Source organism: Pseudomonas sp. MWU16-30323, assembly GCF_020515595.1.
GTDB lineage: Bacteria > Pseudomonadota > Gammaproteobacteria > Pseudomonadales > Pseudomonadaceae > Aquipseudomonas > Aquipseudomonas yamanorum.
In genome coordinates this window covers 340,408-397,872 of record NZ_JAIWYM010000001.1, presented here as the reverse complement: position 1 = coordinate 397,872, position 57,465 = coordinate 340,408, and the positions used below count along the sequence as shown (strand labels likewise).

Sequence of the window (57,465 nt, the reverse complement as noted above, 5' to 3'; positions counted from 1 at the left end):
ACCGACTGGACCATCGGCCACGTCCACGCCGGCGCCCTCGGTTGGGTCGCGATGATTTCCATCGGCGCGCTGTACCACATGATCCCGAAAGTCTTCGGTCGCGAGCAGATGTACAGCGTCGGCCTGATCAACGCGCACTTCTGGCTGGCCACCATCGGCACCGTGCTCTACATCGCTTCGATGTGGGTCAACGGCATTGCCCAGGGCCTGATGTGGCGTGCGGTCAACGAAGACGGCACCTTGACCTACTCCTTCGTCGAAACCCTGGTGGCCAGCCACCCAGGCTTCATCGTGCGGCTGGTGGGTGGGGCGATCTTCCTCAGCGGCATGTTCCTGATGGCTTACAACACGTGGCGCACCGTGCGTTCGGCACAACCCGCCGAAGTCGCCGCTGCGGCGCAGATGGCCTGAGGAGTCGATGATGAAACACGAAACCATTGAAAAGAACGTCGGCCTGCTGATGCTGCTGATGGTGCTCGCCGTGAGTATCGGCGGCCTGACCCAGATTGTGCCGCTGTTCTTCCAGGACGTGACCAACAAGCCGGTGGAAGGCATGAAGCCCTACACCGCGCTGCAACTGGAAGGCCGCGACATCTACATCCGCGAAGGTTGCGTACAGTGCCACTCGCAGATGATCCGCCCGTTCCGCGCCGAAACCGAGCGCTACGGCCACTACTCGGTGGCCGGTGAAAGCGTGTGGGATCACCCCTTCCTGTGGGGCTCCAAGCGCACCGGGCCGGACCTGGCCCGCGTCGGCGCACGCTACTCGGACGACTGGCACCGCGCGCACTTGTACAACCCGCGCAACGTGGTGCCGGAATCGAAGATGCCGGCGTACCCATGGCTGGTCACCGCTGCGGTCGACAGCAGCCACACCGAGACCAAGCTCAAAGTGATGCGCACCCTCGGCGTGCCGTACACCGACGACGACATTGCCGGCGCCGTGGCCACCCTCAAGGGCAAGACCGAGATGGACGCACTGGTTTCCTACCTGCAAGTGCTCGGCACTGCCATCAAGAGCAAGAGGTGAGCCATGGGATTTGAATTCGACGCTGGAACCATCCGCGGCCTCGGCACGCTGGTCGTGGCCATCGCCTTCATCGGCCTGTCGCTGTGGGTGTTCAACTCCCGGCGCAACGCGGAGTTCGCCGAGGCCTGCCTGCTGCCGTTTGCCGATGAACCGCTACCGCCAACCCCCGACGCTCAAGAAGAGCCTGCAACAAGGAGCAACCGGCCATGACTACCTTCTGGAGTACATGGATCTGTGTACTGACCCTCGGCAGCCTGATCGGCCTGACCTGGCTGTTGATCGGCACCCGCAAGGGCGAGACCAAGGGCAGCGTGGACCAGACCATGGGCCACGCCTTCGACGGGATCGAGGAGTACGACAACCCGCTGCCGCAATGGTGGTTCATGCTGTTCGCCGGCACCCTGGTGTTTGCGGTCGGCTACCTGATCCTCTACCCGGGCCTGGGCAACTGGAAAGGCGTGCTGCCGGGCTATGAAGACGGCTGGACCTCGGCCAAGGAATGGGACAAGGAAATGGCCAAGGCCGACGCCAAGTTCGGGCCGATCTTCGCCAAATTCGCGGCCATGCCCGTAGAAGAAGTCGCCAAGGACCCGCAGGCGCTGAAAATGGGCGGTCGCCTGTTTGCCTCCAACTGCGCGGTGTGCCACGGCTCGGATGCCAAGGGCGCCTATGGCTTCCCGAACCTGGCGGACAACATCTGGCGCTGGGGCGGTTCGGCGGACGCCATCAAGATGACCATCATGAATGGTCGTCATGCCGCGATGCCGGCCTGGGGTGAAGTACTGGGCGAAGACGGTGTGAAAAACGTCGCGGCTTATGTGCGCCATGAACTGGCGGGCCTGCCGTTGCCGGCAGACAGCACCGCTGACGTCGCGGCGGGCCAAGTGACGTTCAGCACCACCTGTGTCGCCTGCCACGGTCCGCAAGGCCATGGTGTGGAAGCCATGGGCGCACCGAACCTGACGCAACCCAGCGGCTTTATCTACGGCACCAGCCTGGCACAGCTGCAGCAGACCATTCGCCACGGTCGCCAAGGCCAGATGCCCGCGCAGGAAGCGCTGCAAGGCAATGACAAGGTGCATTTGCTTGCGGCCTACGTCTACAGCCTGTCCCATAACGCCGATGGCGCAACGCCTGACAGCCAACCCAAGTAATCCTGCACTCCCCAAAAGCCGCGCCTGATTCAGGTGCGGCTTTTTTGCGACCCATTGTCGCACCCTTCCGATCAGCGACTTTCCCCTCCTGCCATTCGGGTCTACGCTTGTTTGCACAGTGGACCGGCATTGGCCGGTCGATGGCCGACTTGCACTCGATGGGTTGAAACATTTCTGCTCGATGACAGGCGCAAAGGCTGGTACTTACCGGCTGTCGTGCCACTGACCACTCGTCACCCGAGCGGCTTGTTTACACACACTCAGTTACAAGTACCTTCGACCCGCCTAAAATCCTGTCCAAGTCGTCAGCTTTTAACCCTGAATTTTGTCCTTACGCCAAACATGGAAAGGGCGCAGAATCTGGTTTGGAACGCATTGACGCAGGTCACCTTGCGTTGCAATGGAATCTTGCTTTCTCCATACTTGCGACCGATTTTTACCCTATAAAAAAACCTAAACCGTGGAACCTTAGAATGAGCACAGCAATCAGTCCGACTGCTTATAACTATAAGGTAGTCCGCCAGTTCGCCATCATGACGGTGGTCTGGGGGATCCTTGGCATGGGGCTCGGTGTCTTCATCGCCTCGCAACTGGTTTGGCCAGAGTTGAATTTTGGCCTGCCATGGACGACGTTTGGACGCCTGCGCCCGCTGCACACCAACCTGGTGATTTTTGCCTTCGGTGGATGTGCACTGTTTGCCACTTCTTACTACGTCGTGCAGCGAACCTGCCAAACGCGACTGATTTCCGATGCATTGGCTGCCTTTACCTTCTGGGGCTGGCAAGCGGTCATCGTGGGCGCGATCATCACCCTGCCGCTGGGCTACACCACCACCAAGGAATACGCCGAGCTGGAATGGCCGATCGCCATTTTGCTGGCGATCGTCTGGGTGACCTACGCGGTGGTGTTCTTCGGCACCATCGTCAAGCGCAAGACCAAGCACATCTACGTCGGCAACTGGTTCTACGGGGCGTTTATCCTGGTGACGGCGATGCTGCACATCGTGAACCACGCGTCCTTGCCGGTGAGCTTCTTCAAGTCCTACTCGGCCTACGCCGGTGCGACGGACGCGATGATCCAGTGGTGGTACGGCCACAACGCCGTAGGCTTCTTCCTCACCACCGGCTTCCTGGGGATGATGTACTACTTCGTGCCGAAACAGGCCGAGCGTCCGATCTACTCCTATCGCCTGTCCATCGTGCACTTCTGGGCGCTGATCACCCTGTACATCTGGGCCGGTCCGCACCACCTGCACTACACCGCGTTGCCGGACTGGGCCCAGTCCCTGGGCATGGCCATGTCGATCATCCTGCTGGCGCCAAGCTGGGGCGGCATGATCAACGGCATGATGACCCTGTCGGGCGCCTGGCATAAATTGCGCACCGACCCGATCCTGCGCTTCCTTGTGGTATCCCTGGCGTTCTACGGCATGTCGACGTTTGAAGGCCCGATGATGGCCATCAAGACCGTCAACTCGCTGTCCCACTACACCGACTGGACCATCGGCCACGTACACGCCGGCGCCCTCGGTTGGGTCGCGATGATCTCCATCGGCGCCCTGTACCACATGATCCCGAAACTGTTCGGCCGGGCACAGATGCACAGCGTCAGCCTGATCAACACGCACTTCTGGCTGGCCACCATCGGTACCGTGCTCTACATCGCCTCGATGTGGGTCAACGGCATCACCCAGGGCCTGATGTGGCGTGCGATCAACGATGACGGCACCCTCACCTACTCCTTCGTCGAAGGGCTGCAAGCCAGCCATCCGGGTTACATCGTGCGCGCCCTGGGCGGTGCGATCTTTGCCAGCGGCATGCTGTTCATGGCCTACAACGTGTGGCGCACCGTGCGTGCCTCCGACCCAGTAGAAGCCGAAGCCGCTACCAAGATCGCCGTTGTGGGAGCTCACTGATGAAGCATGAAGTAGTCGAGAAGAATATCGGCCTGCTGGCCTTCTTCATGGTCATCGCCGTGAGTATCGGCGGCCTGACCCAGATCGTTCCGCTGTTTTTCCAGGACGTGACCAACAAGCCGGTGGAAGGCATGAAGCCGCGCACCGCCCTTGAACTGGAAGGCCGCGACGTCTACATCGCCAACGGTTGTGTCGGCTGCCACTCGCAGATGATCCGCCCGTTCCGCGCCGAAACCGAACGCTACGGCCACTACTCGGTGGCCGGTGAAAGCGTGTGGGACCACCCGTTCCTGTGGGGTTCCAAGCGCACCGGCCCGGACCTGGCCCGGGTCGGCGGTCGCTACTCCGATGACTGGCAGCGTGCGCACTTGTACAACCCGCGCAACGTGGTGCCCGAGTCGAAAATGCCGGCGTACCCGTTCCTGGTCGAAAACAAACTCGACGGCAAGGACACCGCCAAGAAGATGGAAGTCTTGCGCACCCTCGGCGTGCCCTACACCGACGAAGACATCGCCGGCGCGGCAGCTGCCGTGAAGGGCAAGACCGAAATGGACGCACTGGTGGCCTACTTGCAAGGCCTTGGCACCATCATCAAAAGCAAACGGTGATCACGATGGATATCGGGATGATTCGAGGCCTGGGCACCGTTGTCGTGATGGTGGCCTTTATCGGCCTGGCGTTGTGGGTGTTCAGCCCCAAGCGCAAGTCGGAGTTTGAAGACGCGACGTTGCTGCCCTTCGCGGATGATCCCGAAGCCATCAAGCACGTCGTAGAAGCGTCTAGGAGTAACAAAGAATGACTACGTTCTGGAGTCTGTACGTCACAGTCCTCAGTCTGGGTACCATTTTCGCCCTGACCTGGCTGCTGTTGTCGACCCGCAAGGGCCAGCGCGCCGAGCAAACCGATGAAACCGTCGGCCACTCGTTCGACGGCATCGAGGAGTACGACAACCCGCTGCCCAAATGGTGGTTCATGCTGTTCGTCGGCACCATCATCTTCGCCCTCGGTTACCTGGCGCTGTACCCTGGCCTGGGCAACTGGAAAGGCCTGCTGCCGGGCTACAACTACCTCGACAACGACAAGCAAACCCCCTTCGCCAACGGCCAGACCGGCTGGACCGGCGTGCACGAATGGGAAAAGGAAATGGCCAAGTCGGACGCCAAGTTCGGGCCGATCTTCGCCAAGTTCGCCGCCATGCCGATTGAAGAAGTGGCCAAGGACCCGCAAGCCTTGAAGATGGGTGGCCGCCTGTTCGCCTCCAACTGCTCGGTGTGCCACGGTTCCGACGCCAAGGGGGCCTACGGCTTCCCCAACCTGACCGACGCCGACTGGCGCTGGGGCGGCGACGCGGCCACCATCAAGGAAACCATCATGAAAGGCCGCCACGCGGTGATGCCGGCCTGGGCCGAAGTCATTGGCGAGCAAGGCGTGGCCGATGTGGCCGGCTTTGTGGTGACCAATCTCGATGGCCGCAAACTGCCGGAAGGCGCGAAGGCAGACGTGGCCAACGGCGAGAAACTCTTCGCCGCCAACTGCGTGGCGTGCCACGGTCCCGCCGGTAAAGGTACCCCCGCCATGGGCGCACCTGACCTGACCCACCCGGGCGCGTTCATCTACGGCTCGAGCTTCGCGCAACTGCAGCAGACCATCCGTTATGGCCGTCAGGGCCAGATGCCTGCGCAGGAGCAGTTGCAGGGCAATGACAAGGTGCATTTGCTGGCGGCCTATGTTTACAGCCTGTCCCATGGGGACAAGGCAGCTGAGGAGCAGTAAGCATTAAAACCAAAAGCCCCGCGGAGCTAATGCTGCGCGGGGCTTTGGTAATGGGATAGTGCTGGAACTCAACTTCCCCGAGGACGAGGCGTTACCGTTCTTAATGCACTTGGTCCATTTTTTTAATAGCCGCGTAGATCTTCCCCCGATCAGCCGATTTAGACCGATCTGATATACCTAGTTGGTCCATCAATGCGGGACGACTCAAGATTTCCCGCGCAACCATCGCTTCATCTGGGCCGCGATCGTCACGTTTCCCATCGGCGATCTCTTTCAGTGACCCGTATGTCACCCCTTCCCTGCGATCAATCCCACCCCAACCGCGATCTGGATAATAGGTGTCGTATTCATTCAGGAGCTGTTGCGCTAACTCTTTATCACTCATCGTGGCCAGGGGAAACCCCATATTCTGACCCACGGTTATGATACTTTCACGATCGATTTTCCCATCGTGCTTATGCTTTCCGTACCCATCGAGTTTCTCCATGAGTACAGGATTTTCCAGCAGCGAACGCGCAAAATTAATGTCGTCACTGCTGTAGCCACTCTGCGCAGAGGAATACGCAACCTGTCGTAGTGAGTCGCGGGTGATGTAGTCTGGTTGCGCAGGGTCGGCATACTTATCAAAGTCTCTGAGTAGACGGTCGGCCACCCGATAATCATTCCAACCACTGAATTGCTCTACGCTGATACCAGAGGACGCTGGCCTCGTCGGAGCCGGTGATTGAAAGGCACCAACATTTTGCGCGTCATTAGTACGTTGAATGGTCATTGGTTTCCTCGATTTAAATAACATCAAAACTAAGTAAATTTATCGGCGTGCAAGGGACCTGTGCATAACGCATAACGATGCCTTATCAAAGGTTTCGTCGCGGTAACGCTGCACGCTGCTGCAAAACATTGCCGAGTGCTGATCCAGGTTGATCTCAACGTCGGCATTTCCTGCGTGGCAATAACTCCATTAACGTTCCTACAACAAACGTTTCATGCTGTGTAAACAAAGGCGTTCTTGAGCATAAGAACTGATATCGCAGAAGCGTCAGCTTCCTAACCAATCGTTGTAGGCTTTTTAACAGAGCAAAAAGCAGCTATAAAAACGTCACACACCGGCCCGTGGACCTCTGCTGATTTACTTACTCAACACCAGGGAGTCGCAAGGGAAGCGGCAAGGTGCACTTGCCGGCGGCGTATGGTTACAGACTGTCCCATGGGGAAAAGCCGCCAGACGCCGCGTGAGGAAAAGCGGTAATAAAAAACGGCCCCGCCAGTGGAGATTGGCGGAGCCGTTTTGTTTTCTAGTCGAAAAAGTCGTCACCGCCAGCCACGCATCTACATTTGAAATTGATCAAGAAAACCGCAGGTAGTAACGTCACTACATTCGTACTCCATAAGGAGGTTAGCCCCCATGACCATCACCACCATTTCCAGCCGCGAATTCAATCAAGACACAAGCGGTGCCAAAAACTTGTGACTCGATAATCGCTGCAACCGCGCGGGTTCATGGGCTGACAGTGGTCACCCGCAACATCAGTGACTTTCAATCCAGCGGCGTCGCGCTGATCAATCCATGGGACGAATGACAGGTAAGGCTGCAAAAACCGTCCATACTTCACAAGTCAATTGATCCAGGTCACGTACACCATCAATAGATTTCCCCCAACGCGACCAAAGGTCGCACCCGTTGGAGGGTATCAGGGGCGTATCATTAGGCCACTGCAACACCCCTATTTTGACCCCGGCTGGCACGTACTGGCCGAGGCAAATCTCCACTGCCGTGGGATGCAATGATGAGCAACCAGATACCGGTACAGAACGTTACCCCGCCTGCCAAAAATTCAAGCAACACTGTCGATCTCTACGCATCGCGGGAGAAAATCTACACCCGTGCCTTCACCGGTTTGTTCCGCAACTTGCGGATGCTCGGGGGCGCCGGTTTGTTCCTCCTCTACTTCGGCACCGTGTGGCTGAACTGGGGGGGGCACCAGGCCGTGTGGTGGAACCTGCCGGAACGTAAGTTCTTCATTTTTGGCGCGACTTTCTGGCCCCAGGATTTCATCCTGCTGTCGGGCATCCTGATCGTGGCGGCGTTTGGCCTGTTCTTCATCACCGTGTATGCCGGCCGCGTCTGGTGCGGCTACACCTGCCCGCAAAGCGTGTGGACCTGGATCTTCATGTGGTGCGAAAAGGTCACCGAAGGCGACCGCAACCAGCGCATCAAGCTGGACAAGGCGCCGATGAGCGCCAACAAGTTCCTGAGAAAACTCAGCAAGCACAGCCTGTGGCTGATCATCGGTTTTGTCACCGGCATGACCTTCGTCGGCTACTTCTCGCCGATCAGGGAACTGGTATTCGACTTCTTCACCGGCCAGGCCGATGGCTGGTCGTATTTCTGGGTCGGCTTCTTCACCCTCGCCACCTACGGCAACGCCGGCTGGCTGCGGGAGCAAGTGTGCATCTACATGTGCCCCTATGCGCGCTTCCAGAGCGTGATGTTCGACAAGGACACGATGATCGTTTCCTACGACCCGCGTCGTGGCGAAGCCCGTGGCCCGCGCAAAAAAGGCATCGACTACAAGGCCGAGGGCCTGGGGGATTGCATCGATTGCACGATGTGCGTGCAGGTGTGCCCCACCGGCATCGACATCCGTGACGGCCTGCAGATCGAATGCATCGGCTGCGCGGCCTGTATCGACGCCTGCGACAACATCATGGACAAGATGGAATACCCCCGCGGCCTGATCAGCTACACCACCGAGCACAACCTGTCGGGGCAGAAAACCCATAAGCTGCGCCCGCGCCTGATCGGTTACGCCCTGGTGTTGCTGGCGATGATCAGCCTGTTGGTGGCCGCCTTCTTCGTGCGCTCGCTGGTGGGTTTCGACGTCAGCAAGGACCGTGTGCTGTACCGCGAAAACGCCGAGGGGCGGATCGAAAACGTTTACAGCCTGAAGATCATGAACAAAGACCAGCGCGACCACACTTACGTGCTGGATGCCGCAGGCCTGCCGGACCTCAAGCTGCAAGGCCGGCGCGAGGTCAAGGTGGCCGCCGGGGAAATCTTCAGCATGCCGGTGGAGCTGTCGAGCGCACCGGAGCAACTGCCGTCGAGCACCAACGAGGTGAAATTCATCCTCAAGGATGCCGATGACGACAGCGTTCACATTGAAGCCAAGAGCCGATTCATCGGCCCACAAGTCCGTTAATAGAGAGCCGAACAATGCCCGCAGCTACTGCCGCAAGCCCCTGGTACAAGCACCTCTGGCCCTGGATCATCATCGGGATCCTGACCTGTTCGGTGACATTGACCTTGTCCATGGTGACCATCGCGGTGAAGAACCCCGACAACCTGGTCAACGACAACTACTATGAGGCGGGCAAAGGCATCAACCGTTCCCTGGACCGCGAACTGCTGGCCCAGACCCTGCAACTGCGGGCCAAGGTGCACCTGGACGAGCTGACCGGCGAAGTCGAAGTGCACCTGACCGGCAACAGCGGGCCCGGCACCCTGGAACTGAACCTGATTTCGCCGACCCAGCCGGAGAAGGACCGCAAGATCATCCTGACCCGCAGCGACAGCGAACCTGGCCGCTACATCGGCCAAGTGACCGACAAGGTCGAAGGCCGCCGCTTCGTCGAACTGCTGGGGGTGGAAGGCGACAGGACCTGGCGTATGTTTGAAGAAGAACAGGTCAGCCATGACAAGGACTTGCTGCTGGGTGACGAGCCGCTGCAGGGTGCGGAAGACCTGAAAAAATAGAGCGGCACCTGTTTGATCGTTCCCACGCTCTGCGTGGGCATGCATCCCGTGACGCTCCGCGTCACAAGAGCGGACGCGGAGCGTCCAGCGAAGCGTTCCCACGCAGAGCGTGGGAACGATCATCGGAACTGAGCCATGACCACCCCAATCCCCTGCTACCACTGCGCCCTGCCCGTGCCGCCCGGCAGCCGGTTCACTGCGGTGATCCTCGGCGAGCCCCGCGAGCTGTGTTGCCCGGGCTGCCAGGCGGTGGCCGAGGCGATTGTCGCCGGCGGCCTGGAAAGCTATTACCAGCACCGCAGCGAAGCCTCGGCCAACCCCGAGGCGCTGCCGGTGCAACGGGTGGACGAGCTGGCGCTGTATGACCGCGCGGATGTGCAAAAGCCTTATGTACGCCACAACGGCGATCTGTCGGAAGCCACGCTGTTGATGGAAGGCATCAGCTGCGCCGCCTGCGGCTGGCTGATCGAAAAACACCTGCGCAGCCTGCCCGCAGTGGCCGAGGCGCGCTTGAACCTGTCCAACCACCGCCTGCACGTGCGCTGGGCCGATGGGCAATTGCCGTTGAGCCAACTGCTCGGCGAGTTGCGCCATATCGGCTACGCCGCCCACCCATACCAAGCCGATCGCGCCGCCGAACAGCTGGCCAGCGAAAACCGCCTGGCCTTGCGTCAATTGGGCGTGGCCGGGTTGCTGTGGTTCCAGGCGATGATGGCAACGATGGCCACCTGGCCGGAATTCAATATCGACCTGAGCCCGGAGCTGCACGTAATCCTGCGCTGGGTCGCGATGTTTCTTACAACGCCCATCGTGTTCTACAGCTGCGCGCCCTTCTTCAAAGGCGCAATGCGCGACCTGCGCACCCACCACCTGACCATGGATGTCTCGGTATCGCTGGCAATCGGTGGTGCGTACCTGGCCGGAATCTGGACCGCCATCACCGGCACCGGCGAGCTGTACTTCGATGCCGTCGGGATGTTTGCCCTGTTCCTGCTGGCCGGGCGCTACCTGGAGCGCCGCGCCCGGGAACGCACGGCGGCGGCGACCGCACAGTTGGTCAACCTGTTGCCGGCCTCGTGCCTGCGCATGAGTGCCGATGGGCAAAGTGAGCGGATCCTGCTCAGCGAACTGGCCTTGGGGGATCGGGTGCTGGTGCATCCGGGTGCGGTGCTGCCGGCAGATGGCATCATCCTCGACGGCCAGTCGAGCATCGACGAGTCCCTGCTGACCGGCGAGTACCTGCCGCAACCGCGACAGGTCGGCGATGCGGTGACCGCCGGTACCCTCAACGTCGAAGGCGCGCTGACCGTCGAAGTCCGCGCCCTGGGCCACGACACGCGCCTGTCGGCCATCGTGCGCCTGCTGGAACGGGCCCAGGCAGAGAAACCCCGGCTGGCGGAAATCGCCGACCGCGCCGCCCAATGGTTCCTGTTGTGCTCGCTGATCGCGGCGGCGGTGATCGGCCTTGTATGGTGGGAGCTGGATTCTTCACGGGCCTTCTGGATTGTCCTGGCGATGCTGGTTGCAACCTGCCCTTGCGCCCTGTCCCTGGCGACGCCAACCGCCCTGACGGCGGCCACCGGCACCCTGCACAAGCTCGGCCTGCTGCTGACCCGGGGCCACGTGCTGGAAGGCCTGAACCAGATCGACACGGTGATTTTCGACAAGACCGGCACCCTCACCGAAGGTCGCCTGGCCTTGCGTGCCATTCGCCCGTTGAGCGTGCTGGGCAGCGACGAGTGCCTGAGCCTTGCCGCCGCGCTGGAGCAACGCTCGGAACACCCGATTGCCCGCGCATTCGGCCGCGCCCCCCTGGCGGCGGATGAAGTACTCAGCACACCGGGACTGGGCCTGGAAGGACGCGTTGGTAACCGCCAGTTGCGCATTGGCCAGCCGGGCTTTGTCTGTGAACTGAGCGGCTGCGCCCTCCCCGCCCCACCGCAGGAAGCCGGCCAATGGCTGCTATTGGGCGATACCGAGGGCGCCCTGGCCTGGTTTGTCCTGGATGATCGCCTGCGCAGCGACGCGCCCGCCTTGCTCGCCGCCTGCAAGGCCCGCGGCTGGCGCACCTTGCTGCTGTCGGGCGACAGCTCGCCAATGGTCGCCAGCGTCGCCCTTGAACTGGGCATCGACGAAGCACACGGCGGCCTGCGCCCCGACGACAAGCTGCAAATGCTGCAGCAGTTGCACAAGGAAGGCCGCAAGGTGCTGATGCTCGGTGATGGCGTCAACGACGTGCCGGTGCTGGCCGCCGCCGATATCAGCGTGGCCATGGGCTCGGCCACCGACCTGGCCAAGACCAGTGCCGACGCGGTGCTGTTGTCGAACCGCCTCGACGCTCTGGTGCAAGCCTTTACCCTGGCCCGGCGCACTCGCCGGGTAATCATTGAAAACCTGCTGTGGGCCGGGCTGTACAATGGCCTGATGTTGCCGTTTGCCGCCCTCGGCTGGATCACCCCCATCTGGGCAGCGATCGGCATGTCCCTCAGTTCGTTGACCGTGGTGCTCAACGCCCTGCGCCTGACTCGCCTGCCGAGCACGCCAGCCGTGAGCGCCGCCCCCGTAACCCGTCCGCTGCCGGCTTGAGCCGCGCGGGCATGGAGTGCAGATGCCAGCTCTTTACGTGATGATCCCGGCGGCGCTGTTGATCGTGGCCATCGCCATTTACATCTTCTTCTGGGCGGTGGACAGCGGCCAGTATGACGACCTCGATGGCCCGGCCCACAGTGTGCTGTTCGACGACCAGGACCCGAATCACCTGGCCGCCGTCGACGAAGCCAACGGCCCTGAGCAACCGCCCAAGCCCAAGGACCCGCCCCATGCTTGAACTGGCGCCCCTGCTGGTCTCGGCGGTGATCCTCGGCCTGCTGGGCGGCGGCCATTGCCTGGGCATGTGCGGCGGCCTGATGGGCGCGCTGACCCTGGCGATTCCCAAGGAGCAACGCAGTCGGCGCTTTCGCCTGCTGTTGGCCTATAACCTGGGACGCATCCTCAGCTACGCCACCGCCGGCCTGTTGATCGGCTTGGCCGGCTGGGCCGTGGCCAATAGCCCGGCGGCGATGTTCATGCGCATCCTCGCCGGGCTGTTGCTGATTTGCATGGGTTTGTACCTGGCCGGCTGGTGGAGCGGCCTGACCCGTATCGAAAGCCTCGGTCGCGGCCTGTGGCGGCATATCCAGCCGATCGCCAACCGTTTGCTGCCGGTGTCCAGCCTGCCCCGGGCGTTACTGCTGGGTGCGCTCTGGGGCTGGCTGCCGTGCGGGTTGGTCTACAGCACCCTGCTGTGGGCAGCCAGCCAGGGCAATGCGCTGGACAGTGCAGTGCTGATGCTCGCCTTCGGCCTCGGCACCTGGCCGGTGCTGCTGGCCACGGGGTTAGCCGCTGATCGAGTAACAGCGTTGTTACGTAAACGTAGCGTGCGGATGACGGGAGGCCTGTTGGTCATCCTGTTCGGCGTCTGGACCTTGCCCGGGCCGCACCAGCACTGGCTAATGGGCCATTAAAAGGCCATGTGGCATAGCGCCGCTCCCCGTTGATGCAAATCAAGATGGCCTCTGCCCCCAGCCCCTAGACTCGGCCCACTAGCCAATCCGGGGGAACGCCCGCATGCTCGACGCCATTCGTTGGGACACTGATCTGATTCACCGCTACGACCTGGCGGGGCCGCGCTACACCTCGTACCCCACCGCCGTACAATTCGACAGCCAGGTCGGCACCTTCGACCTGCTCCACGCCCTGCGTGACAGTCGCAAGGCCACACGGCCATTGTCGCTGTATGTGCATGTGCCGTTCTGCGCGAATATTTGTTACTACTGCGCCTGCAACAAGGTCATCACCAAGGACCGTGGACGGGCCCACGCCTATCTGCAACGCCTGGAGCAGGAAATCCAACTGGTGGCCTGCCACCTCGACCCCAGGCAGCCAGTGGAGCAACTGCACTTTGGCGGCGGCACCCCGACCTTTCTCAGCCACGACGAACTGCGTCAGCTCATGGGCCGGCTGCGCCAGCACTTCAACCTGCTGGACGATGATTCCGGCGACTACGGGATCGAAATCGACCCACGGGAGGCCGACTGGGCGACCATGGGCCTGCTGCGTGAGCTGGGGTTCAACCGCGTCAGTATTGGCGTGCAGGACCTGGACCCCGAAGTGCAGCGTGCGGTGAACCGCCTGCAAAGCCTGGAAGAAACCCGCGCAGTGATCGATGCAGCGCGCACCCTGCAGTTTCGTTCGATCAATATCGACCTGATCTACGGCCTGCCCAAGCAGACACCGCTGAATTTTGCGCGCACGGTGGAGGAAGTGATCAGCCTGCAACCGGACCGCCTCTCGGTGTTCAACTACGCACACCTGCCGGAACGTTTCATGCCCCAACGGCGGATCAACACCGCAGACCTGCCGACCCCGGCGGAAAAGCTGCTGATGCTGCAAACCACCATCGAACAATTGACCCAGGCCGGCTACCGCTACATCGGCATGGACCACTTTGCCCTGCCGGACGACGAACTGGCCGTTGCTCAGGAGGAAGGCAGGCTGCAACGCAACTTCCAGGGCTACACCACCCACGGGCATTGCGATTTGATCGGGCTTGGGGTGTCGGCAATCAGCCAGATTGGCGACCTGTACTGCCAGAACAGCAGCGACCTGAACCACTACCAGAACGCCCTGGCCGGCGCGCAACTGGCCACCAGTCGTGGGCTGTTGTGCACCACGGATGATCGGTTACGACGGGAAGTGATTCAGCAGTTGATCTGCAATTTCAGCCTGGCATTCGAGAAGATCGAACAGGCCTTCAACATTGATTTTCGTGGCTATTTCGATGAGCTGTGGCCACAACTGGAGGCAATGGCCGAGGACGGGCTGATCGAACTCGACCCACTAGGCATCCGCGTATTGCCGGCTGGACGCCTGCTGGTGCGCTCGGTGTGCATGGTGTTCGATGCCTACCTCGAACACCAGAACCGGCAGCGCTTCTCCAGGGTCATCTGAGTGTTACTTCGCCATCAGGCTCATCGCTTCCATCTGAGCCTGAGGCGGCTCGTCTTTCAGGACTTTGGACAATTGCGTCTGGGCCGTCATCAAGCCGGCCTGGATGGTCGCCACGTCGCCCTGCAAACCGGCCACCTTGGCCTGGCGCGCCTCGGGGCTCAGGGAGGTGTCAGCCATGGCCGCAGAGAGTTCGGCCATCTTCTCGGCCAGCTGCTTTCTCAATTCGCGGATCATCTTCAACAGCTGCTTGGCGCTGTCACTCAGGCTGCTTTCATCAATATCGCTATTGGAGGATTTCGCTGCCGAGGCCATGCCCATCCCCGCACCGGAAATGACCACCTTCACGCCCTCAGTGACCGCAGGCTCGGCAGCCTTGGTTTCCAGAGCCGGCGCCTTGGCAGCGGCTTCTTTTTCCTTGGCTGCATCAGCAGCCTTCCAAACGGCCACTGCGGCCACGTTGATAAGCGGGTTTTGGACAGTGCTGACTGACATGATCTGAGCTCCAGCTCATAGAGAGACATCTATGTATCGACGCCGATACATAAACCTTTATATCGCTGCTGCTTTTTTGTACACGCTGGCCTGATCGTCCCCCAGTGCGGTACCCTTACGTCTTATGTGTGTTTTCCCACAAGGATTTAAGAAATGTCCGAGCCAGTTAAACTGCGCGCTCATAGCCAGGCTCATTGCAAGGATTGCAGCCTGGCGCCCCTCTGCCTGCCACTTTCGTTGAATCTGGAAGACATGGAAGCGCTGGACGAGATCGTTAAACGCGGTCGCCCACTGAAAAAAGGCGAGTTCCTGTTTCGCCAGGGCGACAAGTTTGACTCCGTTTATGCAGTACGTTCTGGCGCGTTGAAAACCTTCAGCCTGAGCGATGGCGGTGAAGAGCAGATCACCGGCTTCCACCTGCCCAGCGAACTGGTGGGACTGTCGGGCATGGACACTGAGATTCATCCGGTATCGGCCCAGGCCCTGGAAACCACGTCCGTCTGTGAAATTCCGTTCGAGCGCCTGGATGAACTGGCCCTGCAGCTACCGCAATTGCGTCGCCAGTTGATGCGCGTGATGAGCCGGGAAATCCGCGACGACCAGCAAATGATGCTGCTCTTGTCGAAGAAAACCGCGGACGAGCGGATCGCTACCTTCCTGGTCAACCTCTCCGCGCGTTTCCGTGCGCGGGGTTTCTCGGCCAATCAGTTCCGCCTGAGCATGTCGCGCAACGAAATCGGCAACTACCTGGGCCTGGCGGTGGAAACCGTGTCCCGGGTATTCACCCGCTTCCAGCAGAACGAGCTGATTGCCGCTGAAGGCAAGGAAGTGCATATCCTCGACCCGATCCAGCTCTGCGCCCTCGCTGGCGGTTCGCTCGACGGTTGATCCAGACGCTTGCGGCCGCGCCAATCGGCTGGGCCGCAGGTATACTTCGAGTCCGTTTTCCTCCCCAGGACTCCTCGACGATGGTCTTCGATTCGTTCGACATCAAATCCCTGATTCGCCCAGTCATCGACTTCCCCAAGCCTGGGGTGATCTTTCGCGATATCACGCCGCTGTTCCAGTCGCCCAAGGCTTTGCGCCTGGTGGCCGATACCTTCGTACACCGCTACGTCGAAGCCGACTTCACCCACATTGGCGCGATGGATGCCCGGGGCTTCTTGATCGGTTCGATCATTGCCTATCAGTTGAACAAACCGCTGATCCTGTTCCGCAAGCAAGGCAAATTGCCGGCTGACGTACTGGCCGAGGGTTACCAGACCGAGTACGGCGAGGCTTTCCTGGAAGTGCACGCCGACAGCCTGTGTGAAGGTGACTCGGTGCTGATGTTCGATGACTTGATTGCCACCGGCGGCACGCTGATCGCGGCGGCCAACCTGGCCCGGCGCATGGGCGCACGGATTTTCGAAGCGGCGGCGATCATCGATCTGCCGGAGCTGGGTGGTTCCCAGCGCCTGGAAGACATGGGTATTCCTACCTTCTGCCTGACGCAGTTTGCCCTGACAGACCAATAACCCGGGATTCGTGTGGCGAGGGAGCTTGTGTGGCAGGGAGCTTGTGTGGCGAGGGAGCTTGCTTCCGCTGGAGTGCGCAGCGCTCCCAAAGATCTTGGGGCCGCTACGCAGCCCAGCGGGAGCAAGCTCCCTCGCCACAACTCCCTCGCCACAAAAGCCCTTTCTACAAGCCCATCTGCTTGCTGATGATTTCGTTCATCACTTCCCGAGTCCCGCCACCGATGGACAGGATGCGGTTGTCGCGATACAGCCGCTCCACCAGGTTGCCGCGCATGTACCCCTGGCCGCCGAGGATCTGCACGGCATCAAAGGTCACGCGGTCGGCGGTATCGGTGGCGAGGTTCTTGGCCATGGAAATCTCCTTGATCACACTCTTGCCCGCGGCCATCTTGGCGGCCTGGCGGTAGGTGAACTCCCGGGAGACTTCCACCGCCGTGGCCATTTCCGCCAAGCGATGCTTGAGCACCTGGAACTTGCCAATGGGTTTGCCGAAGGCCTCGCGCTGGGCCGCCCACTTGAGGCTTTCTTCCAGGGCCATCTGCGCAGTCATGTTGGCCATCAAGGCCAGGGCCAGCCGCTCGCTCTGGAAGTTGCCCATGATGCAGGCGAAGCCCATGTTCTCGACGCCGATCAGATTGCCGGCCGGTACGCGGCAATCGTCGAAGAACAGTTCGGCAGTGTCCGACGCCCACCAGCCCATTTTCTTCAGCGGTGTACCGGTGGTGAAACCAGGCGTGCCCTTTTCGATCAACAACAGGCTGATACCGGCAAAGCCCGGCCCACCGGTGCGTACCGCGACGGTGTAGACGTCGGCGCGCTGGCCGCTGGTGATAAAGGTTTTGCTGCCGCTGACCCGGTAATGGTCGCCGTCACGCACGGCGCGGGTTTGCAGGTTGGCGACATCAGAGCCACCACCGGGCTCGGTGACGGCCAGGGCGGCGATCTTCTCGCCGCACAACACCTGTGGCGCGACACGATCGCGCACTTCAGGCCGGGCCCATTTGACGATGGGTGGCAAGCCGATATCCAGTGAGCCCAACCCCGCCACCACACCGCCGGAGCCGCAGCGCATCAGCTCTTCGCTGGCCGCGACCTTGGCGAACAGGTCACCTTCATGACTGCCGCCAAGGGCTTCGGGGTAACCGATTCCCAGGATCCCCGCCGCACCGGCCTTGAGGTACAACTCCCGGGGGAAGCTTTCGGCCTCCTCCCACTGCTCGATGCCCGGCAACATCTCGCGCTCGACGAAACGGCGCACGCTGTCGCGGACCAATTGGTGGCTGGGGTCGAAGTATTCCTGATAGGCAGACATCGGCAAGCTCCACGGGAAGGTGAAGCGAACTTACCAAGCGCTTGCTTGGTTATCAAGACTCAGGGCAAGCCTGTCGACGATCTGACAAACAGTAGAAATCAAATGTGGGAGCTGGCTTGCCTGCGATAGCATCACCTCGGTTTAACTGAAAGACCGAGTTGTCTGCATCGCAGGCAAGCCAGCTCCCACATAAAGCCCAGCTCCCACATGTTGTTCTGCGGTGTTTGCTACAGAGCGATCGGCTTACGCCCGGCAAACGAGTGCGCCAAGGTCCCGCCATCCACCAGTTCCAGCTCGCCACCCAGCGGCACACCGTGGGCGATACGCGAGGTGATCAGGCCTTTGTTGGTCAGCAACTGCGCGATGTAATGGGCCGTCGCTTCGCCTTCCACCGTAGGGTTGGTGGCCAGGATCACCTCGACGAAGGTGCCCTGCTCCTCGATCCGCGTCACCAGTTGCGGAATACCGATAGCTTCCGGCCCCAGGCCGTCCAGCGGCGACAGATGGCCCTTGAGCACAAAGTAGCGCCCGCGGTAACCGGTCTGCTCCACCGCGTACACGTCCATCGGGCCTTCCACTACGCACAGCAGCGTGTCGTCGCGACGCGGGTCGGCGCATTGCGGGCAGAGTTCTTCCTCGGTCAGGGTGCGGCACTGGCGGCAGTGGCCTACCCCTTCCATGGCCTGGCTCAGGGCCTGGGCCAGTCGGGAGCCGCCGCTGCGATCACGCTCCAGCAGTTGCAGCGCCATGCGCTGGGCGGTTTTCTGGCCCACGCCCGGCAAAGTGCGCAGCGCGTCGATCAGTTGACGAATCAGGGGGCTGAAGCTCATGGGGAAAGGTCCGACAAAACAACGAGACGCGGTTTATACCCGCGCCCCGGATTAGCGTCAAATGCTCAATCTTGTGCGACGTGCACCACCAACTTGCCGAAGTTGCGCCCCTCCAGCAAACCGATAAAGGCTTCAGGCGCCTGCTCCAGGCCTTCAACGACGTCCTCGCGGAACTTGATCTTGCCATCCCGCACCCACGGCGCCATGGCGCTGAGGAATTCCGGCTGACGGTCGCCGTAGTCGTCGAACACGATAAAGCCCTGAATGCGCACGCGCTTGGTCAACAGGGTGCGTTGCAGCGCCGGCAGACGGTCGGGACCGCTGGGGGCTTCATGGGCGTTGTAGCCGGCGATCAGGCCGCACAAGGGAATGCGCGCCTTGGCGTTCAGCAGCGGCACGACCGCATCGAATACCTTGCCGCCGACGTTTTCAAAGTAGATGTCGATACCCTTGGGACACGCCTGGGCAAGTTCCTCGGCAAAGTTTTCGCTCTTGTGATCGACACAGGCATCAAAGCCCAACTCGTCCACCACATAGCGGCACTTCTCGGCACCACCCGCCACACCGACCACCCGCAGGCCCTTGATCTTTGCCACCTGGCCGACCACCGAGCCCACCGCGCCGGACGCGGCCGCCACTACCAGGGTTTCCCCGGACTTGGGTTGGCCGATATCCATAAGGCCCATGTAAGCGGTCATGCCGGGCATACCCAGCACGCCCAAGGCCATGGACGGACTCGCCAGCCCCTTCGGCACCGGTATCAGGTTGCGGCCATCGGAGATGCTGTGGTTCTGCCAGCCGGTGGAACCGACCACCAGGTCACCCACTTCGAACTTGGGGTTGCGGGACTGTTCGATTCGGCTGACAGCGCCACCAGTCATCACCTCGTCGATTTCCACCGGCGCGGCGTAGGACGGCGCATCACTCATGCGCCCGCGCATGTAGGGATCGAGCGACAGGTAAAGGGTTTTCAGCAGGACCTGGCCGTCGACCAGTTCCGGCAGCGCGACGCGCTCCAGGCGAAAGTTTTCCGGCACCGGTGCGCCGTGGGGGCGAGAGACCAGCACGATGCGCTGGTTGAGGGTCAATGCTTCGGTCATCAGCGAGGCTCCTTCTATCGGTGATTGAATTCAACGGTATAGGGTGCAGACAGCATTCAAGCGTTACGCGTTCGATCAGCTTACCCCACAAAAAAAATGCCAGGCACAAGGCCTGGCATTTTCGGTGCTGCGCTGGCCGATCAGAACGGCAGCTTCATACCCGGTGGCAGTTGCATGCCAGCGGTCACGCCGGACATCTTGTCCTGGCTGTTGGCTTCGATCTTGCGCACGGCGTCGTTGACGGCCGCGGCAAACAGCGCTTCGAGCATTTCCAGGTCGTCTTCGCCTACGCCTGGCAATACGCTTGGGTCGATGCTCACGCGCTTGATGTCGTGACGACCGGTCATCACCACACTGACCATATCGCCACCGGCTTTACCGGTGACTTCGGCGTTGGCCAGTTCTTCCTGCATCTTGGCCATTTTTTCCTGCATCTGCTGTGCCTGCTTCATCAGGCCGGCCATGCCACCTTTCATCATGGGAATCACCTCAAAAGTACGTGGATCAATGATTGGCCCCGGCTTATGACGCCTGAACCGGGGCTTCTACAGGTTCAATAGTATCGTGCCGCACCACCGCGCCAAACTGCTCCATCATCTGCTGGATGAGCGGATCACCGTGGATCGACGCTTCAGCCTCGCGCTGGCGGTTGACCCGGCGGCGGGACGCCGCCTGGGCCGGGGTTTCCTGCTCGGGCTTGATCAGCTCGATGCTGATGGTCAATGTGCGCCCGTGGAACTGGTTCAGGGCATCGTTGAGCCGGCGTTGCTGGGTCGCGTTGAACAGGGCGCTGTGGGCCGGGTCCAGGTGCAACAACCAATGGTCGCCATCCACGGCAATCAGTGTGCAGTTGGCGGCGATGCTGCCGGTCATGCCGGAGATCGGCAGTTTCGGGAACAGCTCCAGCCATTGCAACGCCAAGCCGGTGGCCGGCATGGCAGCGGGTTCAGGTTCAGGCTCCGGGGCAGGCTCGGCGGTGTGTTCGCTGGCCAGGTCGTCCAGGTAGCTGTAGGCCGAATCCATGTCTGGCTCGATGTAGTCTTCGTCCAGCGGCGGTTCGTCGTCGAGGTCGGTGCCCGGGGTGGCGGCGTCCACTTGCGCGACAGTCGGCTCCGGCACCGGGGCCGAAACCCACTCGGGGGCGTCCGGCACTACGCTGTCCGGGGTCGGCGCGGGCATGGGGGTCAGTTCAGGCTGCTCACTGGTGGTTTCCAGCACCGGCTCGACGGCAGGCTGCAGCTCGGCCTCGGCTTCTACCGGGTCGTTCCACGGCAGGTCGACTTCAGCCACGGGCACAGGCTCGATCACCGGCTCAGGCACGACCACAGGCGCCACCGGCTCAGCGACCACCGGGGTCGGCGCCGGAGCAACAGGCGCAGGCGGCGCAACCACTGGCGCGACAACAGCCGGGCCAGCCACTGGTTTGGCGGAATCAACTGTGGCCTGGCTGATCCCCACTGGCTTTAGCGGCTGTCTCGGTGCGTCCGCCGTGTCGGCGGGCCTGAAGGCCAGCATTCGCAGCAGGACCATTTCGAAGCCGCCGCGCGGGTCCGGTGCCAGCGGCAAGTCACGCCGGCCAATCAGGCCCATCTGGTAGTAGAACTGCACATCTTCGGCCGGCAACGCCTGGGCCAGGGCCAACACGCGGTCGCGGTCGCCGTGGCCGTTGTCGACACCTTCAGGCAGGGCCTGGGCGATGGCGACGCGGTGCAGCACATTAAGGATTTCCGAGAGCACGCCATTCCAGTCCGGGCCTTGCTCGGACAGGTGGCGCACGGCTTCGAGCAATGCCTTGGCGTCGCCTTCGATCAGCGCGTGCAGCACATCGAACACTTGGCCGTGGTCGAGAGTGCCGAGCATCGCCCGTACGTCGGCGGCCATGACCTTGCCTTCACCAAAGGCGATGGCCTGGTCGGTGAGGCTCATGGCGTCGCGCATCGAGCCGTCGGCGGCGCGACCCAGCAACCACAGCGCGTCGTCTTCGAAGGGTACGTTCTCGACGCCCAGCACGTGGGTCAAATGCTCGACCACGCGCTCCGGAGTCATGTTTTTCAGGGAGAACTGCAGGCACCGCGACAGAATCGTTGCAGGAAGTTTCTGCGGGTCGGTGGTGGCCAGGATGAATTTGACGTAGGGCGGCGGCTCTTCCAGGGTTTTCAACAGGGCGTTGAAAGAGTGGCTGGACAGCATGTGCACTTCGTCGATCAGGTAGACCTTGAAGCGGCCACGGCTGGGCGCGTACTGCACGTTGTCGAGCAGCTCGCGGGTGTCTTCGACCTTGGTACGGCTCGCGGCGTCGATCTCGATCAGGTCGACAAAGCGCCCCTCGTCGATTTCCCGGCACACCGAGCAGGTACCGCACGGCGTCGAGGTGATGCCGGTTTCACAGTTCAGGCACTTGGCGATGATGCGGGCAATGGTGGTCTTGCCCACACCGCGGGTACCGGTGAACAGGTAGGCGTGGTGCAGCCGTTGGCTGTCCAAGGCATTGATCAGAGCCTTGAGCACATGGGTCTGGCCGACCATTTCGCGGAACGAGCGCGGACGCCATTTACGTGCAAGAACCTGATAACTCATCGAAAACCGTCGCAACTGGGAAGCGGAAGCGGGTAATGCTAGCGGAGCAAGGGGGAAATTGCATCCGGCATGCTCGTCTAATCTGACTAAGCTGGTCTAACCAAGCCTGTAAAAGGCTGAACCCGGAGAGTTTATGCGCGCAGTCCTGGGCACCTTGTGGATGATTGCCACGGTCAGCCTGGCGGCCCCCGCACCTCTGCGTTTCTCCATTTCCGACAGCTGGACCATGCCCATGGTGCAACTCGATCAGGGCCAGCCGACCCAAGGGATTTTGTATGACCTGATGTTGAGCCTGGCCACCCAGGTCGGCCGCCCTGCAAAATTCCATGTGCTGCCCCGTGCGCGCATCGATACCGCCATGGAACGCGGGGATGTGGATGTGCGCTGCTACGTCACGCCGGCGTGGCTGAACAACCTGTCCGGTGATTTCACCTGGAGCATTCCACTGCTGGTGCAACGCAATGTGCTGGTCACCGCGCACGTGCCGCCGCTGTCAGTGGCGCTGGACAGCCTTGCCCCGCAACATATCGGCACGGTACTCGGCTATAGCTACCCGACCCTGGAGGCACGCTTCGCCAGCGGCCAGTTCAGCCGCGAAGACAGCCGCAGTGAAGAGCAAGTGCTGCAAAAGCTGGTGGCCGGACGTTTCAAGTATGCGGTGATCAACGAATGGATCCTCGACCGCTTCAACCAGCAATTACCGCCCACAGAACGCCTGCATACGGTGGCCGTGATCGAGGAGCAAAGCCTGGGGTGCTATGTGCGTAACGACCCGCAGGTGCCGGGGCAGCAGATCCTGCGCACGTTGCTGCGGATGAAAATGTCTGGGGAGATTGATGAAATCATCCAGCTGTATATCGGGAACAGCGCACCCTCCCCTTAAGATCACCTGATTTACCTTGTGGCGAGGGAGCTTGCTCCCGCTGGGCTGCGTAGCGGCCCCAAGATCTTTGGGAGCGCTGCGCACTCCAGCGGGAGCAAGCTCCCTCGCCACAGTAAGCTCCCTAGCCACAGCAAGCTCCCTCGCCACAGTAAACTTCACTCGAGCTTTTGCCACTGCGGCGGCGGTGCAAATCCTTCGACCCAACCCGGTACGTCTTCCGCCGGCATCGGCCGGGCGATGAAATAGCCCTGGGCCACTTCGCAGCCCATGCGCATCAACAACTGGCCATGCTCCAGGGTTTCCAGGCCTTCGGCGATCACTTCGCGGCCAAACGCACGGGCCAGGCCGATCACCGCCTTGGTCAACGCCAGGTCGTCCTTGTCGTGCAGGATGTCCCGCACAAACGACTTGTCGATCTTGATGGTCTGGGTCGGCAGGCGCTTGAGGTAACTCAGGGAGGAATAGCCCGTGCCAAAGTCATCCAGGGAGAACTGCACGCCCAGCGCCTGGCAGGCTTGCAGGTGCTGGGTGACGCGCTGGATATGATCGATGGCCACCGACTCGGCGATTTCCAGGTCCAGCCGGTGCGGCTCCACCTCGGGCCATTGCTCCAGCAACTCTTGCAGCCGCTCGACAAAATCCTCCCGCTGGAAATGCCGTGCCGCGATATTCACGCTCACCGACCACCCGTGCCCATGGGCCTGCCAGTGATGCATTTGCGCCAACACCTGGGCGATCACCCATTCGCCAATGTCGACAATCAGGTCGGTCTGCTCGATCAGCGGCAGGAAATCCCCCGGCGCCACCAGGCCACGCTCGGGGTGCTGCCAGCGCAACAACGCCTCGAACCCCACCACCGTGCCGCAGCGCAGATTGACCTTGGGTTGGTAATGCAGGCACAACTGGCCCGCCGCCAACGCCTGGCGAATCTGCTGCACGGTCTGGTGGCTGGCCTTGACCTCCTGCTCCAGGGACACATCAAACAACTGGTAACGGTTGCGCCCGCTCTGCTTGGCCACGTACATCGCCTGGTCGGCATGGCGCAGCAGGGTGTCGGCGTCCTCGTCATCCAGGGGAAACAGCGTGACGCCGATGCTGGCGAACACGTTCAGCTCGGCCCCCTGGATCGAGTACGGCTCGGAGATCGCCTTGAGAATGCGCAGCAAGGCGGCGTTCAGCTCGTCGATATCACGCACGTAACGCAGGATCAGGACAAATTCGTCACCGGCCAGCCGGGCGACCACGTCCTCGCCGCGAATGATCTCCCGCAAGCGCGTGGCCACTTCCACCAACAACAAATCACCGCAGGCATGCCCGTAACCATCGTTGACCGCCTTGAAGCCGTCCAGGTCGAGCATGCACAGCGCCAGCGGGATGTCTTCGTTGCGGGAGAATTCCAGGGACTGGTTCAACAACTCGGACAGATAGGCACGGTTCGGCAAGCCGGTCAGCACGTCGTGGCCGACCCGCCATTGCAGGGTGTGCAACAACTGGCGCTTTTCGCTGACATCAAAGCGGATCGACACGTACTTCTGCACCCGCCCCGTCGTCTCATCAATCAGCGGCACCATGGTGCTGTCTACCCAATACAGGGTTCCATCCTTGGCCCGGTTGCAGATTTCCCCACGCCACACCCGGCCTTCGCTGATGGCTTGCCACATGCCCTGGAAGAACCCCGCAGGGTGCAGTCCCGAGCTAAGAATGCGGTGGTTTTGCCCCAGCAACTCGTCACGCCCGTAGCCGGACATGCCGCAGAACTGGTCATTGACGTAAGTGATGCGGCCCGCCAGGTCTGTCTCGGAGAAAATGGCGGCTGCATCCACGGCCCTGCGGTATTTCTCGTCCATGAGTCAGGCTCACTGTGGCTAGCGGTTGAACCGCTCGACCAGGGCGCGCAACCCGGAAGAGATGCTTTCGAGTTCCCTGCCACGGGTGACTGCAGCGTTGGCATTGCCCGCTGTCTTTTGCACCGTGGCGGCGACGTTATTGATCTGTTGTGAAACTTCCTCGGCGACGTGGGATTGTTCCTGGGAGGCAGCAGCCATTTGCTGACTCATGTCGGTAATACGTTCCACCGCATGGCGAATGCCCTGCAACGCCTGCTGGGCCTCAAGCACCTGCTGCACGCCCTGCTCGGCTTCGTGAATGCCCAGGCTCGCGATCTCGACCGCCTCGTCAGCGCCGGCCCGCAGGTTCTGGATAATGCCCTGGATCTGCTGGGTCGACTCGCGGGTCTTGCCCGCCAGTGCACGCACCTCGTCGGCCACCACGGCAAAGCCGCGGCCCTGCTCACCGGCGCGGGCCGCTTCAATGGCCGCGTTGAGGGCCAGCAGGTTGGTCTGGTCGGCGATCGCCTGGATCATGCTCGCGGCCACCTGGATTTGCTGGGTCTGCCCGGCCAGGTTGCCCACCGCCTGGTTGATCTGGGTGACGGTGCCGGCCAGCAACTGGATCGCCTCACGGGACGTGCCGGCCACCTGGCTGCCTTGCTCGGCGAGGGTGTTGGCGGTGTGGGCTTCACTGGCGGTTTGTTGCACGTGCACCGCCACTTCGGCGATGGACGCAGCCATTTCGGTCATGGCGGCGGCAGTCATGTCGGTCTCGGCGCGTTGCTCCAGCAGCGCCGATTCGGTGGTGCTCGACAGCACGCTGGAGTGGGCAGCGGCTTCGGCCATCTGGTTGGCCAGGTCACTGAGGCGCGTCAGGGCGGTCTTAAGCCGCGCTTCTTCGCTGATCAGGATCATTTCCAGCTGCGCGGTCGGCCCCAGCGCATCGCTGTAGGTCATGGCGCTGATAGGGTCGGAAAAGGTATTGGGCGTGTTCTGCACAATCCGCTTGAGCTGTAGCCCCAAGCGTTGATGGGCCCAGATACCGACACCGAGAAACAGGCCAACGGTCACCGCCTGCCCCCACACACCCGGAACCCATTGGAAGGCGACGACGCTGGCAGCCGCGGCCGCCAATGGTAAAGCCAGGGGCTGAGCCATGGACGCCAGGCGCCGCACCGGCGCGACCGCCGCACCACCGGCCTGCAAACGCGCGTACAACGCTTCGGCGCGCCGTACCTGTTCGCGGGTGGGCTTGACCCGCACCGACTCGTAGCCCGTCAGCCGCCCGTTTTCGAGAATCGGCGTCACATAGGCGCTGACCCAATAATAGTTGCCGTTCTTGCAGCGGTTCTTCACCACGCCCATCCAGCTCTGCCCGGCCTTGAGGTAGCTCCACATCAGTTGGAAAACGGCGGCCGGCATGTCCGGGTGGCGCACCAGATTGTGGGTGCTGCCGATCAGCTCGGCCTGGGTAAAGCCGCTCATCGCGGCAAACTCGGCATTGCAGTAGGTAATATGGCTGTTGACGTCAGTCGCGGAAATTAGCCGTTGCTGCTCCCCAAAAGTCTGTTCAACAGCAGTGACCGGCAAATTGAGACGCACGTTAAAGCTCCATGGACAGCATTCGATCGCCCTCTCGACCACCGGGTAGGCAGGACAGGCGGATTCGTATTTCCAGTCGGGCTGCGCCGTCGATCGGCTGGTTGGCCGCAACGGACGCAAACCCACGATTTTGCACAGCAATTCATCATCCATTCAGTGATGATCAACTAGGCTTGAATTCGGGTATCCAGCACGTGAGGCGCAATGAAGCGTGGCACTGACGAGCGACGTTTCAGTCCCTGCCAAGCGTCCGTTTTGTGGGCACATTTATGAGAGTAAGGAGAGAGCAATGATTTCCTGTTTCATAAACCTGCCTTCTGAAACGAGACCACCAAATACTTGTCCTAGATGCCGATTCTACGAATTACATCACATTTTGCAAGAAAAGGTGATGGTACATGCGGTTGTCTAATTTTAAGATTTATCGTTAAGTTCTTGATTCTAAATGGGAATTGAGCGATGCACATTTCAAGTTTGGGTCCAGCCATCAGACGTTACCGCAAGGTCGCAGGGCTTACTCAGGCTGAACTAGGTGAAAAAACCGGTTTTGACCCTAAAACCATCAGCCGCTTCGAAACCGGCACCTATACACCCAGCGTCGAGGCTCTGTTCTTGTTCGCAGAGGCGCTGGGAGTGAAGCTGAAAGTCTTTTTCGCAGACCTGGTCGACGAAGAGGAACAGCGCGCTTATCTGTTCGGTGTCATTCATAAAGCCACCCCGAAGGATCTGGGAAAGCTGATCGCAGCGGTAGACCAGGCCTTGTCCAAGCCTTAGAGCTCGCAACACCAGTGCACGCAATAAGAAGAGCAGACAGCCAGACTGTCTGCTCTTTGCTTGATGACTCCTGACATGAACTGACAGGACAGCCCCTTAGACTTGGGGCTGAGCCGCGCCATTGCTGCGCACTACCAGGGAGTCATCATGAATAGCATTGCCCATTACTTTTTGTTGTACGTCGACAGCCCGGCCACCAGCGCCAACCTTTACAGCCGTTTGCTGGACAAGCCCCCGGTTGAGCTGGGGCCGACCTTCGCGCTGTTCGTTCTCGACAATGGGGTGAAACTCGGCCTGTGGTCGCGCCACACCGTGGAGCCTGCGGCCCAAGCCACGGTCGGCGGTAGCGAGGTGGGTTTCTGCGTCGCTGATATCGCAGCGGTCGACGAGCTGTACACGCGCTGGGGGCAACTCGAGATGAGCATCATCCAGTCACCGGTCGAGGCGGACTTCGGCTACACCTTTGTCGCCCAGGACCCCGACGGTCACCGCCTGCGGGTGTTCACCGTGACCCCGTAACGGCTTGCGGCGCCAGCGCCCTTCCAGGCTGATGGCGCCGACACTGGCCAGCACGATCAGGCCTCCCAGCACGACCCGCATCGAAACCTGCTCGCCCAGCAGCGTGGCAGCCATCACCATTGCCACCGGCGGCACCAGGTACAACGCCACTGAAGCGCGACTGACCTCGACATGCCGCAACACATAGGCCCAGGCCAGGTAGGCCATGGCGCTGGGGAACACGCCGAGCAACAACACCGCCCAGTTGGCCTGGGTTGATGATTGCGCCACCACCGCCGGCAAACCCGGCAAATAGACACACAGCAGCAAGGTGCCCGACCACACCGTGTAGCACACCGTGGTCAGCGAGCTATAGCGCCGGGAATAGTGTTTCTGGATAGTGAAGTAAAGGCTCCATGCCAGCGCCGCCACCAGGATCATCAAGCCACGGGGATCAATCTTGCCCAGGCCATGCTCGCCCCAGATCACTACCAGCACCCCGCTCAAACCCAGCAACACGCAACCCCAGCGCCAGCCGGTTACCCGCTCCTTCAAGCCGAAAAACGCCACCAGCACCGTAAACAGCGGAACCGACTGCGCCAGCACACTGGAGGCGGCGGCCGTGACAAATTGCTGGCCGAAATTGATCGTCAGGTGGTGCAGGAAAATCCCGAAGAACCCCAGCACCAGCAGCCACGGCAGGTCCCGCAACCGTGGGCGCTCGATCTTCGCCATCAGCGCCACACCGGCCATCAACACCGAAGCAATCAGAAACCGCCCCAAGGCCAATTGGCCTGGGCTGTAACTGTGCAAGGCCATATGCACACCAATCGGCGAATACGCCCAACAGAGGATGACGCTGGCAGTGACTAGCGTAAGCTTTACGGGTGACGGGGCATTCATGAACGGCGTCCAGCAGTGGGAATGCCGTCAGTCTTGGCCCCGGCACGGCGCAGGACAATTAACCGTTTCTGACTTCTGTAATCACTGGAACTGAGCGATGGAACTGGCCCAACTGAAAATGGTGAAAGCCGTGGCGCAAACCGGCAGCGTGGCCCAGGCCGCCCTGCAACTGCACTGCGTGCCGTCCAACATCACCACGCGCATCAAGCAACTGGAAAGCGAGTTGGGTACCCCGCTGTTCATTCGGGCCGGGCGCGGGTTGGCGATCAGTGCGGCCGGGGAAGTGTTTCTCGACTACTGCGAGCGCATCCTGGCACTGGTGGAAGAGTCCAAGCGCGCCGTCGACAGCAACGCGATTCCCCGCGGCAAGCTGCGCATCGGCGCGGTGGAGTCCAGCGCCAGTGGCCGCCTGCCGCCGTTGTTGGCTGAATACCATCGGCGCTATCCACAGGTGGAATTGGAATTGGTGACCGGCGCCTGGGCGCAGTTACTCGATGACTTGCAACATCACCGCATCGATGCCGCGCTGGTGGCCGCCGGCGGCAAACGCCCGAAGCTCGAGCAAAGCGTGGTCTACAGCGAGCGCCTGGTGCTGATCACCAGCGCCTCCAGTGCGCCCATCGAGGACGCCCGGGACCTGGCCGGCCGTACGCTGCTGGTGTGGCCGCCCGGCTGCCCGTATCGCGCCGCCCTGGAAAACTGGCTCAAGCCCCACGACATCAAGCCGGCCATCGCGAGTTATGCCAGCTGGGGCACGATCATTGGCTGCGTCAGCGCGGGGATTGGCGTGGCACTGGCGCCGGAAGGCATCCTGGCGCGCTACGAGCAGGCCAACCAATTGACGTCCTACCGCTTCGACGAATTGGCTGCGGTGGATAACCTGCTGTTCTGGCACAAAGACACCCAACGCCACCTGGCGCGGGATGCCTTTGCGGGGCTGTTGCGGGAGACATTCGGCTAACCCGTTGCAACATGTTTCAGTTATCCTCCCGCGAAATTAATTCAAATTGTAAGGGACTACCATGAATTACTTCCGCCTGTTGCTGGCGGCGGCCGCCCTGAGCCTGCCTGTCGCCCCCGCCATTGCTGCCGCCAAGCCGGCTACCGTTGAAGCCACTGCACCCGCCGAAGCACCCGAAACCGCCGAGCACTTTCTGGGCTCTCTCAAACAGAAGACCGGCACCGTCACCCTGCCCGGCGGCATCGCAACCCTCAAACTCAACGACGAGTTCTACTACCTCGACCCCACAGACACCGAGCGCCTGCTGACCGATGGCTGGGGCAACCCACCGGGCTTCAAGACCCTGGGCATGATCGTGCCGAAAGCCGTCAGCCCGCTGTCGGAGCGCGGTTGGGGCGTGATCGTCAGCTACAAGGCCGACGGGCACATTTCTGACGAAGACGCCGCGAAAATCGACTACACCGAACTGCTCAAGCAAATGCAGGAAGAAGACGTCGAAGACAACAAGGAGCGCCAGAAACAAGGGTACGCCGGCCTGCACCTGCTGGGCTGGGCCGAGCCACCGCACTACGACGACACCACCCACAAGATGTACTGGGCCCGTGAGCTGAAAGCCGACGACGCCAAGCAGACCACCCTCAACTACAGCATCCGCGTGCTGGGCCGTGAAGGCGTGCTGGAACTCAACGCCGTCGCCGCCATGGCAGACCTGACCACCATCAAGCAGGAGTTGCCCAAGGTCCTGGCCTTTACCAACTTCACCGATGGCAACCTGTACACCGACTTCAACCCGAAGACCGACAAACTCGCGACCTATGGCCTTGCCGCACTGGTTGCCGGCGGGATCGCGGCCAAGGCCGGGCTGTTCGCCAAGATCGGCATCTTCCTGCTGGCGGCGAAGAAATTCCTGGTGGTGGGCGTCGTCGCGCTGTTTGCCGTTATCCGCAAGCTGTTCAACCGTAACAAGGCCTGAATACTGAGAGAAGTAAGGCGGGACGCGGAGCGTCCCAGGCTGCATTCCTACGCTGAGCGAGGGAACGATCAAGTTGCGGGCGTAAAAAAGCCGCGGCGTGCCTGGCACACCGCGGCGCGGGGAACAGCTTCAGCCTTTAGGGGCCAGCCTGGCGTATTGGTCCTGGCTGATCCAGCCCTTGGAAGAGCGGCCTTCGCCATTGATGAACTCGACCTGGGCCCAGCCATCCTTGAACGCCAGAACCGCGACCACATCGTCCTTGACCACGTAGGCACGATGACTGGCCTTGGCGTCCGGGGTCTTCTGCAGAAAGGCCTTGTCGGCCGAGACGGTCACCAGGCCAATCCACTTCTTGGCAGCAGTCTGGGTCAGGTCCAGGCCGGTGGCAATTTCCGGCATCAACACATTGATGCAGCCGGGATGTTCGCGACCCTTCTCCACCGTCAACGTCACGCCGTCCGAGGAGGCCGCAACGGTTCCCGGATAGGCCGCATCCAGCCACGTGGACACCGACGCCTTCGCGCCGTCGACCTTGCCCTGCAGGAAGAACGTGCACGTGCGGGTCACGCCTTCGCCCATCTCTTCAGCATAAAAACCTTCTACCTGATGCTCAGGCGTCACGGCCAACATCAACCCTTCGTACTTGCCAGAATGCAACGTAGCGGCAAAGGCCGGCGATCCCGCCGCAACACACACGAAAGAGGCAACCAACAATCGGGACAGGCAACGTTTGAACCGCATTCTATTTTTTCCCTTCAAGTGCTTCGTAGGCTTTTTTGATTCGATGGTCATAGTCGCCATAATCCTTGCCGTTATAGTTCAGCGCCATGGCGGCGTAATCCTTGTTCTTCATGGCTTTGATCAGGGCCGGGCTCTGACTGCAAAAACCGAGGAAGGCCTTGAGTTGATGCCCGGCATTAATCTTCATGGCCACCACAAACTCAAACACCGTTTTATAACCACAGGCCGTGAAGTTGGAGCCCATTATCTGAAACATGCCCCAGGAGGCCGACTTCAAGGCCGCTTCCTGATCCAGCGCAAAGGCCGTGGCCATGGTTTCCCAGGCCTTGGTCTGGTCCTTGTTGTTGGCCTTCCACTGGGGGCCGGCTTTTTGCACGTAGGGGTACGACAACAGCGGGTGGGTCTGATCGTATTTACTCTTGGTGTACTTGCGAAAATGGTGCCCTTCAAAGGCGATCACCGGCAACTTGGCCGCGCCGAACCCGGAGCGCCCGCCCGACTCCACCGTGGCGAAGGCCTTGATGATATTGACTGAAATGCCGTTACCCAACTGGGTTGCGGCGTTCTGAAAGTCCGTGTCCGTCAGCGTCGTACCGCCGTCGCACGTGGCCTGGAGCATCATCTGCCGGTTACGCCGCTCGGCCTCGATCATTGCCCGCATGCGGTCCAGGTAATGGTTGACCGTCGCCTGGACCATGTCGGAACTGGTGTTGCCGAACACATTCAGGAAGGTCGGAATGCGCAGGGCCGGATTCGGCTTGACCGGCACCTTCACCGCCTCTTCGATCAGGCTATTGAACGTGCGCCCGGTGGGGTCGATCACGCCATCGGGATGGGCGTATTTGAGGTGGCGGAACTGATATTGGCTGATGCACTGCACCAACTGGCCGTCGCACTTGCCGTTTTCAGCCAGAGGGAAACCCAACTTGGGAATGATCAAGTTGAACAAATACTGGATGCACTGAACGTCGGCGGGCAAGTTGCGGGCTTTGCCCGGCGCACCGACGGAAGCGCTGATGAGAGTAGGCAACCCTTGCAGGCTTTTCATTACTGACATCCTTGTTAGTTGAGGTGAATGAGCCATAAAGCGCCATCACTTTAATATCATCCATGCGTCATCGACATATCTTGAAATATGTGACTGGCGCAAACTAGCAAGGAGGTTTTTGGTTGTCCAGCGGGACTTTCACCCGCTGTGAAGGACTCGACTATTTGAGACCATCGCGGCTTTTGGTTCCGAGTTTTCCGGTATAGGGATTCACGTTGCCCTTGGTGCTGTAGTTGTTGTTACGAGTGGCGTCCGGATTTGTCGCATGAGAGGAACCCACATAGGTACCGTTGCTTTTGGTATACGCGCGAATGGTGTGATCCGAGCGACTGGATGAGGAGTAACTGGAGTGGGAAGACGAGTGTCCGCCGAAACTGCTGCCACGGGCAAAAACACTACTGGATGAAAGGGCTACTACCGTAGCCAAAACGGACAAAGCTATTACTTTTTTCATGCCATCTCCCTATAACACCGATGATGCCGCTCAGTTAGTGGCGCAACGATATCACGCCTGATTTCATTCAGACATTAGACTTTTCGCTTCTTCTATGTGCGACGATCAAGGAACGACAGGTCGCCCTCACGGCAAATGATCAAGGGAGAACCTAGAATTTCAGGTACGAGAAAACCAAACGCTGATCTGAATCCGGCGCTTGAGTCTGAATATGTAAAAAGGATGACTACAGAAGGGGCGTTATGGAGGCAACCCCACCAGCCACACCCCGGCACACAATGTTCCCGCTGTGGCTGCTGCCTTCCGGCTCTGACCAGGTTCACGGGTAATCGTTGCGGGGGGACCGATGGGGTCACCATAACGACGCTCGCCTCTCGGCAAGCGGGGCCATTGTACCGATCTCATCGGAAGTTACAACCGTTCCCGTGGGATTAAAAATATGAAGGTCTTCAAGCACTTGCCTATTGGGCCTGCAACACCTCATCTGCCCTGCCGCCCTCTTTCTGGATCACCAGGTGAATGAAGTGCAGCTTGGCAATCACCGCCGGCGGCAGGACGAACGGATAGAAATCCGGCTGGCCCATGCTGCGGGACAGTTCGTTGAGCATGCCGGCCAGTTCGATCCATGCGTTGACGAATGACAGGAACGCCGTGCCACCGGGATGTTCAGGGTCATAGAGGGTGCTCAGGGGGAACGGCTGGTAGTCCAGGTCCATCTCCCGGGCGCTCATGCCGAAGCCCAGCGCGGTGTCGACGGCGTCCATCATGTGCAGGTAATGCGCCCAGGTTTCCGCCCAGTCTTCCCACGGGTGCATGGTGGCGTAGGCACTGACGCAGGTTTGCTGCCAGTCCGGACGCGGGCCGTTCTGGTAGTGCTGCTCAAGGGCGTCGGCGTAGCTGGCGCGCTCGTCGCCGAACAGCGTGCGGAACGGTTCCAGCCAGTGGCTGTTGGCGATCAGGCGGTCCCAGTAGTAGTGGCCGACCTCATGGCGAAAATGGCCGAGCAAGGTGCGGTAAGGCTCGCGCATCTGCACGCGGATTTTTTCCCGGTGGGCGTCGTCGGCTTCCTTGATATCAAGGGTGACCAGGCCATTGGCGTGGCCGGTGGTGGGCGCGTTGCCTTCCAGGTCGATGCCGACGAAATCGAAGGCCAGGCCGGTGTCTTCATCGACGGTCTTGGGAATGACCTGCAAGCCCAGGCTGATGAGTTGCGCCACCAGGCGGCGCTTGGCGGTTTCGACCTTGCGCCAGCGTTCGGGGTTTTCAGGGATCGACAGGTCGGGAATGGTGCGATTCAGGCTGCAGGCCACGCACAAGGCCTGGCCGTTGTCGGCGGGCAGCAACCAGTTGCAGGCGGCCGGCGTATCGAGGTTGGCGCAGCGGCGAAAGGCACCGGCTTGAGGGTCGGCGTCCAGCAGCCAGGTATCGGCGTACGGGCCGGGCTGCAGGGAGGACAGGCGACTCTGCTCCGGCTGATAGCCCAGCAGCGCCGAACAGGCCAGGCACTGGCTGTTGCGAAAGAACAGCGATTGCCCACAGCGGCACTGCCAGACCTTGCTGTTGCGCGAGGTCTCGGCCATGAACGGTGCGGCGATGCGCGAACTGAGTTGTTCGAAGAAGCGGTACATGGCGATCTCTCCCGGAAGCTTGCCCATACTAGAGCATTGCCCGGGAGAGATCGTTCCCACGCTCTGCGTGGGAATGCATCCCGTGACGCTCCGCGTCGCAACTTTAGAGCGGACGCAGAGCGTCCAGGGCGGCGCTCCCACGCAGAGCGTGGGAACGCTCATCAGACCGTGATGTTGTGCTTGGCCAAAAATGCCACGAACGCTTCTTCATCCAGCACTTTCAAGCCCAGCTCACTAGCCTTGGCCAACTTCGAACCGGCACCCGGCCCGGCCACCACGCAGTGGGTTTTCGCCGACACCGAGCCCGCCACCTTGGCACCGAGGCTTTCAAGTTTTTCCTTGGCGACATCGCGGCTCATCAGTTCCAGGGAGCCGGTGAGCACCCAGGTGTGACCCGCCTCGGGCAAGCCTTCGACGACTTTCTTCTCACTCTGCCAGTGCATGCCGAAGTCCTTGAGCTGTTGCTCGATGGCCAGCGCACGATTGGCGTTTTCTTCGATGTCGAAGAAATCCCGGACAGCCTTGGCCTGCTTCTCCGGCAAGGCCTGGCGCATGTCGAGCCAGTCGGCCTTGATCACGCCTTCGAGGGAACCAAACTTGTCCGCCAGTTTCTGCGCAGCACCCGGTCCGACGGACGGCACGTGCAGTTTGTCGAGCAAGCCGCCCAACGTGGTGCTGGCCGCAAACTCGGCGCTCAGTTCACCCTGCTCCTGCAACTCCAGCCCGCACTCGTCCTTGGCGATCAAGGCACCGATCACGTCCTGGTTATGGCTGTCTTCAAAGAAACTGTGAATCTCGTGGGCCACTTCCAGGCCAACGTCCGGCAAGTACGTCAGCACTTCCGGCAACGCCTGCTGCACGCGCTCCAGGGACGCCAGAGAGCGCGCCAGCACCTTGGCGGTCTCCTCGCCCACATCGGGAATGCCGAGGGCGTAGATAAACCGTGCAAGGGTTGGCGTCTTGCTGTTTTCGATGGCGGTGATCAGCTTCTTGCTGGAGACATCGGCAAAGCCTTCCAGGTCGATGATCTGTTCGTACTTGAGCTTGTAGAGGTCAGCCGGCGAGCCGATCAGTTTCTCGTCCACCAGTTGCTCGATGGTCTTGTCGCCCAGGCCATCGATGTCCATGGCCCGGCGCGAGACGAAATGGATGATCGCCTGCTTAAGCTGCGCACCACAGGCCAGCCGCCCGACGCAGCGATACACCGCGCCTTCGCTGACGGTTTCCTTGCCCTTGCTGCGCTTGACCAGTTGCGTGCGTTCAACGTGGGAACCACACACCGGGCAGCTCTCGGGAATCTGCACCGCGCGGGCATTTTCCGGGCGACGCTCGGTCACCACCGACACCACCTGGGGAATCACGTCACCGGCACGGCGGATGATCACGGTGTCGCCGATCATCAGGCCCAGGCGCGCCACTTCGTCCATGTTGTGCAAGGTGGCGTTGGACACGGTCACACCCGCAACCTTGACCGGCTTCAAGCGTGCCACGGGCGTCACCGCGCCGGTGCGACCTACCTGGAATTCAACGTCCAGCAGTTCGGTCAGTTCTTCCATCGCCGGGAATTTATGGGCGATTGCCCAACGCGGTTCGCGGGCACGGAAGCCCAGTTCACGTTGGTAGGCAATGCTATTGACCTTGAACACCACACCGTCGATTTCATAGGGCAAGGCATTCCGTCGCTCACCGATATCACGGTAGTAGTCGAGGCAATCCTGAATCCCCTTGGCCAGTTTCAACTCATGGCTGATGGGCATGCCCCACTTTTTCAGCTGTTGCAGGTTGCCGATGTGGGTGTCGCTGATATCCGTGGTCACGCCGTAACAGCAGAATTCCAGCGGACGGCTGGCGGTAATCTTCGAGTCCAGCTGGCGCAGGCTGCCCGCCGCCGCGTTGCGCGGGTTGGCGAAGGTCTTGCCGCCGACTTCCAGCTGCGTGGCGTTCAGCCGCTCGAAGCCGGCCTTGGACATGAACACTTCGCCGCGCACTTCGAGGGTCGCCGGCCAGCCGGTGCCGTGCAGTTTCAGAGGAATATTGCGCACGGTGCGCACGTTGACGCTGATGTCTTCGCCGGTGGTGCCATCGCCGCGCGTGGCGCCACGCACCAGTTCACCGTCCTGATACAGCAGGCTGACCGCCAGGCCATCGAGCTTCGGCTCGCAGCTGTACTCCACCGCCGCGCCGCCGCCAAACAGGTCGCCCACCGGCAAGTCCAGGCCTTCAGTGACCCGGCGATCGAATTCAAGCATGGTGTTTTCATCGAAGGCATTGCCGAGGCTGAGCATCGGGATTTCGTGACGCACCTGCGTGAAAGCCGACAACGCCGCACTGCCGACCCGCTGCGTCGGTGAATCCCGGGTTACCAGGTCCGGGTGCTCGGCTTCCAGGGCCTTGAGCTCGTGGAACAGCCGGTCGTACTCGGCGTCCGGGATGCTCGGCTCGTCGAGGACGTGGTAACGGTAGTTATGCTGATCCAGTTCAGCGCGCAGTTCGAGGATGCGGGTGTGGGCGGCGGTCATGGGTGTTCTCTCATAAAGCAAAAGAGCAGCCGAAGCTGCTCAATATGTTAGTGCATGGATTCTACAGGCAACGCTTAAGCTTGGACCTCAGCGCTTCTGTGTCAGGGCGCGACGCTCGAACTCGACGATGCGCTGACGGTAGTGCTCGATGGTCTGGGCAGTCAGGACACTGCGCTGGTCGTCCTTGAGCTCGCCGTTGAGTTCCTGGGACAGCTTGCGGGCGGCGGCCACCATCACGTCGAACGCTTGTTTCGGGTGACGCGGGCCAGGCAAACCGAGGAAGAAGCTCACGGCCGGGGTGCTGAAATGGTCGATGTCGTCCAGATCAAAGATGCCCGGCTTGACCGCGTTGGCCATGGAGAACAGGACTTCGCCGTTACCGGCCATGCTTTCGTGGCGGTGGAAAATATCCATCTCGCCAAAACGCAGGCCGCTTTCCAGAATGTTTTGCAGCAAGGCCGGGCCCTTGAAGCCGGCGGCGTCGCGGCAGATCACGCTGATCACCAGCACCTCTTCGGCAGCCGGTTGATCCTTGACGGATTCTTTATGGGCGCTCTTGGCCGGGGTTTCATCCGGGAAGTCATCGTCACGGCTGCTGAAGCTCGGACCTTCTTCCAGGTCCAGGTTCAAGTCACCCTGGGATGGCTCGCTGGCCGCACTGCGCTTGCCGCGCTTAGGTTCACGGGCTTCACGCACGGGTGCGCTCATCGACGGCAGGTCGTGCTCGTCCAGGTGCGGCTCTTTATGGTTATCCAGGACACGGGGTGGCCCCAGCAGCTCGGCGCTGCCGTCGTCGTCCGGCAAATTGGACAGGTTGCGGTCCAGGCGAAATTTCAACTTGCCCTTGCCGCCACGCATCCGGCGCCAGCCATCAAAAAGAATACCGGCAATGACAATAATGCCGATGACGATCAGCCACTCGCGCAGACCGATTTCCATGTAATCCCGTGCCTCTAATAAAAAATGCTGAAAAATAAGGGGTTTAGCACCGTGCAAACCGCTTTAAAACGTGGCGCCAACTCTATGTTCTGAATGACGTTTTGCCCACGCATACGAAAATTTGACATTAAACTAGCACGACCAAAGATAACTTTACACCGTCTGTCAAAATGCCTTGAACAAATATGTCCATTTGCCACTTTTCCCAGACCGGTAAATCACCTTACATCCTGCCGAAAATCCTCCTGCGAAGTGCGCCTCAGGATTCCACCAGCGCCATCGCCTCTTCGACATCCACCGCCACCAACCGCGAACAGCCCGGCTCGTGCATCGTCACACCCATCAATTGATCGGCCATTTCCATGGCGATCTTGTTGTGGGTGATATAGATGAACTGCACCGTCTGGGACATCTCTTTAACCAGCCGGGCGTACCGCCCAACGTTAGCGTCATCCAGCGGAGCGTCAACTTCGTCGAGCATGCAGAACGGTGCCGGGTTCAACTTGAAGATCGCAAATACCAGGGCCAGTGCCGTCAGTGCCTTCTCGCCACCGGACAGCAAATGGATGGTGCTGTTCTTCTTGCCCGGAGGCCGCGCCATGATCGTTACCCCTGTATCGAGTAGATCTTCGCCCGTCAGTTCCAAGTAAGCGCTGCCACCACCGAAAACTTTCGGGAATAACGCCTGTAAACCGCCATTAATCTGATCAAAGGTATCTTTGAAGCGATTACGGGTTTCCTTGTCGATCTTGCGGATCACGTTTTCCAGGGTGTCCAGGGCTTCGACAAGATCGGCGTTCTGCGCGTCCAGATAACGTTTGCGCTCGGACTGCTGCTGGTACTCATCGATGGCGGCGAGGTTGATCGCGCCGAGTCGTTGAATGCGTGCGGCAATCCGTTCAAGTTCTTCTTCGGCTTCTTTCTCGTTGGCCTCGGCGGTCAGGGTATTGAGCACGCCGTGCAGGTCGTAGCCGTCTTCCAGCAACTGGTCTTGCAGGGTTTTGCGGCGCACCGTCAGGGCCTGCCATTCCATGCGCTGCTGTTCGAGCTGGCCACGGATCAGTTGCGATTGCTGCTCGGCCTGGGTCCGGCGCTTTTCGGCGTCGCGCAGTTCGCGGTCGGCGTCTTCCAGGGCGATTTGTGCAGTCTTGAGTTCTTCGTCGACGGTCATGCGTTTGTCGAGCAACTCTTCAAGCTTCAGGCGCAGCTCTTCCAGCGGGGCTTCGCCCTCCTCCAGGTTGAGGCTCAGTTGCTCGCGCTTTTCGGTCAGGCGTTCGGACTGCATTTCCAGACGCTCAAGGGCCTGGCGCGTGGAGTCGTGTTGCGCCCGCAGGGAGCCGAGGCGCACGGCCAATTGATGGGCGTGGTCCTTGTGCTGGCGGGCTTCCTGACGCACCCGGTCGAGGCGCTCGCGCAAGCTGTCGCGCTGGGCCAGCAGCAACTCGCGCTGCTCGGTGTCCAGGGCCATGCTGTCGAGGGCCTCCTGCAGTTGCAGGCGTGCTTCGCCGACTTGTTCGTGTTCGAGGGCGCGTTGCTCGCCCATCTCGGCCACTTCTTCGTCGAGCCGGGTGCGGCGCAAGGTCAGTTGCTCGACCTTGGCCTTGCTCGCCGAGAGCTGGGCTTTCAATTCGCCTTGCTGGCGCGCTTCGTCCTGCAACAGCCGGCGCAGGTGTTCGCGGCCGGTCTCTTGCTGGCGCTGGGTGGCGCGCAGGGTTTGCAGCTGGTTTTCCAGGGACTCAAGGGTGGCTTCGCGCTCTTCCCGTTCGGCGGTCAGGTTGACGATTTCCTGGCCACGGGCCAATACGCCGCTTTCCGCTTCGCTGGCCAGACGCACCCGCAGGAAGTGCCGGCCAACCCAAAAACCATCACGGCTGATCAGGCTTTGCCCGGCCGCCAATTGGCCGCGCTGGGCCAAGGCCTGCTCAAGACTGTCCACCGGCTTGACCTGACCGAGCCAAGGCGACAGATCAATCGCCGCCTCGACCTTGTCCAGCAGGCTGCCCGGTACGCGTGTGCCGTCTGCCGCGGGGCTAAGCAATCGCAGATCACCCTGGGTAAACCCCGCAAGGTCGAAACCGCCAAAGTCATCCACCAACACGGCTTGCAGGTCGGCACCGAGGACGGTTTCCACCGCCAACTCCCAACCGGCTTCAACCTTCAAGCCTTCGGCCAGGCGCGGGCGCTCGGCCAAGTGTTGATCACGCAGCCATTCGGCCGTGCCGGTGCCCGGATCCAAGGCCGCTTGCTGCAAGGCTTCAAGGGAGGCCAATCGACCGTTAAGCCGCTGCAAATCCCCCTGGGCGGTTTGCTGCGCCTGGGTCGCCTGCTGCAGTTGCTGACGCAATTGCTCAAGGCGCTCCACTTGTTGTTCTTCGCTGGCTTCCAGCTCTTCCAGGGTCATTTCGCTTTCGGCGAGTTTCTCGCTCAGCTCGAGGATCGCCGCGTCTTCCGGGTCGGCCGCGAGCAGCACGCGCTCTTCCACCAAGCGCCGCTGACGCTCGGCCAGGCGCTCCATGCTGGTTTCCAGTTGCTGGATGCGCGACTGCTGCACCTCAGCCTGACGGCGCGGCTCGGCGGATTGCAGGTTGAACGTGTCCCACTGCTCCTGCCAGGCGTGCATGGTGGTTTCGGATTCTTCCAGGGCCGCAGCGGCTTCCTCGGCGGCGGCGCTGGTGACTTCCTGCTCCGGGGTGAGCATGTCCAACTCCTCCCCGAGGGTCAGCAGCAAGGTGCGGTCGTGACCCAGGTGCGACTCGGTTTCCAGGCGCGCGCGTTCAGCTTCCTTCAGGTCGTCCTGCAACTGGCGCAAACGCTGCTGGCCGTGCTGGATGCTCTGCTCGACCCGGGCGATATCGCCGCCCACCGAATAAAAGCGCCCCTGCACCAGATTGAAGCGCTCGGACAGGTCATGGTGACCGTCCCGCAGGCGCTCGATGCTGGCGTCGGCATTGCGCTGCTCGGCCACCAAGGCTTCAAAACTGATTTCCTGGGTGCCGATGATCGCTTCGCGCTGGCCCACTTGATCATTTAATGCCTGCCAGCGCAGGGCTGACAGTTGCGCCTTGAGCTGACGCTCCTCGCCCTTGTATTCCTGATACTTCTCGGCCGCCTGGGCCTGACGGTGCAGGCGCTCCAACTGGCGCTCCAGCTCTTCACGCAGGTCAGTCAGGCGGGCAAGGTTTTCATGGGTGCGGCGGATACGGTTTTCGGTCTCGCGGCGGCGCTCCTTGTACTTGGAGATGCCGGCCGCTTCCTCGATAAAGTTACGCAGGTCTTCGGGCTTGGCTTCGATCAGCTTGGAGATCATGCCCTGCTCGATGATCGAGTAGCTGCGCGGGCCCAGGCCGGTGCCGAGGAAGATGTCGGTGATGTCCCGGCGGCGGCACTTGGTGCCGTTGAGGAAGTAGCTGTTCTGGCTGTCGCGGGTGACTTTGCGGCGGATGGAAATTTCCGCGTAGGCCGCGTACTCGCCCACCAGGGTGCCGTCGGAGTTATCAAACACCAGTTCAATGCTGGCCTGGCTCACTGGCTTGCGGCTGGTGGAGCCGTTGAAGATGACGTCGGTCATCGACTCGCCACGCAGGTTTTTCGCGGAGCTCTCGCCCATCACCCAGCGTACGGCGTCGATGATATTCGACTTGCCGCAGCCATTGGGCCCCACCACTGCCGCCATATTACTGGGGAAGTTCACCGTGGTCGGGTCGACGAAGGATTTGAACCCCGCCAGTTTGATGCACTTGAGCCGCACGCTTAGGCTTCCGCCAACGCAGCAATGACCAGCGAGCAACTGCGCTCGCCGTAGGCCGAGAGTACTTGGCGAATCTGTGGCAGGTCACGGGCCAGCACGGCGGCGAGCAATTGCTCGAACAGCACCAGGTACTCGCTCATGGAGGCCTTGCGTTGATCCAGCGCCAGATAATAGGCACGGTTCATCGCCGGCTGCAGGTTCTCGACGGTTTCCTGCAAATACGGGTTGTTGGCGAACGGATAGGCGGCACGCATTACGTTGAAGCTTTCTTCGACGAAGGCGCGGATGTCCTGGCGTTCGAAGCTGGCGACCAGGCGCTGCTGGATCTGCACAAACGGCGCCATGTCGGCCTGGGTCTGCCAGCCGGCGGCGACCGCGTTGCCCAGCAGGATGTAAAGCTCGCCCATCAGCGTGCACAGGCTCTGCACCTTGTGGGCAGTCAGCTCGGTGACATGGGCGCCACGGCGCGGCAGGATCGCGATCAGGTGCCGGCGCTCGAGGATCAGCAAGGCTTCGCGCACGGAACCACGGCTGACATTGAGCGCCAGTGTGACCTTCTGCTCCTGGATCCGCTCCCCAGGCTTGAGGTCGCCGCGAATGATACGTTCGGCGAGGTGGTGAGCGATTTGCTCGGCAAGACTATCCGGCGCCTTGAACGTCATGTTTTCCCTTCAAAATCTTCTATCGGTACGAGCGCGGCAGTGTAGCGCACTTGCCCATTGATGGCGTACGGCCCACAAGCACGAATTTGGCATGAAATAAGCAGCCATTAAAGTCCAGAAGCCCCCAAAAACGGCGGTTCCAGAGAACTGGACCATAATTAAGGATGTTGAGATCGCATTTTCTTGACCCTTAGGTCAGAAAATCATTGACCGAAAAGTCAGACATGACTAGATTCGGCGCAAAGCGGTTAACAACAATAATGAGTCTGCGAGGCCTTCCGTGATCCAGTTTTTACTAAACCAGGAGCTCCGTAGCGAGCACGCCCTGGACCCGAACCTGACCGTGCTCAACTATTTGCGTGAGCACCTGGGCAAATCCGGCACCAAGGAAGGCTGCGCCAGCGGCGACTGTGGCGCCTGTACCGTGGTGGTCGGCGAGCTGCACACCGACGATCAAGGCGCCGAGCAGATTCGCTATCGCAGCCTCAACTCGTGCCTGACCTTTGTCTCGTCCCTGCACGGCAAACAACTGATCAGCGTCGAAGACCTCAAGCACCAGGGCCAACTCCACAGCGTGCAACAAGCCATGGTGGAATGCCACGGTTCGCAGTGCGGCTTCTGCACCCCGGGTTTTGTGATGTCGCTGTTCGCCCTGCAAAAGAACAGTGATGCGCCCGACAGCCAGAAAGCCCACGAAGCCCTGGCCGGCAATCTCTGCCGCTGCACCGGCTATCGCCCGATTCTTGCGGCCGCCGAACAGGCCTGCTGCAACAAGCCCCAGGACCAGTTCGACAGCCGCCAGGCCGACACCATCGCCCGCCTGAAATCCATCGCCCCGACGCAAACGGGTGAACTGAACAGCGGCGACAAACGCTGCCTGGTGCCGTTGACCGTCGCCGACCTGGCGGACCTCTACGACGCTTACCCGCAAGCCCGGCTGTTGGCCGGCGGCACCGACCTGGCGCTGGAAGTCACCCAGTTCCACCGCACGCTGCCGGTGATGATCTACGTTGGCAATATCGACGAAATGAAGCGCATCGAAAGCTTCGACGACCGCCTGGAAATCGGCGCCGCCACTTCCCTGTCCGATTGCTACACCGCACTCAACAACGAATACCCGGACTTCGGCGAATTGCTTCACCGCTTCGCCTCGTTGCAGATCCGCAACCAGGGCACCCTGGGCGGCAATATCGGCAACGCCTCGCCCATCGGTGACTCGCCGCCACTGCTGATCGCCCTCGGTGCGCAGATCGTACTGTGCAAGGGCAACACCCGCCGCACCCTGGCGCTGGAAGACTACTTCATCGACTACCGCGTCACTGCCCGCCAGGACAGCGAATTCATCGAAAAAATCATCGTGCCCAAAGGCGTGCCGTTGTTCCGTGCCTATAAGGTTTCCAAACGTCTGGACGATGACATTTCCGCCGTCTGCGCCGCCTTCAACCTGAAGATTGATAACGGCGTGATCGCCGATGCCCGTGTGGCGTTCGGTGGCATGGCCGCTACCCCAAAACGCGCGAAAAGCTGCGAGGCCGTGCTGAACGGCGCCACCTGGAACTCCGCCACCGTGGAAAAAGCCTGCGCCGCCCTGGCCGAGGACTTCACCCCGCTGTCGGACTTCCGCGCCAGCAAGGAATACCGCCTGCTCAGCGCGCAAAACCTGCTGCGCAAATACTTCATCGAACTGCAAACGCCGCACATCGAGACTCGGGTGACCGCTTATGTCTAACCATCACGCCGTGGAAAAATCCCAGGCCGAACTCGCCGAACTGTTTGCCAAGGACCTGACCAGCGGCGTCGGTCGCAGCGTCAAGCACGACAGCGCCGCCAAGCACGTCTCGGGCGAGGCGCAGTACATCGATGACCGCCTGGAGTTTCCGAACCAGTTGCACCTGTACGCACGCATGTCGGACCGCGCCCACGCGAAGATCATCAGCATCGACACCGCGCCCTGCTACGCCTTCGAGGGTGTGCGCATTGTCATCACTCACGAAGACGTGCCGGGCCTAAAAGACATCGGCCCGCTGATGCCCGGCGACCCGTTGCTGGCCATCGACACCGTGCAGTTCGTCGGCCAGGTGGTGCTGGCCGTCGCCGCCCGTGACCTGGAAACCGCGCGCAAAGCCGCCATGGCCGCCGTGATCGAATACGAAGACCTGGAGCCGGTGCTGGACGTGGTCGAGGCGTTTCGCAAAAAACACTTCGTGCTGGACAGCCACACCCACCAACGCGGTGATTCGGCGAGCGCGCTGGCGACCGCCAAAAACCGTATCCAGGGCACCCTGCACATCGGCGGCCAGGAACACTTCTACCTGGAAACCCAGATATCTTCAGTGATGCCCACTGAAGACGGCGGCATGATTGTCTATTGCTCCACGCAAAACCCCACCGAAGTGCAGAAGCTGGTGGCCGAAGTACTCGACGTATCGATGAACAAAATCGTGGTCGACATGCGCCGCATGGGCGGTGGTTTTGGCGGCAAGGAAACCCAGGCCGCCAGCCCGGCGTGCCTGTGCGCGGTGGTCGCGCGCCTTACCGGCCAGCCGACCAAGATGCGTCTGCCACGGGTCGAAGACATGCTGATGACCGGCAAGCGCCACCCGTTCTATATCGAATACGACGTGGGCTTCGACGACAGTGGCCGGCTGCACGGTATCAACCTGGATCTGGCGGGCAACTGCGGTTGCTCCCCGGACCTGTCGAACTCGATTGTCGACCGCGCGATGTTCCACTCCGACAACTCGTATTACCTGGGCGACGCCACCGTCAACGGCCATCGCTGCAAGACCAACACCGCGTCCAACACGGCTTATCGTGGCTTCGGCGGCCCCCAAGGCATGGTCGCCATCGAGGAAGTGATGGACGCCATTGCCCGGCACCTGGCCCTCGACCCGCTGGCGGTGCGCAAGGCCAACTACTACGGCAAGACCGAGCGCAACGTCACCCACTACTACCAGACCGTCGAGCACAACATGCTCGAAGAGATGACCGCCGAACTGGAGCAAAGCAGCCAGTATTTCGAGCGCCGCGAAGCGATCCGTCGCTACAACGCCAACAGCCCGATCCTGAAAAAAGGCCTGGCGCTGACGCCGGTGAAATTCGGGATTTCCTTCACCGCCAGCTTCCTCAACCAGGCCGGTGCGCTGATCCACATCTACACCGACGGCAGCATCCACCTGAACCACGGCGGCACCGAGATGGGCCAGGGCTTGAACATCAAGGTTGCGCAGGTGGTGGCCGAGATCTTTCAGGTGGAAATCGACCGCGTACAGATCACCGCCACCAACACCGACAAGGTGCCCAACACCTCGCCGACCGCCGCCTCCAGCGGTGCGGACCTGAACGGCAAGGCCGCGCAGAATGCCGCCGAAACCATCAAGCAGCGCCTGGTGGAATTTGCCGCGCGCAAGTATGAAGTCAGCGAGGCCGACGTTGAATTCCACAACGGGCATGTGCGGGTTCGCGATCACATCCTGACCTTTGAAGCGTTGATCCAGCAGGCGTATTTCGCCCAGGTTTCACTGTCGAGCACCGGCTTCTACAAGACCCCGAAAATCTTCTACGACCGCAGCCAGGCGCGTGGCCGACCGTTCTACTACTTCGCGTTCGGCGCGGCCTGTTGCGAAGTGATCGTCGACACGCTGACCGGCGAATACAAAATGCTGCGCACCGACATCCTGCACGACGTGGGCGCCTCGCTGAACCCGGCCATCGACATCGGCCAGGTGGAAGGCGGCTTCATCCAGGGCATGGGCTGGCTGACCATGGAAGAGCTGGTGTGGAATAACAAAGGCAAGCTGATGACCAACGGCCCGGCCAGCTACAAGATCCCCGCCGTGGCCGACATGCCGCTGGACCTGCGGGTGAAGCTGGTGGAAAACCGCAAGAACCCGGAAGACACGGTGTTCCATTCCAAGGCCGTGGGTGAGCCGCCGTTCATGCTCGGAATTGCCTCGTGGTGTGCGATCAAGGATGCCGTGGCGAGCCTGGGTGACTATCGCCATCAGCCGAAGATTGATGCACCGGCGACCCCGGAGCGGGTGTTGTGGGGGTGTGAGCAGATGCGCCAACTGACCGCCGCAAAAGCTGTGGAAACGGAAACCGAGTTGGCTTCGCTCTAGACCGAGGCGCTGCCATCGCGGGCAAGCCCGGCTCCCACATTCTGATGTGTGAACCCGATCAAATGTGGGAGCTGGCTTGCCTGCGATAGCGGTCGAACTGACAACAGAGATGCTGAGGTAAACATGAACAACTGGATCAGCGCCCTCGCCGACCTGCAGAACCAGGGTGAACCCTGCGTGCTGGTGACCATCATCGAAGAGCTCGGCTCCACGCCGCGCAATGCAGGCTCGAAGATGGTCATCAGCGCCGCCCACACCTTCGACACCATCGGTGGCGGGCACCTGGAATACAAGGCCATGCAGATCGCCCGGGACATGCTCGTGCGCGGCCAGCAAAACACACACCTGGAGCGCTTCAGCCTCGGCGCCAGCCTGGGCCAGTGCTGTGGCGGTGTGACGGTGCTGTTGTTCGAACCCATGGGCCAGGTGCAGGCGCAGATCGCGGTGTTCGGCGCCGGCCATGTGGGCCGTGCGCTGGTGCCGTTGCTGGCCAGCCTGCCGTGCCGGGTGCGCTGGATCGACTCCCGGGAACAGGAATTCCCGGAACACATCCCCCAAGGCGTGCGTAAAATCGTCAGCGAAGAGCCGGTGGATGAAATCGACAACTTGCCCGCAGGCAGTTACTGCATCGTCATGACCCACAACCACGCGCTGGACCTGGAGCTGACCGCCGCCCTGCTCAAGCGCAATGACTTCACCTACTTCGGCCTGATTGGCTCGAAGACCAAGCGCGTCAAGTTTGAACATCGCCTGCGGGATCGCGGTTTCGACACCGCGCACCTGCAACGCATGCATTGCCCGATGGGGTTGACTGAGGTCAAAGGCAAACTGCCTGTGGAAATTGCCATCTCCATCGCCGGCGAAATCATCGCCACCTATAACGCCAATTTCGGCCAGCACACTGCGAGCGCCGAACCCATTGCCAAACTGCTGCCGGCATCACGCCGCAGCCAAGCGACTAACTGAGACGACCATGCCTTTGACACGCAAAGCCTACCGTGCCGCCATTTTGCACAGCATCGCCGACCCTGCCGAAGTGGGGATCGAAGCCTCCTACGAGTATTTCGAAGACGGCCTGCTGGTGATCGACAACGGCCAGATCAGCGCCCTGGGCCATGCCAGCGAATTGCTCGCCAGCCTGCCCGCCGACATCGAAGTCACCCATTACCAGGACGCGCTGATCACCCCCGGCCTGATCGACACCCACATTCACCTGCCGCAAACCGGCATGGTCGGTGCCTATGGCGAGCAGTTGCTGGACTGGCTCAACACCTACACCTTCCCGTGTGAAAGCCAGTTCGCCGACAAGGCCCACGCCGAAGAAGTCGCGGATATTTTCATCAAGGAACTGCTGCGCAACGGCACCACCACCGCCCTGGTATTCGGCAGCGTGCACCCGCAGTCGGTGAACTCGTTTTTTGAAGCGGCCGAGAAGCTCGACCTGCGCATGATCGCCGGCAAGGTGATGATGGACCGCAACGCGCCGGACTATCTGACCGACACCGCCGAATCCGGCTACGCGGAAAGCAAGGCCCTGATCGAGCGCTGGCATGGCAAGGGCCGTTTGCACTACGCGGTGACGCCACGTTTCGCACCGACCAGTACGCCCGAACAACTGACCCTCGCCGGGCAGCTGCTGGGGGAATACCCGGACCTGTACATGCAGACCCACATCAGTGAAAACCTGCAGGAAGTGGAGTGGGTGAAAGAGCTGTTCCCGGAGCGCAAGGGCTACCTGGACGTGTACGACCATTACAAACTGCTGGGTGAACGCTCGGTGTTCGCCCACGGTGTGCACCTGTGCGATGACGAATGCGCACGGCTGGCAGAAGCAGGCTCGGCAGTCGCATTCTGCCCGACGTCGAACTTCTTCCTGGGCAGCGGGCTGTTCAACCTGCCAATGGCCGAGAAGCACAAGTTGAATGTGGGCCTGGGTACGGATGTCGGTGGTGGCACCAGCTTCTCGCTGCTGCAGACACTGAACGAAGCGTACAAGGTGATGCAACTGCAAGGGGCGCGCTTGAGTCCGTTCAAGTCGCTGTACCTGGCGACTCTGGGCGGTGCGCGGGCACTGCGGTTGGAAGACAGGATCGGCACCCTGCAGCCGGGCACTGATGCCGACTTCCTGGTCCTGGATTACAACGCCACGCCACTGCTCAGCTATCGCCTGAAGCAGGCCAATAACATTGCCGAGACGTTGTTTGTATTGATGACACTGGGGGATGACCGGGCGGTGTTGCAGACGTATGCAGCGGGGCAATTGGTGCACCAACGCTGATTTAACAAGTACCACAAACCAAATGTGGGAGCTGGCTTGCCTGCGATGCAGACACCTCGGTGTATCAGTGATACCGAGGTGATGCTATCGCAGGCAAGCCAGCTCCCACATGTTTGATCGGGTTTACAACTTTACAGGCGAGCGCCCTGGCTTCTTGGTCTGCAACAAATGCGAGAACACCGCATGCAGGTCATCCGATGCGCTCTCCTCATCAAGGTTGAGCTTGCTGTCGATGTGATCCATGTGATGCATCATCAGGTTCACCGCCAGACCCGCATCCCGCGCTTCGATCGCGTCGATCAGTTGGGTGTGTTCATCGTAGGAACAGTGGGAGCGGTTGCCGCTTTCATACTGGGCGATGATCAAGGAGGTCTGGGACACCAGGCTGCGCTGGAAGCTGATCAACGGGGCATTCTTCGCCGCCTCGGCCAGTTTCAGGTGGAACTCGCCGGAAAGCCGGATACCCGCACCGCGATCGCCCCGGGAAAAGCTGTCGCGTTCGTCATTGACCATCTGCCGCAGCTCCGCCAGTTGCTCGGCCGTGGCATGCTGTACCGCCAACTCAGTGATCGCACGCTCCACCAGACGCCGGGCGAGAAACACCTGGCGGGCTTCCTCGACACTCGGGCTGGCCACGACCGCACCCCGATTGGGCCGCAGCAGTACCACGCCTTCATGGGCCAGGCGCGACAATGCGCGGCGGATGATGGTGCGGCTGACGCCAAAGATTTCGCCCAGCGCTTCTTCACTCAATTTGGTACCGGGCGCCAGGCGTTGTTCGAGGATCGCCTCGAAGATATGCGCGTAGACGATATCGTCCTGGGTTCCACTGCGACCGGCCTTACCGGCTCGCGGTTGTTTCTTGAGGGGCTGCAACTGTTCGTTCATGGGCACTCGGGTCGGGAGAACGGCGGCGAATTGACGTTGACTGTAATACGGCACAGAGGGTCGCTGGCAAGTATCGCGTAAAATCAGCGCACATTGTACACAACCCACTGCGCCAACACACTGTACGGCTGTTTGCGGCGCCGGCTGTATTGCAATGAATCGTTACGTTTGAGTTTAGGCTTGATTCCGTACTTTCTCCTTTGCAGGAGCGAGCTTGCTCGCGAAAAACGTATAAGCACCGCATTCATTCAGGATGCCAGCGTCATCGTTAAGGACCTTCGCGAGCAAGCTCGCTCCTACAGACAGCCCGGTAAAAGGAGCACCGCCCCATGTCCGACGTCCCCCAAGCGCGATTACGCCCACTGGCCGACACTTCGCCTTCGGCCATCGTCGCCGGTTTCATTGCCATGATGACCGGCTACACCAGTTCCCTGGTGCTGATGTTTCAAGCCGGTCAAGCCGCCGGCCTGAGCACGGCGCAAATTTCCTCGTGGATCTGGGCGATTTCCATCGGCATGGCGGTGTGCAGCATTGGCCTGTCCCTGCGCTATCGCACGCCGATCACCATTGCCTGGTCCACCCCGGGCGCGGCGCTGTTGATCACCAGCCTGGGCGGTGTGAGTTACGGCGAAGCCATCGGCGCCTACATCACCTGTGCGGTGCTGGTGACTATCTGCGGGTTGACCGGCAGCTTCGAAAAACTCGTCAGGCGCATCCCGGCGTCCCTGGCGGCAGCGTTGCTGGCGGGGATTCTGTTCAAGATCGGCAGCGAGATTTTCGTCGCCGCGCAGCACCGTACCGGGCTGGTGCTGGGGATGTTCTTCACTTACCTGGTCATCAAACGCCTGTCGCCGCGTTATGCCGTACTCGCGGCACTGCTGATCGGCACGGCGCTGTCCGGGCTGATGGGGCTGCTGGATTTCAGTGGCTTCCACCTCGAAGTGGCAACCCCGGTGTGGACCACGCCGCACTTCTCCCTGGCGGCGACCATCAGCATCGGTATCCCGCTGTTCGTGGTGGCCATGACCTCGCAAAACATGCCCGGGGTCGCCGTACTGCGGGCCGACGGCTATAACGTGCCGGCTTCACCCTTGATCACCACCACCGGCCTGGCCTCGCTGGTGCTGGCGCCGTTTGGCTCCCATGGCATCAACCTGGCCGCCATCAGCGCGGCGATCTGCACCGGGCCCCATGCCCATGAGGATCGCAACAAGCGCTATACCGCCGCGGTCTGGTGCGGGATTTTCTACGGGATTGCCGGGGTGTTTGGCGCGACATTGGCCGCGTTGTTCGCGGCGTTGCCCAAGGAACTGGTGCTGTCGATTGCGGCATTGGCGTTGTTTGGCTCGATCATCAATGGCCTGAGCATCGCCATGAATGAGCCCAAGGAACGGGAGGCAGCGTTGATCACCTTCATGGTCACAGCGTCGGGGTTGACGTTGTTTTCCATCGGTTCGGCGTTCTGGGGTATTGTCGCGGGGGTGTTGACGCTGGTGATTCTGAACTGGCGCAAGGCCTGATTCTTCAGGACCCCATAACGAAAAAGCGACCCGGGCGGGTCGCTTTTTCATGACATCAGACTGCCGGGTTGATCGGCTTTTCTGAATGCCAAGCGTCCAACAGGGCGCTGACTTCAACGCGGGTCAGCTCTGGACGAGCCTTCAGCCACGCTTCAACAGCGGCACGCTGCTCTTCGTTGACCGAACCACGGGTGGCTTTGCAAACCAGACCGAAGTCATCACCGCCGACGTAGTCCAGGCCGTTGCCGTCCATTGCTTCAGTCAGGAATGCTTCGAGGAAAGCGTCAACCGCTTCATCGTCCAAACCTTCTTTGAAGTCCAGGTTCAGTTCGAAACCCAGCTCTTGAAATTCATCAACGCACAGTTTTTTGCGCAGACGCCGGGAACGGTTAGTCGCCATTGGAACAATCCTCTTAAGTAATAACGGGCGGCACTTTAGCAGTTTAAGCAGGCCTTTGCCCGATTCTCTGGGACAGGCGGCACGGTGCCAGTAAAAAAAACCGCCAATTGCAGCTATCGTTCAGCCACAAGTGCGACAGCCTTGGGGCATAATGCCGACACTTTCATGACCATTGAGGGATTTTTCGTACATACCCCTCACCTTTTTACCCCTCAGCAGTAGGGTTTTAATTCTTATGATCAAATCTTTGCGTCCACTGTTACTCGCCAGTTTTCTTCTCCCCCTGGCTTTTTCCGCTACCGCTGCCCCGATCAACACTTCCCTGCCGCCCAAGGTCCAGGAAGCCCTCCAGAAAGCCAAGCTGCAAAACACTGCCCTGTCCCTGGTGATGATTCCCCTCAATGGCCCGGGCACCCCTACCGTGTTCAACGCCGACGTATCGGTCAACCCGGCCTCCACCATGAAGCTGGTCACCACCTACGCGGCCCTGGAAATGCTCGGCCCCAACCATCAGTGGAAAACCGAGTTCTACACCGACGGCACCCTCAGCGGCGGCATCCTGAACGGCAACCTGTACCTCAAGGGCGGCGGCGACCCCAAGCTGAACATGGAAAAACTCTGGCTGCTGATGCGCGACCTGCGGGCCAATGGCGTGCAGCAAGTGACCGGCGACCTGGTACTGGACCGTGGCTTCTTCATCCCACCGCAACTGCCGGAGTTCAATGACGACGGCAACGACGAGAACAAGCCGTTCCTGGTCAAGCCCGATGCCCTGATGGTCAACCTCAAGGCGCTGCGCTTCGTCACCCGCAATGATTCGGGCAAGGTGCTGGTGTCGGTCGAGCCGCCGATTGCGAGCATTCGCATCGACAACCAGGTCAAGGTTTCCAACGCCAAGCAGTGCACCGGTGACGTGCGCTACAGCCCGATGACTGCCGCCGATGGCAGCGTCACCGTGACCGTCAGCGGCCAGTTGGCGGACGGCTGCAGCTCGCAGACGTATCTGTCACTGCTGGACCACGCCACCTACACCGCCGGCGCCGTTCGGGCGATCTGGAAGGAGCTGGGTGGCAGCATCCAGGGCCGCGACATCCAGGCGCCGGTACCGAAGAACGCCAAGGTGCTGGCCCGGGCGTTCTCGCCGGACCTGGCGGAAATCATCCGCGACATCAACAAATACAGTAACAACACCATGGCGCAGCAGCTGTTCCTGAGCCTGGGTGCGCAGTACCGCACCGATGCCGACGGCGACGACGCCAAGGCGGCCCAGCGCGTGGTGCGCCAGTGGCTGGCGAAAAAGGGCATCACCGCACCGCACCTGGTGATGGAGAACGGTTCCGGCCTGTCCCGCGCCGAACGGGTCAGCGCCCGCGAGATGGCAACCATGCTGCAAGCGGCGTGGAGAAGCCCGTACGCGGCGGAATACATCAGCTCGCTGCCGATTGCCGGCACCGACGGCACCATGCGCAAACGCCTGAAGACCACGGCCATGCGCGGCGAAGCCCACGTCAAGACCGGCACCCTGAACACCGTGCGCGCAATTGCCGGTTTCAGCCGCGACAACAATGGCAATACCTGGGCCGTGGTGGCGATTCTCAACGATCCGAAACCGTGGGGTGCGTCTTCGGTACTGGACCAGGTGCTGCTGGACCTGTATCGCCAGCCTAAGCTGGCGGCGGCGGCCCCGGTCCTCTAACAGCAGCAAATATCAAATGTGGGAGCTGGCTTGCCTGCGATGCAGACGCCTCGGTCTATCAGGAATACCGAGGTGATGCTATCGCCGGCAAGCCAGCTCCCACATTGATCTCAATAGCTTGAATGGCCGCGCACTTCAGGCAAGCAACCGCTCTGCCTCAACTCTGTCCCGGCCCGCCTGCTTCGCCGCATACACCCCCGAATCCGCCCGCAGCAACAAGCCGTCAACGCCCTCCTCGACTCGCCAGCTGGCGATCCCGAAGCTGGCAGTCACGATCCCCACATCCTCCATCGGTTCACTGCGCAACGCCTGCCACAACTCCAGGGCGACACTGAACGCCTGGCTGCCGTCGGTATTGGCGCACAGCACCACGAACTCCTCGCCCCCCAGCCGGCAAAACACATCCGTACGCCGCAATCGTTGGCTGATGCGCCGGCACAATTCCTTGAGTACTTCATCGCCGACCGCATGGCCGTGCTGGTCGTTGATGCGCTTGAAGTGGTCGATGTCGAACATGATCACCGACAACGCTCCAGAGGCGCGCTTGACTCGAATCATCTCGGCCTTCAGCCGGTCCTGAAAGTAGCGTCGGTTATGAATGCCGGTCAGGGAATCGGTAATCGACAGCGCCCGCAGCTCTTCCTCGACCCGCTTTAAATCGGAAATATCCGACACATAGCCATGCCATAACGTACCGCCGCCGGGGAGTTCTTCCGGCGTCGCCTCACCGCGAATCCAGCGCAGCCCACGCTGGGGCAATTGCACCCGGTACTCTTCACGCCAATGGCTCAACTGCAGCGTGGACAGACGAATGGAGTCCCGCACCCGCTCCACGTCCAGGGGATGAATCCGCTGGAAAACCCTCCGAGCATCCTGCTGCAACACCCCCGGCTCGATCTCGTAGATATCGCGAATGCCGTCGCTGGCATAGATGAAACGCGAGTCGCCGTTCGGTTCCAGGATGAACTGGAAAATACCGCCGGGCACATGGGCACTGAGTTTCTTCAGCAAGCGATCCCGCGCGGCGAGGGCCTCATAGGCGCGCTTCTGTTCGGTGACATCCAGGCAGATCGCCAGGTGCCCGACCCACAGGCCATGCTCATCCAGCAACACGGTGGCGAGCATGTTCACCGTCAGATGGCTGCCGTCCTTACGCACCAGCGTCCACTCACGGGTCTCGTGCACCGCATCGGCGCCGTCCACCAGCATCGCCTGGCCTGGCGCGATGCGCTTGCCCAGCGCCGCGCTCAACTGCACCGCGCGGGCTTCCAGCTCGGGCGCCAGGTGCAGGCTTTCGAGGGTCAGGTGACCCAGGACCTCGTCCACCTCAAAGCCCAGCATTCGCTCGGCGCCGGCGTTGAAGGTGGTGATCACACCGCGCAGGTCAGTGGCAATGATCGCCACCTGGGTCGCCGCATTCAGCACGCTGCGCAGTTGGCCGTGGGTGCCCCGCAACTCCTGTTCACGCTGACGCAATTGGGCCGTGCGTTGCTCCACCAGTTTCAACGCGCGCTGGCGCTGGCTGACCAACACGTAGAGCAGCGCACTGAGCAGCAGGCTCAGCAGGCTGCCCATGACCAGGATAGTGACCTGCGAAGAATGATTACCCTGCAGGAACACCTGGCTGGGGCGCAGGCTCAAGGCGTAGACGTGGTCACCAAGCGTCAGCCGGCGTACGGCCATCAGATCGCTGTCCGCCACGGCGTTGCTGGATTCATACAGCACGCGCTTTTCTGCGTCGGAAGTATCGACGATCTGCGTCACCAGATTGTCCCGGTCCGCCTTGGGCAAGCCGTCGGCTACCAGCTGGCGCATGCTGATCACCGCCATGACGTAGCCGTAAGGTTCGCTGATGGGCGCTTGTGGCGTCGGTGCCCGACTGACGGGTGCCACCAACAGCACGCCCATGGCGTAGGCCGGCTCCACACCCACCAGTTGCATGGGCTGGGACACCGCCATTTTGCCGGACTGTCGCGCACGCTCCACCGTCGAGCGTCGCAGTGGCTGGGCCAACAGGTCAAACCCCAGCGGCGATCCAAGCAGGCTCTGGGTCTGGCTGTACAGCACCGGCACATACTCATCGTGCTGAGCGGCCGGGGCCAGTTCGCCCGCGGCGTTCAATTCGCGAATGGAAAAACTCACCCCGCGCTCAGCCGAAATTTCTTGTTCAAACGCGCTGCGCTGGTCCCGTAACACCCGGGGCGCCCAAGCATAAGCGCGGGTGCGCAACAGCAAGGGCTGCGCAAAACCGTCGAACTCTTCGCGGGAGACCGTAGTGGAATTGACGAAAAACCGCCGCAGGCTGCCCAGGCGTTGTTCCTGGTCCTCAAAGCGTTCCTGGAGGCGGCTGTAGCGCTCGTTGACCAGCAACTGGAAGCGCTGGCGCACCTGCTGTTGATAGAGATCGGAGGCCGCCCAGGCGACGACGATCGTCAGCGCACTACCGGCCAGAAACACCACCACCGCCACCAGCCACGCCGATACTTGCTCACTGATAAAGCCTAGGATTTTCGGGCGGACGGCATGCAGCGGCATAGACAAGACTCGGAACGCCAGCGTGCAGGTGCGTCACTTTGGCAAGGCCTTAAGTTATAGCCACAGGACATGCGTTTGACCAGCGCAAAAAAAAACCGCAAGGCCGGAATGATCCGGGCTTGCGGCTTCAGAACGCAGTGATCAGCGAGCGGTGATTTTCCACGCCCGATGGATCTTGGCGTTGCGCGCAAAATCCGGGTCGATGGTCTTGTCACTGATCTCCTCGACGGCGTAACGCTCGACGAGGTTGTCTTCCAGCTGGAACTTGCGGAAGTTGTTGGAGAAGTACAACACGCCGCCCGGCGCCAGGCGTGCCATGGCCAGGTCCAGCAACTGCACGTGGTCACGCTGCACGTCGAAGATGCCTTCCATGCGTTTGGAGTTGGAGAAGGTCGGCGGGTCGATGAAGATCATGTCGAACTCATCGCGACTGGCTTCCAGCCAGGCCATCACGTCGCCCTGCTCCAGGCGGTTCTTGTCGGAGAAACCGTTGAGGGAGAAGTTGCGGCGCGCCCAGTCCAGGTAGGTCTTCGACAGGTCGACGCTGGTGGTGCTGCGCGCGCCACCCTTGGCGGCGTGCACGCTGGCGGTGGCGGTGTAGCAATACAGGTTGAGGAAGCGTTTGCCGGCCGCCTCTTTCTGGATGCGCATGCGCATTGGGCGGTGGTCGAGGAACAGGCCGGTGTCCAGGTAATCGGTCAGGTTGACCAACAACTTGACGCCGCCCTCGCTGACCTCGGTGAACTTGCCCTGGGCACTCTGGCGCTCGTACTGCTTGGTGCCGCTCTGGCGTTCGCGACGCTTGACCACCACACGGTTCTTGTCGATGCCCAGCGCCTGGGGAATGGCCGCCAGGGCATCGAACATGCGTGCCGAAGCTTTTTCCGGGTCGATCGACTTGGGCGCCACGTATTCCTGGACGTGAACCCAGTCGTGGTAGAGGTCGATGGCCATGGAGTATTCCGGCATGTCGGCATCGTATACACGGTAGCAATCGACGCCTTCGCGCTTGGCCCACTTGCCCAGCAGCTTCAGGTTCTTTTGCAGGCGGTTGGCAAACATCTGCCCGCCTTCGCTCAAACGCGCTTGCTCGACCACCGGGGCCGGGGCAGGTTTGATCGGGTTACCGTTCTTGTTGTACTGACGCTCTTGCGGCTCGGTCGGCGCCTGGTCGTAAGCGGCTTGCTCGCGCTCGGCCTGGCGTTGTTCCGGGGTGCGGCGCTCGCCGGTGACGAACTGGTCCGGGGTGACCTTGATCAGCAGCAATTTGCACGGCAAGGCGCCGTTCCAGAACGAGTACTGTTTGTGGCTGCGGATGCCCATGCGCTTGCCCAGGTCCGGAGCACCGGTGAACACCGCCGCTTCCCAGCCCAGGCAGGCCTGGCGCAGACGCTCGCCGAGGTTCTGGTAGAGGTACA

At 61.1% G+C, this 57,465-nt stretch carries 49 protein-coding genes, 1 other RNA gene and 1 pseudogene (2 of these 51 cut by a window edge); 28 read left to right on the top strand and 23 right to left on the bottom strand.

Annotated elements, in window-relative coordinates; all coding sequences use genetic code 11:
• The 8 genes from ccoN (LIY45_RS01865) to ccoP (LIY45_RS01830) form a co-directional block, all read left to right on the top strand.
• On the top strand, positions 1–411 hold the final stretch of the coding sequence (ccoN, locus tag LIY45_RS01865) for a cytochrome-c oxidase, cbb3-type subunit I (protein ID WP_017477185.1). Its footprint begins 1,014 nt before the window's first position; 411 of the gene's 1,425 nt are visible here — the last part of the coding sequence; its start codon lies beyond the left edge, outside the window; the stop codon is at positions 409–411.
• Positions 412–421: 10 nt separating this feature from the next.
• Entirely contained in the window at positions 422–1,030 is a 609-nt protein-coding gene (gene ccoO, locus LIY45_RS01860; RefSeq protein ID WP_218263351.1) for a cytochrome-c oxidase, cbb3-type subunit II, read from the top strand.
• Between the two features lie 3 nt (positions 1,031–1,033).
• The gene (locus LIY45_RS01855; RefSeq protein WP_003219012.1) at positions 1,034–1,240 is read left to right on the top strand and encodes a cbb3-type cytochrome c oxidase subunit 3; all 207 of its coding nucleotides are present in this window, start codon (positions 1,034–1,036) and stop codon (positions 1,238–1,240) included.
• Complete coding sequence (ccoP, locus tag LIY45_RS01850) at positions 1,237–2,184, top strand: cytochrome-c oxidase, cbb3-type subunit III (RefSeq protein WP_226475125.1); 948 nt, start codon at positions 1,237–1,239, stop codon at positions 2,182–2,184. Before LIY45_RS01855 ends, ccoP (LIY45_RS01850) begins: the two co-directional genes overlap by 4 nt.
• A gap of 473 nt (positions 2,185–2,657) precedes the next feature.
• Positions 2,658–4,100 carry a cytochrome-c oxidase, cbb3-type subunit I gene (ccoN, locus tag LIY45_RS01845; RefSeq protein ID WP_226475124.1) on the top strand — a complete coding sequence of 481 codons (1,443 nt, stop codon included), beginning with the start codon at positions 2,658–2,660 and terminating at the stop codon, positions 4,098–4,100.
• Entirely contained in the window at positions 4,100–4,708 is a 609-nt protein-coding gene (gene ccoO, locus LIY45_RS01840; protein WP_003193167.1) for a cytochrome-c oxidase, cbb3-type subunit II, read from the top strand. Before ccoN (LIY45_RS01845) ends, ccoO (LIY45_RS01840) begins: the two co-directional genes overlap by 1 nt.
• A gap of 5 nt (positions 4,709–4,713) precedes the next feature.
• Positions 4,714–4,899, top strand: coding sequence for a CcoQ/FixQ family Cbb3-type cytochrome c oxidase assembly chaperone (locus tag LIY45_RS01835; RefSeq protein ID WP_008437575.1), 186 nt, complete (start codon positions 4,714–4,716; stop codon positions 4,897–4,899).
• Positions 4,896–5,873: a cytochrome-c oxidase, cbb3-type subunit III gene (gene ccoP, locus LIY45_RS01830; protein ID WP_226475123.1), complete on the top strand. Its 978-nt coding sequence runs from the start codon at positions 4,896–4,898 to the stop codon at positions 5,871–5,873. The genes LIY45_RS01835 and ccoP (LIY45_RS01830) overlap by 4 nt, the downstream gene beginning before the upstream one ends.
• Before the next feature lie 100 nt (positions 5,874–5,973).
• Here the strand turns inward: ccoP (LIY45_RS01830) and LIY45_RS01825 are convergent, their stop codons facing one another.
• A complete protein-coding gene (locus LIY45_RS01825; protein ID WP_226475122.1) occupies positions 5,974–6,645 on the bottom strand; it encodes a hypothetical protein in 672 nt (223 codons plus the stop codon).
• A 697-nt stretch (positions 6,646–7,342) separates the two neighbouring features.
• Between LIY45_RS01825 and LIY45_RS01820 the strand changes: the two are divergent.
• The 7 genes and pseudogenes from LIY45_RS01820 to hemN all read left to right on the top strand — a co-directional run.
• A pseudogene (locus LIY45_RS01820) lies at positions 7,343–7,453 on the top strand (VapC toxin family PIN domain ribonuclease); the annotation flags it as partial.
• A gap of 207 nt (positions 7,454–7,660) precedes the next feature.
• Complete coding sequence (gene ccoG, locus LIY45_RS01815) at positions 7,661–9,076, top strand: cytochrome c oxidase accessory protein CcoG (RefSeq protein WP_226475121.1); 1,416 nt, start codon at positions 7,661–7,663, stop codon at positions 9,074–9,076.
• Positions 9,077–9,090: 14 nt separating this feature from the next.
• Complete coding sequence (locus LIY45_RS01810) at positions 9,091–9,630, top strand: FixH family protein (protein WP_017477180.1); 540 nt, start codon at positions 9,091–9,093, stop codon at positions 9,628–9,630.
• A gap of 135 nt (positions 9,631–9,765) precedes the next feature.
• Positions 9,766–12,216 (top strand): heavy metal translocating P-type ATPase, encoded by a 2,451-nt coding sequence (locus LIY45_RS01805; protein ID WP_226475120.1) that lies wholly within the window; start codon positions 9,766–9,768, stop codon positions 12,214–12,216.
• Positions 12,217–12,238: 22 nt separating this feature from the next.
• Positions 12,239–12,457 (top strand): cbb3-type cytochrome oxidase assembly protein CcoS, encoded by a 219-nt coding sequence (gene ccoS / locus LIY45_RS01800; RefSeq protein WP_003219033.1) that lies wholly within the window; start codon positions 12,239–12,241, stop codon positions 12,455–12,457.
• A complete protein-coding gene (locus tag LIY45_RS01795; RefSeq protein WP_017477178.1) occupies positions 12,450–13,133 on the top strand; it encodes a sulfite exporter TauE/SafE family protein in 684 nt (227 codons plus the stop codon). Before ccoS ends, LIY45_RS01795 begins: the two co-directional genes overlap by 8 nt.
• 103 nt (positions 13,134–13,236) lie before the next feature.
• Positions 13,237–14,619 carry an oxygen-independent coproporphyrinogen III oxidase gene (hemN, locus tag LIY45_RS01790; RefSeq protein WP_226475119.1) on the top strand — a complete coding sequence of 461 codons (1,383 nt, stop codon included), beginning with the start codon at positions 13,237–13,239 and terminating at the stop codon, positions 14,617–14,619.
• Between the two features lie 3 nt (positions 14,620–14,622).
• On the opposite strand, the gene LIY45_RS01785 is transcribed toward hemN, so the two are convergent.
• A complete protein-coding gene (locus tag LIY45_RS01785) occupies positions 14,623–15,111 on the bottom strand; it encodes a hypothetical protein (protein ID WP_226475118.1) in 489 nt (162 codons plus the stop codon).
• Between the two features lie 153 nt (positions 15,112–15,264).
• Between LIY45_RS01785 and fnr the strand changes: the two genes are divergently transcribed.
• Both fnr and LIY45_RS01775 read left to right on the top strand, forming a co-directional pair.
• Positions 15,265–15,999 carry a fumarate/nitrate reduction transcriptional regulator Fnr gene (gene fnr, locus LIY45_RS01780; RefSeq protein ID WP_003219044.1) on the top strand — a complete coding sequence of 245 codons (735 nt, stop codon included), beginning with the start codon at positions 15,265–15,267 and terminating at the stop codon, positions 15,997–15,999.
• Positions 16,000–16,079: 80 nt separating this feature from the next.
• Positions 16,080–16,628: an adenine phosphoribosyltransferase gene (locus LIY45_RS01775; protein ID WP_076017210.1), complete on the top strand. Its 549-nt coding sequence runs from the start codon at positions 16,080–16,082 to the stop codon at positions 16,626–16,628.
• A 163-nt stretch (positions 16,629–16,791) separates the two neighbouring features.
• Here LIY45_RS01775 and LIY45_RS01770 read toward each other — a convergent pair whose 3' ends face one another.
• From LIY45_RS01770 to dnaX, 5 genes are all read right to left on the bottom strand, one after another.
• The gene (locus LIY45_RS01770) at positions 16,792–17,940 is read right to left on the bottom strand and encodes an acyl-CoA dehydrogenase family protein (protein WP_226475117.1); all 1,149 of its coding nucleotides are present in this window, start codon (positions 17,938–17,940) and stop codon (positions 16,792–16,794) included.
• Positions 17,941–18,167: 227 nt separating this feature from the next.
• A complete protein-coding gene (gene recR / locus LIY45_RS01765) occupies positions 18,168–18,770 on the bottom strand; it encodes a recombination mediator RecR (RefSeq protein WP_003219049.1) in 603 nt (200 codons plus the stop codon).
• 65 nt (positions 18,771–18,835) lie between these two features.
• Positions 18,836–19,870, bottom strand: a complete 1,035-nt coding sequence (locus LIY45_RS01760) for an NADP-dependent oxidoreductase (RefSeq protein WP_226475116.1) — start codon at positions 19,868–19,870, stop codon at positions 18,836–18,838.
• A gap of 140 nt (positions 19,871–20,010) precedes the next feature.
• Complete coding sequence (locus LIY45_RS01755) at positions 20,011–20,349, bottom strand: YbaB/EbfC family nucleoid-associated protein (RefSeq protein WP_003193199.1); 339 nt, start codon at positions 20,347–20,349, stop codon at positions 20,011–20,013.
• A gap of 43 nt (positions 20,350–20,392) precedes the next feature.
• Entirely contained in the window at positions 20,393–22,447 is a 2,055-nt protein-coding gene (gene dnaX, locus LIY45_RS01750) for a DNA polymerase III subunit gamma/tau (RefSeq protein WP_226475115.1), read from the bottom strand.
• 133 nt (positions 22,448–22,580) lie between these two features.
• On the opposite strand from dnaX, the gene LIY45_RS01745 reads away from it, so the two are divergent.
• Positions 22,581–23,330 carry a transporter substrate-binding domain-containing protein gene (locus tag LIY45_RS01745; RefSeq protein ID WP_226475114.1) on the top strand — a complete coding sequence of 250 codons (750 nt, stop codon included), beginning with the start codon at positions 22,581–22,583 and terminating at the stop codon, positions 23,328–23,330.
• Between the two features lie 155 nt (positions 23,331–23,485).
• Here the strand turns inward: LIY45_RS01745 and LIY45_RS01740 are convergent, their stop codons facing one another.
• A complete protein-coding gene (locus LIY45_RS01740; protein WP_226475113.1) occupies positions 23,486–25,177 on the bottom strand; it encodes an EAL domain-containing protein in 1,692 nt (563 codons plus the stop codon).
• Positions 25,178–25,195: 18 nt separating this feature from the next.
• On the bottom strand, positions 25,196–26,761 hold the full coding sequence (locus tag LIY45_RS01735; protein ID WP_226475112.1) for a PAS domain-containing methyl-accepting chemotaxis protein: 1,566 nt from the start codon (positions 26,759–26,761) through the stop codon (positions 25,196–25,198).
• Between the two features lie 459 nt (positions 26,762–27,220).
• On the opposite strand from LIY45_RS01735, the gene LIY45_RS01730 reads away from it, so the two are divergent.
• A complete protein-coding gene (locus LIY45_RS01730) occupies positions 27,221–27,535 on the top strand; it encodes a helix-turn-helix transcriptional regulator (RefSeq protein ID WP_003219061.1) in 315 nt (104 codons plus the stop codon).
• Positions 27,536–27,682: 147 nt separating this feature from the next.
• Complete coding sequence (locus LIY45_RS01725; RefSeq protein WP_226475111.1) at positions 27,683–28,054, top strand: VOC family protein; 372 nt, start codon at positions 27,683–27,685, stop codon at positions 28,052–28,054.
• Here LIY45_RS01725 and LIY45_RS01720 read toward each other — a convergent pair.
• Positions 27,968–28,936, bottom strand: coding sequence for a DMT family transporter (locus LIY45_RS01720; RefSeq protein WP_226475110.1), 969 nt, complete (start codon positions 28,934–28,936; stop codon positions 27,968–27,970). The two genes, LIY45_RS01725 and LIY45_RS01720, sit on opposite strands and share 87 nt — an antisense overlap.
• 97 nt (positions 28,937–29,033) lie before the next feature.
• Here LIY45_RS01720 and LIY45_RS01715 point away from each other — a divergent pair, with 97 nt between their 5' ends.
• Both LIY45_RS01715 and LIY45_RS01710 read left to right on the top strand, forming a co-directional pair.
• Positions 29,034–29,897, top strand: a complete 864-nt coding sequence (locus LIY45_RS01715) for a LysR substrate-binding domain-containing protein (RefSeq protein ID WP_003219067.1) — start codon at positions 29,034–29,036, stop codon at positions 29,895–29,897.
• Between the two features lie 61 nt (positions 29,898–29,958).
• Positions 29,959–30,870 carry a DUF2167 domain-containing protein gene (locus tag LIY45_RS01710; RefSeq protein ID WP_226475109.1) on the top strand — a complete coding sequence of 304 codons (912 nt, stop codon included), beginning with the start codon at positions 29,959–29,961 and terminating at the stop codon, positions 30,868–30,870.
• 129 nt (positions 30,871–30,999) lie between these two features.
• Here LIY45_RS01710 and LIY45_RS01705 read toward each other — a convergent pair whose 3' ends face one another.
• The 9 genes from LIY45_RS01705 to LIY45_RS01665 all read right to left on the bottom strand — a co-directional run bounded on the left by LIY45_RS01705 (position 31,000) and on the right by LIY45_RS01665 (position 42,609).
• On the bottom strand, positions 31,000–31,611 hold the full coding sequence (locus LIY45_RS01705) for a hypothetical protein (protein ID WP_226475108.1): 612 nt from the start codon (positions 31,609–31,611) through the stop codon (positions 31,000–31,002).
• A 1-nt stretch (position 31,612) separates the two neighbouring features.
• Positions 31,613–32,659: an N-acetylmuramidase family protein gene (locus LIY45_RS01700; protein WP_226475107.1), complete on the bottom strand. Its 1,047-nt coding sequence runs from the start codon at positions 32,657–32,659 to the stop codon at positions 31,613–31,615.
• Positions 32,660–32,819: 160 nt separating this feature from the next.
• Positions 32,820–33,113, bottom strand: a complete 294-nt coding sequence (locus tag LIY45_RS01695; RefSeq protein WP_226475106.1) for a hypothetical protein — start codon at positions 33,111–33,113, stop codon at positions 32,820–32,822.
• Between the two features lie 252 nt (positions 33,114–33,365).
• An RNA gene (gene ffs, locus LIY45_RS01690) (signal recognition particle sRNA small type) lies at positions 33,366–33,462 on the bottom strand.
• A 112-nt stretch (positions 33,463–33,574) separates the two neighbouring features.
• The gene (locus LIY45_RS01685) at positions 33,575–34,741 is read right to left on the bottom strand and encodes a putative zinc-binding metallopeptidase (RefSeq protein WP_226475105.1); all 1,167 of its coding nucleotides are present in this window, start codon (positions 34,739–34,741) and stop codon (positions 33,575–33,577) included.
• 161 nt (positions 34,742–34,902) lie between these two features.
• Entirely contained in the window at positions 34,903–37,260 is a 2,358-nt protein-coding gene (ligA, locus tag LIY45_RS01680; protein ID WP_226475104.1) for an NAD-dependent DNA ligase LigA, read from the bottom strand.
• 87 nt (positions 37,261–37,347) lie between these two features.
• Entirely contained in the window at positions 37,348–38,199 is an 852-nt protein-coding gene (gene zipA / locus LIY45_RS01675) for a cell division protein ZipA (protein WP_226475103.1), read from the bottom strand.
• A 259-nt stretch (positions 38,200–38,458) separates the two neighbouring features.
• On the bottom strand, positions 38,459–41,947 hold the full coding sequence (smc, locus tag LIY45_RS01670) for a chromosome segregation protein SMC (protein WP_226475102.1): 3,489 nt from the start codon (positions 41,945–41,947) through the stop codon (positions 38,459–38,461).
• A 2-nt stretch (positions 41,948–41,949) separates the two neighbouring features.
• On the bottom strand, positions 41,950–42,609 hold the full coding sequence (locus LIY45_RS01665) for a GntR family transcriptional regulator (RefSeq protein WP_017477159.1): 660 nt from the start codon (positions 42,607–42,609) through the stop codon (positions 41,950–41,952).
• A 280-nt stretch (positions 42,610–42,889) separates the two neighbouring features.
• Here LIY45_RS01665 and xdhA point away from each other — a divergent pair, with 280 nt between their 5' ends.
• From xdhA to guaD, 4 genes are all read left to right on the top strand, one after another.
• The gene (gene xdhA / locus LIY45_RS01660) at positions 42,890–44,338 is read left to right on the top strand and encodes a xanthine dehydrogenase small subunit (protein WP_226475101.1); all 1,449 of its coding nucleotides are present in this window, start codon (positions 42,890–42,892) and stop codon (positions 44,336–44,338) included.
• A complete protein-coding gene (xdhB, locus tag LIY45_RS01655; RefSeq protein WP_226475100.1) occupies positions 44,331–46,730 on the top strand; it encodes a xanthine dehydrogenase molybdopterin binding subunit in 2,400 nt (799 codons plus the stop codon). The genes xdhA and xdhB overlap by 8 nt, the downstream gene beginning before the upstream one ends.
• A 123-nt stretch (positions 46,731–46,853) precedes the next feature.
• Positions 46,854–47,696, top strand: coding sequence for a xanthine dehydrogenase accessory protein XdhC (xdhC, locus tag LIY45_RS01650; RefSeq protein WP_017477156.1), 843 nt, complete (start codon positions 46,854–46,856; stop codon positions 47,694–47,696).
• Positions 47,697–47,703: 7 nt separating this feature from the next.
• On the top strand, positions 47,704–49,008 hold the full coding sequence (guaD, locus tag LIY45_RS01645) for a guanine deaminase (protein ID WP_226475099.1): 1,305 nt from the start codon (positions 47,704–47,706) through the stop codon (positions 49,006–49,008).
• Positions 49,009–49,131: 123 nt separating this feature from the next.
• Here guaD and LIY45_RS01640 read toward each other — a convergent pair whose 3' ends face one another.
• Positions 49,132–49,896, bottom strand: coding sequence for a GntR family transcriptional regulator (locus LIY45_RS01640; RefSeq protein WP_226475098.1), 765 nt, complete (start codon positions 49,894–49,896; stop codon positions 49,132–49,134).
• A gap of 329 nt (positions 49,897–50,225) precedes the next feature.
• On the opposite strand from LIY45_RS01640, the gene LIY45_RS01635 reads away from it, so the two are divergent.
• Positions 50,226–51,416 carry a benzoate/H(+) symporter BenE family transporter gene (locus LIY45_RS01635; protein ID WP_226475097.1) on the top strand — a complete coding sequence of 397 codons (1,191 nt, stop codon included), beginning with the start codon at positions 50,226–50,228 and terminating at the stop codon, positions 51,414–51,416.
• A 55-nt stretch (positions 51,417–51,471) separates the two neighbouring features.
• Here LIY45_RS01635 and LIY45_RS01630 read toward each other — a convergent pair whose 3' ends face one another.
• Complete coding sequence (locus LIY45_RS01630; RefSeq protein WP_226475096.1) at positions 51,472–51,816, bottom strand: YggL family protein; 345 nt, start codon at positions 51,814–51,816, stop codon at positions 51,472–51,474.
• 235 nt (positions 51,817–52,051) lie between these two features.
• On the opposite strand from LIY45_RS01630, the gene dacB reads away from it, so the two are divergent.
• Complete coding sequence (gene dacB / locus LIY45_RS01625; RefSeq protein ID WP_226475095.1) at positions 52,052–53,512, top strand: D-alanyl-D-alanine carboxypeptidase/D-alanyl-D-alanine-endopeptidase; 1,461 nt, start codon at positions 52,052–52,054, stop codon at positions 53,510–53,512.
• A gap of 135 nt (positions 53,513–53,647) precedes the next feature.
• Here dacB and LIY45_RS01620 read toward each other — a convergent pair whose 3' ends face one another.
• On the bottom strand, positions 53,648–56,047 hold the full coding sequence (locus LIY45_RS01620) for a diguanylate cyclase (RefSeq protein WP_226475094.1): 2,400 nt from the start codon (positions 56,045–56,047) through the stop codon (positions 53,648–53,650).
• A gap of 141 nt (positions 56,048–56,188) precedes the next feature.
• Positions 56,189–57,465, bottom strand: the 3' portion of a protein-coding gene (gene rlmKL / locus LIY45_RS01615; protein ID WP_226475093.1) for a bifunctional 23S rRNA (guanine(2069)-N(7))-methyltransferase RlmK/23S rRNA (guanine(2445)-N(2))-methyltransferase RlmL. Its footprint extends 988 nt past the window's final position; 1,277 of the gene's 2,265 nt are visible here — the last part of the coding sequence; the start codon falls outside the window, past its right edge — the gene reads right to left on this strand; its stop codon occupies positions 56,189–56,191.

Excerpts from the sequence above, each read along its gene's own strand:
- ccoO (WP_218263351.1), top strand. The coding sequence starts at position 422 with ATGAAACACGAAACCATTGAAAAGAACGTCGGCCTGCTGATGCTGCTG.
- LIY45_RS01855 (WP_003219012.1), top strand. The coding sequence starts at position 1,034 with ATGGGATTTGAATTCGACGCTGGAACCATCCGCGGCCTCGGCACGCTG.
- ccoP (WP_226475125.1), top strand. The coding sequence starts at position 1,237 with ATGACTACCTTCTGGAGTACATGGATCTGTGTACTGACCCTCGGCAGC.
- ccoN (WP_226475124.1), top strand. The coding sequence starts at position 2,658 with ATGAGCACAGCAATCAGTCCGACTGCTTATAACTATAAGGTAGTCCGC.
- ccoO (WP_003193167.1), top strand. The coding sequence starts at position 4,100 with ATGAAGCATGAAGTAGTCGAGAAGAATATCGGCCTGCTGGCCTTCTTC.
- LIY45_RS01835 (WP_008437575.1), top strand. The coding sequence starts at position 4,714 with ATGGATATCGGGATGATTCGAGGCCTGGGCACCGTTGTCGTGATGGTG.
- ccoP (WP_226475123.1), top strand. The coding sequence starts at position 4,896 with ATGACTACGTTCTGGAGTCTGTACGTCACAGTCCTCAGTCTGGGTACC.
- LIY45_RS01825 (WP_226475122.1), bottom strand. The coding sequence starts at position 6,645 with ATGACCATTCAACGTACTAATGACGCGCAAAATGTTGGTGCCTTTCAA.
- ccoG (WP_226475121.1), top strand. The coding sequence starts at position 7,661 with ATGAGCAACCAGATACCGGTACAGAACGTTACCCCGCCTGCCAAAAAT.
- LIY45_RS01810 (WP_017477180.1), top strand. The coding sequence starts at position 9,091 with ATGCCCGCAGCTACTGCCGCAAGCCCCTGGTACAAGCACCTCTGGCCC.
- LIY45_RS01805 (WP_226475120.1), top strand. The coding sequence starts at position 9,766 with ATGACCACCCCAATCCCCTGCTACCACTGCGCCCTGCCCGTGCCGCCC.
- ccoS (WP_003219033.1), top strand. The coding sequence starts at position 12,239 with ATGCCAGCTCTTTACGTGATGATCCCGGCGGCGCTGTTGATCGTGGCC.
- LIY45_RS01795 (WP_017477178.1), top strand. The coding sequence starts at position 12,450 with ATGCTTGAACTGGCGCCCCTGCTGGTCTCGGCGGTGATCCTCGGCCTG.
- hemN (WP_226475119.1), top strand. The coding sequence starts at position 13,237 with ATGCTCGACGCCATTCGTTGGGACACTGATCTGATTCACCGCTACGAC.
- LIY45_RS01785 (WP_226475118.1), bottom strand. The coding sequence starts at position 15,111 with ATGTCAGTCAGCACTGTCCAAAACCCGCTTATCAACGTGGCCGCAGTG.
- fnr (WP_003219044.1), top strand. The coding sequence starts at position 15,265 with ATGTCCGAGCCAGTTAAACTGCGCGCTCATAGCCAGGCTCATTGCAAG.
- LIY45_RS01775 (WP_076017210.1), top strand. The coding sequence starts at position 16,080 with ATGGTCTTCGATTCGTTCGACATCAAATCCCTGATTCGCCCAGTCATC.
- LIY45_RS01770 (WP_226475117.1), bottom strand. The coding sequence starts at position 17,940 with ATGTCTGCCTATCAGGAATACTTCGACCCCAGCCACCAATTGGTCCGC.
- recR (WP_003219049.1), bottom strand. The coding sequence starts at position 18,770 with ATGAGCTTCAGCCCCCTGATTCGTCAACTGATCGACGCGCTGCGCACT.
- LIY45_RS01760 (WP_226475116.1), bottom strand. The coding sequence starts at position 19,870 with ATGACCGAAGCATTGACCCTCAACCAGCGCATCGTGCTGGTCTCTCGC.
- LIY45_RS01755 (WP_003193199.1), bottom strand. The coding sequence starts at position 20,349 with ATGATGAAAGGTGGCATGGCCGGCCTGATGAAGCAGGCACAGCAGATG.
- dnaX (WP_226475115.1), bottom strand. The coding sequence starts at position 22,447 with ATGAGTTATCAGGTTCTTGCACGTAAATGGCGTCCGCGCTCGTTCCGC.
- LIY45_RS01745 (WP_226475114.1), top strand. The coding sequence starts at position 22,581 with ATGCGCGCAGTCCTGGGCACCTTGTGGATGATTGCCACGGTCAGCCTG.
- LIY45_RS01740 (WP_226475113.1), bottom strand. The coding sequence starts at position 25,177 with ATGGACGAGAAATACCGCAGGGCCGTGGATGCAGCCGCCATTTTCTCC.
- LIY45_RS01730 (WP_003219061.1), top strand. The coding sequence starts at position 27,221 with ATGCACATTTCAAGTTTGGGTCCAGCCATCAGACGTTACCGCAAGGTC.
- LIY45_RS01725 (WP_226475111.1), top strand. The coding sequence starts at position 27,683 with ATGAATAGCATTGCCCATTACTTTTTGTTGTACGTCGACAGCCCGGCC.
- LIY45_RS01720 (WP_226475110.1), bottom strand. The coding sequence starts at position 28,936 with ATGAATGCCCCGTCACCCGTAAAGCTTACGCTAGTCACTGCCAGCGTC.
- LIY45_RS01715 (WP_003219067.1), top strand. The coding sequence starts at position 29,034 with ATGGAACTGGCCCAACTGAAAATGGTGAAAGCCGTGGCGCAAACCGGC.
- LIY45_RS01710 (WP_226475109.1), top strand. The coding sequence starts at position 29,959 with ATGAATTACTTCCGCCTGTTGCTGGCGGCGGCCGCCCTGAGCCTGCCT.
- LIY45_RS01705 (WP_226475108.1), bottom strand. The coding sequence starts at position 31,611 with ATGCGGTTCAAACGTTGCCTGTCCCGATTGTTGGTTGCCTCTTTCGTG.
- LIY45_RS01700 (WP_226475107.1), bottom strand. The coding sequence starts at position 32,659 with ATGAAAAGCCTGCAAGGGTTGCCTACTCTCATCAGCGCTTCCGTCGGT.
- LIY45_RS01695 (WP_226475106.1), bottom strand. The coding sequence starts at position 33,113 with ATGAAAAAAGTAATAGCTTTGTCCGTTTTGGCTACGGTAGTAGCCCTT.
- LIY45_RS01685 (WP_226475105.1), bottom strand. The coding sequence starts at position 34,741 with ATGTACCGCTTCTTCGAACAACTCAGTTCGCGCATCGCCGCACCGTTC.
- ligA (WP_226475104.1), bottom strand. The coding sequence starts at position 37,260 with ATGACCGCCGCCCACACCCGCATCCTCGAACTGCGCGCTGAACTGGAT.
- zipA (WP_226475103.1), bottom strand. The coding sequence starts at position 38,199 with ATGGAAATCGGTCTGCGCGAGTGGCTGATCGTCATCGGCATTATTGTC.
- LIY45_RS01665 (WP_017477159.1), bottom strand. The coding sequence starts at position 42,609 with ATGACGTTCAAGGCGCCGGATAGTCTTGCCGAGCAAATCGCTCACCAC.
- xdhB (WP_226475100.1), top strand. The coding sequence starts at position 44,331 with ATGTCTAACCATCACGCCGTGGAAAAATCCCAGGCCGAACTCGCCGAA.
- xdhC (WP_017477156.1), top strand. The coding sequence starts at position 46,854 with ATGAACAACTGGATCAGCGCCCTCGCCGACCTGCAGAACCAGGGTGAA.
- guaD (WP_226475099.1), top strand. The coding sequence starts at position 47,704 with ATGCCTTTGACACGCAAAGCCTACCGTGCCGCCATTTTGCACAGCATC.
- LIY45_RS01640 (WP_226475098.1), bottom strand. The coding sequence starts at position 49,896 with ATGAACGAACAGTTGCAGCCCCTCAAGAAACAACCGCGAGCCGGTAAG.
- LIY45_RS01635 (WP_226475097.1), top strand. The coding sequence starts at position 50,226 with ATGTCCGACGTCCCCCAAGCGCGATTACGCCCACTGGCCGACACTTCG.
- LIY45_RS01630 (WP_226475096.1), bottom strand. The coding sequence starts at position 51,816 with ATGGCGACTAACCGTTCCCGGCGTCTGCGCAAAAAACTGTGCGTTGAT.
- dacB (WP_226475095.1), top strand. The coding sequence starts at position 52,052 with ATGATCAAATCTTTGCGTCCACTGTTACTCGCCAGTTTTCTTCTCCCC.
- LIY45_RS01620 (WP_226475094.1), bottom strand. The coding sequence starts at position 56,047 with ATGCCGCTGCATGCCGTCCGCCCGAAAATCCTAGGCTTTATCAGTGAG.